This window comes from Streptomyces sp. NBC_00028 (assembly GCF_045041065.1).
Classification (GTDB): domain Bacteria; phylum Actinomycetota; class Actinomycetes; order Streptomycetales; family Streptomycetaceae; genus Streptomyces.
In genome coordinates, this window is the sequence record NZ_CP108293.1 from 3785614 (window position 1) to 3841809 (window position 56196).

Annotated in this window: 58 protein-coding genes (2 of these 58 cut by a window edge); 20 read left to right on the forward strand and 38 right to left on the reverse strand. The window is 69.1% G+C overall.

The genetic code is table 11. From position 1 onward, the window contains the following. On the reverse strand, positions 1-225 hold the 5' portion of the coding sequence (locus tag OG885_RS16615) for a DUF1707 domain-containing protein (protein ID WP_405731769.1). The gene continues 465 nt to the left of window position 1, outside the view; only the first 225 of its 690 coding nucleotides appear in the window; the start codon lies at positions 223-225; its stop codon lies beyond the left edge, outside the window. 168 nt (positions 226-393) lie between these two features. Between OG885_RS16615 and OG885_RS16620 the strand changes: the two genes are divergently transcribed. The 4 genes from OG885_RS16620 to OG885_RS16635 all read left to right on the forward strand — a co-directional run bounded on the left by OG885_RS16620 (position 394) and on the right by OG885_RS16635 (position 6815). Continuing rightward, the gene (locus OG885_RS16620) at positions 394-2061 is read left to right on the forward strand and encodes a fumarate hydratase (RefSeq protein ID WP_405731772.1); all 1668 of its coding nucleotides are present in this window, start codon (positions 394-396) and stop codon (positions 2059-2061) included. Between the two features lie 241 nt (positions 2062-2302). Beyond that, positions 2303-3688: a class II fumarate hydratase gene (locus tag OG885_RS16625; protein WP_405731775.1), complete on the forward strand. Its 1386-nt coding sequence runs from the start codon at positions 2303-2305 to the stop codon at positions 3686-3688. A gap of 72 nt (positions 3689-3760) precedes the next feature. Continuing rightward, the gene (locus OG885_RS16630; RefSeq protein ID WP_405731778.1) at positions 3761-4453 is read left to right on the forward strand and encodes a DUF402 domain-containing protein; all 693 of its coding nucleotides are present in this window, start codon (positions 3761-3763) and stop codon (positions 4451-4453) included. A 304-nt stretch (positions 4454-4757) separates the two neighbouring features. After that, positions 4758-6815 (forward strand): SpoIIE family protein phosphatase, encoded by a 2058-nt coding sequence (locus OG885_RS16635; RefSeq protein WP_405731781.1) that lies wholly within the window; start codon positions 4758-4760, stop codon positions 6813-6815. A 69-nt stretch (positions 6816-6884) separates the two neighbouring features. On the opposite strand, the gene OG885_RS16640 is transcribed toward OG885_RS16635, so the two are convergent. Further along, positions 6885-9185 (reverse strand): transglycosylase domain-containing protein, encoded by a 2301-nt coding sequence (locus OG885_RS16640; RefSeq protein ID WP_405731784.1) that lies wholly within the window; start codon positions 9183-9185, stop codon positions 6885-6887. A 248-nt stretch (positions 9186-9433) separates the two neighbouring features. On the opposite strand from OG885_RS16640, the gene OG885_RS16645 reads away from it, so the two are divergent. From OG885_RS16645 to OG885_RS16665, 5 genes are all read left to right on the forward strand, one after another. Beyond that, entirely contained in the window at positions 9434-10366 is a 933-nt protein-coding gene (locus OG885_RS16645; RefSeq protein WP_405731787.1) for an SPFH domain-containing protein, read from the forward strand. After that, positions 10363-10590 (forward strand): hypothetical protein, encoded by a 228-nt coding sequence (locus OG885_RS16650; protein ID WP_126274120.1) that lies wholly within the window; start codon positions 10363-10365, stop codon positions 10588-10590. The genes OG885_RS16645 and OG885_RS16650 overlap by 4 nt, the downstream gene beginning before the upstream one ends. 105 nt (positions 10591-10695) lie before the next feature. Further along, entirely contained in the window at positions 10696-11220 is a 525-nt protein-coding gene (locus OG885_RS16655) for a PadR family transcriptional regulator (RefSeq protein ID WP_329335181.1), read from the forward strand. Continuing rightward, positions 11217-11903 (forward strand): ABC transporter ATP-binding protein, encoded by a 687-nt coding sequence (locus OG885_RS16660; protein ID WP_405731792.1) that lies wholly within the window; start codon positions 11217-11219, stop codon positions 11901-11903. Before OG885_RS16655 ends, OG885_RS16660 begins: the two co-directional genes overlap by 4 nt. A gap of 35 nt (positions 11904-11938) precedes the next feature. After that, positions 11939-14239 carry an ABC transporter permease gene (locus tag OG885_RS16665; protein ID WP_405731795.1) on the forward strand — a complete coding sequence of 767 codons (2301 nt, stop codon included), beginning with the start codon at positions 11939-11941 and terminating at the stop codon, positions 14237-14239. A 53-nt stretch (positions 14240-14292) separates the two neighbouring features. Here OG885_RS16665 and OG885_RS16670 read toward each other — a convergent pair whose 3' ends face one another. From OG885_RS16670 to OG885_RS16705, 8 genes are all read right to left on the reverse strand, one after another. Beyond that, a complete protein-coding gene (locus OG885_RS16670) occupies positions 14293-14721 on the reverse strand; it encodes a hypothetical protein (protein ID WP_399948765.1) in 429 nt (142 codons plus the stop codon). A 4-nt stretch (positions 14722-14725) separates the two neighbouring features. Beyond that, complete coding sequence (locus OG885_RS16675; protein WP_399948767.1) at positions 14726-15121, reverse strand: roadblock/LC7 domain-containing protein; 396 nt, start codon at positions 15119-15121, stop codon at positions 14726-14728. 42 nt (positions 15122-15163) lie between these two features. Beyond that, a complete protein-coding gene (locus tag OG885_RS16680) occupies positions 15164-16075 on the reverse strand; it encodes a MarR family transcriptional regulator (protein ID WP_405731799.1) in 912 nt (303 codons plus the stop codon). A 178-nt stretch (positions 16076-16253) separates the two neighbouring features. Next, positions 16254-17222 (reverse strand): LysR substrate-binding domain-containing protein, encoded by a 969-nt coding sequence (locus tag OG885_RS16685; protein ID WP_405731802.1) that lies wholly within the window; start codon positions 17220-17222, stop codon positions 16254-16256. A 67-nt stretch (positions 17223-17289) separates the two neighbouring features. After that, on the reverse strand, positions 17290-18633 hold the full coding sequence (locus OG885_RS16690; RefSeq protein WP_405731805.1) for an AI-2E family transporter: 1344 nt from the start codon (positions 18631-18633) through the stop codon (positions 17290-17292). Between the two features lie 156 nt (positions 18634-18789). Further along, positions 18790-19473, reverse strand: coding sequence for a transglycosylase SLT domain-containing protein (locus OG885_RS16695; protein ID WP_405731808.1), 684 nt, complete (start codon positions 19471-19473; stop codon positions 18790-18792). A 399-nt stretch (positions 19474-19872) separates the two neighbouring features. Then, positions 19873-21198 (reverse strand): PhoH family protein, encoded by a 1326-nt coding sequence (locus OG885_RS16700; RefSeq protein WP_405731811.1) that lies wholly within the window; start codon positions 21196-21198, stop codon positions 19873-19875. A gap of 329 nt (positions 21199-21527) precedes the next feature. Then, the gene (locus OG885_RS16705) at positions 21528-22301 is read right to left on the reverse strand and encodes an isoprenyl transferase (RefSeq protein ID WP_405731814.1); all 774 of its coding nucleotides are present in this window, start codon (positions 22299-22301) and stop codon (positions 21528-21530) included. Between the two features lie 846 nt (positions 22302-23147). Here OG885_RS16705 and OG885_RS16710 point away from each other — a divergent pair. After that, entirely contained in the window at positions 23148-24344 is a 1197-nt protein-coding gene (locus tag OG885_RS16710) for a winged helix DNA-binding domain-containing protein (protein WP_405731816.1), read from the forward strand. A 284-nt stretch (positions 24345-24628) separates the two neighbouring features. Here the strand turns inward: OG885_RS16710 and OG885_RS16715 are convergent, their stop codons facing one another. After that, on the reverse strand, positions 24629-25447 hold the full coding sequence (locus OG885_RS16715; protein WP_405731819.1) for a methyltransferase domain-containing protein: 819 nt from the start codon (positions 25445-25447) through the stop codon (positions 24629-24631). A 51-nt stretch (positions 25448-25498) separates the two neighbouring features. On the opposite strand from OG885_RS16715, the gene OG885_RS16720 reads away from it, so the two are divergent. Next, on the forward strand, positions 25499-26035 hold the full coding sequence (locus tag OG885_RS16720; protein ID WP_405731821.1) for a DinB family protein: 537 nt from the start codon (positions 25499-25501) through the stop codon (positions 26033-26035). Here OG885_RS16720 and OG885_RS16725 read toward each other — a convergent pair. Both OG885_RS16725 and OG885_RS16730 read right to left on the reverse strand, forming a co-directional pair. Next, a complete protein-coding gene (locus OG885_RS16725) occupies positions 26010-26510 on the reverse strand; it encodes a GNAT family N-acetyltransferase (protein WP_405731824.1) in 501 nt (166 codons plus the stop codon). The two genes, OG885_RS16720 and OG885_RS16725, sit on opposite strands and share 26 nt — an antisense overlap. Before the next feature lies 1 nt (position 26511). Next, positions 26512-27402, reverse strand: coding sequence for an LLM class flavin-dependent oxidoreductase (locus OG885_RS16730; RefSeq protein WP_405731827.1), 891 nt, complete (start codon positions 27400-27402; stop codon positions 26512-26514). A 46-nt stretch (positions 27403-27448) separates the two neighbouring features. Between OG885_RS16730 and OG885_RS16735 the strand changes: the two genes are divergently transcribed. The 5 genes from OG885_RS16735 to OG885_RS16755 all read left to right on the forward strand — a co-directional run bounded on the left by OG885_RS16735 (position 27449) and on the right by OG885_RS16755 (position 30988). Beyond that, entirely contained in the window at positions 27449-27922 is a 474-nt protein-coding gene (locus tag OG885_RS16735) for a hypothetical protein (protein ID WP_405731830.1), read from the forward strand. A 3-nt stretch (positions 27923-27925) separates the two neighbouring features. Beyond that, positions 27926-29227 (forward strand): putative T7SS-secreted protein, encoded by a 1302-nt coding sequence (locus OG885_RS16740; RefSeq protein WP_405731833.1) that lies wholly within the window; start codon positions 27926-27928, stop codon positions 29225-29227. A gap of 119 nt (positions 29228-29346) precedes the next feature. Next, the gene (locus OG885_RS16745; RefSeq protein ID WP_405731836.1) at positions 29347-29694 is read left to right on the forward strand and encodes a hypothetical protein; all 348 of its coding nucleotides are present in this window, start codon (positions 29347-29349) and stop codon (positions 29692-29694) included. Beyond that, a complete protein-coding gene (locus tag OG885_RS16750) occupies positions 29691-30338 on the forward strand; it encodes a hypothetical protein (RefSeq protein WP_405731839.1) in 648 nt (215 codons plus the stop codon). The genes OG885_RS16745 and OG885_RS16750 overlap by 4 nt, the downstream gene beginning before the upstream one ends. Beyond that, complete coding sequence (locus OG885_RS16755) at positions 30335-30988, forward strand: hypothetical protein (protein ID WP_405731842.1); 654 nt, start codon at positions 30335-30337, stop codon at positions 30986-30988. The genes OG885_RS16750 and OG885_RS16755 overlap by 4 nt, the downstream gene beginning before the upstream one ends. A 74-nt stretch (positions 30989-31062) precedes the next feature. On the opposite strand, the gene OG885_RS16760 is transcribed toward OG885_RS16755, so the two are convergent. Beyond that, the gene (locus tag OG885_RS16760; protein WP_405731845.1) at positions 31063-32088 is read right to left on the reverse strand and encodes a hypothetical protein; all 1026 of its coding nucleotides are present in this window, start codon (positions 32086-32088) and stop codon (positions 31063-31065) included. Then, the gene (locus OG885_RS16765; RefSeq protein WP_405731848.1) at positions 32076-32732 is read right to left on the reverse strand and encodes a hypothetical protein; all 657 of its coding nucleotides are present in this window, start codon (positions 32730-32732) and stop codon (positions 32076-32078) included. Before OG885_RS16765 ends, OG885_RS16760 begins: the two co-directional genes overlap by 13 nt. A 441-nt stretch (positions 32733-33173) precedes the next feature. On the opposite strand from OG885_RS16765, the gene OG885_RS16770 reads away from it, so the two are divergent. After that, positions 33174-33560, forward strand: coding sequence for a DUF192 domain-containing protein (locus OG885_RS16770; RefSeq protein WP_405731851.1), 387 nt, complete (start codon positions 33174-33176; stop codon positions 33558-33560). A gap of 34 nt (positions 33561-33594) precedes the next feature. Here the strand turns inward: OG885_RS16770 and OG885_RS16775 are convergent, their stop codons facing one another. The 3 genes from OG885_RS16775 to OG885_RS16785 all read right to left on the reverse strand — a co-directional run bounded on the left by OG885_RS16775 (position 33595) and on the right by OG885_RS16785 (position 35283). Continuing rightward, positions 33595-34185 (reverse strand): hypothetical protein, encoded by a 591-nt coding sequence (locus tag OG885_RS16775; protein WP_405731854.1) that lies wholly within the window; start codon positions 34183-34185, stop codon positions 33595-33597. A gap of 64 nt (positions 34186-34249) precedes the next feature. Continuing rightward, complete coding sequence (locus tag OG885_RS16780; RefSeq protein WP_405731857.1) at positions 34250-34438, reverse strand: DUF397 domain-containing protein; 189 nt, start codon at positions 34436-34438, stop codon at positions 34250-34252. 8 nt (positions 34439-34446) lie between these two features. Then, complete coding sequence (locus OG885_RS16785; RefSeq protein WP_405731860.1) at positions 34447-35283, reverse strand: helix-turn-helix domain-containing protein; 837 nt, start codon at positions 35281-35283, stop codon at positions 34447-34449. A 197-nt stretch (positions 35284-35480) separates the two neighbouring features. On the opposite strand from OG885_RS16785, the gene OG885_RS16790 reads away from it, so the two are divergent. Together OG885_RS16790 and OG885_RS16795 are read left to right on the forward strand one after the other, a co-directional pair. After that, positions 35481-35873, forward strand: a complete 393-nt coding sequence (locus tag OG885_RS16790) for an ATP-binding protein (protein ID WP_405731863.1) — start codon at positions 35481-35483, stop codon at positions 35871-35873. A 144-nt stretch (positions 35874-36017) separates the two neighbouring features. Beyond that, complete coding sequence (locus OG885_RS16795; RefSeq protein ID WP_405731866.1) at positions 36018-36725, forward strand: DUF4232 domain-containing protein; 708 nt, start codon at positions 36018-36020, stop codon at positions 36723-36725. A gap of 18 nt (positions 36726-36743) precedes the next feature. On the opposite strand, the gene OG885_RS16800 is transcribed toward OG885_RS16795, so the two are convergent. The 17 genes from OG885_RS16800 to OG885_RS16880 form a co-directional block, all read right to left on the reverse strand. After that, the gene (locus OG885_RS16800) at positions 36744-37136 is read right to left on the reverse strand and encodes a hypothetical protein (protein WP_405731869.1); all 393 of its coding nucleotides are present in this window, start codon (positions 37134-37136) and stop codon (positions 36744-36746) included. Continuing rightward, on the reverse strand, positions 37133-37504 hold the full coding sequence (locus OG885_RS16805) for a hypothetical protein (RefSeq protein ID WP_405731871.1): 372 nt from the start codon (positions 37502-37504) through the stop codon (positions 37133-37135). Before OG885_RS16805 ends, OG885_RS16800 begins: the two co-directional genes overlap by 4 nt. A gap of 22 nt (positions 37505-37526) precedes the next feature. Next, complete coding sequence (locus OG885_RS16810) at positions 37527-39635, reverse strand: PrsW family intramembrane metalloprotease (RefSeq protein WP_405731874.1); 2109 nt, start codon at positions 39633-39635, stop codon at positions 37527-37529. Between the two features lie 7 nt (positions 39636-39642). Next, positions 39643-40269, reverse strand: a complete 627-nt coding sequence (locus OG885_RS16815) for an OmpA family protein (RefSeq protein ID WP_405742755.1) — start codon at positions 40267-40269, stop codon at positions 39643-39645. A gap of 8 nt (positions 40270-40277) precedes the next feature. Next, complete coding sequence (locus OG885_RS16820; RefSeq protein ID WP_405731876.1) at positions 40278-40862, reverse strand: hypothetical protein; 585 nt, start codon at positions 40860-40862, stop codon at positions 40278-40280. Positions 40863-40896: 34 nt separating this feature from the next. Next, on the reverse strand, positions 40897-41493 hold the full coding sequence (locus OG885_RS16825) for a pilus assembly protein TadG-related protein (RefSeq protein ID WP_405731878.1): 597 nt from the start codon (positions 41491-41493) through the stop codon (positions 40897-40899). Then, positions 41493-41687, reverse strand: coding sequence for a Flp family type IVb pilin (locus tag OG885_RS16830; RefSeq protein WP_405731881.1), 195 nt, complete (start codon positions 41685-41687; stop codon positions 41493-41495). Before OG885_RS16830 ends, OG885_RS16825 begins: the two co-directional genes overlap by 1 nt. Before the next feature lie 96 nt (positions 41688-41783). Next, positions 41784-42551: a response regulator gene (locus OG885_RS16835; protein ID WP_405731884.1), complete on the reverse strand. Its 768-nt coding sequence runs from the start codon at positions 42549-42551 to the stop codon at positions 41784-41786. After that, entirely contained in the window at positions 42551-43744 is a 1194-nt protein-coding gene (locus tag OG885_RS16840) for a sensor histidine kinase (RefSeq protein WP_405742757.1), read from the reverse strand. The genes OG885_RS16835 and OG885_RS16840 overlap by 1 nt, the downstream gene beginning before the upstream one ends. Positions 43745-43954: 210 nt before the next feature. Further along, a complete protein-coding gene (locus tag OG885_RS16845) occupies positions 43955-44842 on the reverse strand; it encodes a DUF5936 domain-containing protein (protein WP_329335242.1) in 888 nt (295 codons plus the stop codon). Positions 44843-44855: 13 nt separating this feature from the next. Further along, positions 44856-45800, reverse strand: coding sequence for a type II secretion system F family protein (locus OG885_RS16850; protein ID WP_405731889.1), 945 nt, complete (start codon positions 45798-45800; stop codon positions 44856-44858). A gap of 12 nt (positions 45801-45812) precedes the next feature. After that, positions 45813-47150 (reverse strand): CpaF family protein, encoded by a 1338-nt coding sequence (locus tag OG885_RS16855; RefSeq protein ID WP_329335245.1) that lies wholly within the window; start codon positions 47148-47150, stop codon positions 45813-45815. Between the two features lie 13 nt (positions 47151-47163). After that, entirely contained in the window at positions 47164-47553 is a 390-nt protein-coding gene (locus tag OG885_RS16860; RefSeq protein ID WP_399948829.1) for a TadE/TadG family type IV pilus assembly protein, read from the reverse strand. A gap of 1 nt (position 47554) precedes the next feature. Further along, on the reverse strand, positions 47555-47875 hold the full coding sequence (locus OG885_RS16865; RefSeq protein ID WP_399950021.1) for a pilus assembly protein: 321 nt from the start codon (positions 47873-47875) through the stop codon (positions 47555-47557). Positions 47876-47922: 47 nt separating this feature from the next. Further along, entirely contained in the window at positions 47923-49158 is a 1236-nt protein-coding gene (locus OG885_RS16870; RefSeq protein WP_405731893.1) for a CpaE family protein, read from the reverse strand. Between the two features lie 7 nt (positions 49159-49165). Then, positions 49166-49873 carry a Flp pilus assembly protein CpaB gene (gene cpaB, locus OG885_RS16875; protein ID WP_399948832.1) on the reverse strand — a complete coding sequence of 236 codons (708 nt, stop codon included), beginning with the start codon at positions 49871-49873 and terminating at the stop codon, positions 49166-49168. 40 nt (positions 49874-49913) lie between these two features. Beyond that, entirely contained in the window at positions 49914-50747 is an 834-nt protein-coding gene (locus tag OG885_RS16880) for a hypothetical protein (protein WP_405742759.1), read from the reverse strand. Positions 50748-51101: 354 nt separating this feature from the next. On the opposite strand from OG885_RS16880, the gene OG885_RS16885 reads away from it, so the two are divergent. Continuing rightward, entirely contained in the window at positions 51102-52796 is a 1695-nt protein-coding gene (locus OG885_RS16885; protein ID WP_405731897.1) for a chitinase, read from the forward strand. An 8-nt stretch (positions 52797-52804) separates the two neighbouring features. On the opposite strand, the gene OG885_RS16890 is transcribed toward OG885_RS16885, so the two are convergent. The 3 genes from OG885_RS16890 to OG885_RS16900 form a co-directional block, all read right to left on the reverse strand. Continuing rightward, complete coding sequence (locus OG885_RS16890; protein WP_405731900.1) at positions 52805-53095, reverse strand: hypothetical protein; 291 nt, start codon at positions 53093-53095, stop codon at positions 52805-52807. Between the two features lie 38 nt (positions 53096-53133). After that, positions 53134-55293: an RNA polymerase recycling motor ATPase HelR gene (gene helR, locus OG885_RS16895; RefSeq protein WP_405731903.1), complete on the reverse strand. Its 2160-nt coding sequence runs from the start codon at positions 55291-55293 to the stop codon at positions 53134-53136. 64 nt (positions 55294-55357) lie between these two features. Then, positions 55358-56196, reverse strand: the 3' portion of a protein-coding gene (locus OG885_RS16900; RefSeq protein ID WP_405731906.1) for a glycosyltransferase. 397 nt of this gene lie beyond the right edge of the window; the window shows 839 of its 1236 coding nt (coding positions 398-1236); the start codon falls outside the window, past its right edge; it ends in the stop codon at positions 55358-55360.

Genomic DNA, 56196 nt, shown 5'->3' on the forward strand with positions numbered 1-56196 from the left:
CGTCTCCCGGCGCTCATGCGCGGCCGGCAGGTCCCGGATGAAGACGTCCAGCTCGCCCACGGTCTTGGCGGCCAGCACGCCCTCGACCCGCTCGGCGTGCTCGTCGGCGGTCAGGCGCCCCTCGGCGAGCGCCTCGCGCAGGATGTCCGCGACGCGGTCGCGGTCGGCGTCGGAGGCGCGCAGGTCGGTGGTGGCAGCGGTCGGGGTCTGCTTCTCAAGGTCCACGGCAGCAGCGTACCCAAACGCGATAGATCGCGACTAGGCCTGTGGAAAACCTGACCCCGACCAACTGAGCCTTACCTCACAAACTTCGGGCGTCCGACAGGTTCTACGCTGGTGAGGCCTGCGCCAATGGAGGCCGGCCGTCGTCTGTCGAGTGAGGAATGGGCTGAGATGCCTGAGTTCGCGTACACCGATCTGCTCCCCATGGGAGAGGACACCACCCCCTATCGGCTGGTGACCTCCGAGGGTGTCTCCACCTTCGAGGCCGACGGGCGCACGTTCCTCAGGGTCGAGCCGGAGGCGCTGCGCAAGCTCGCCGAAGAGGCCATCCACGACATCCAGCACTATCTGCGCCCCGCGCACCTCGCCCAGCTGCGCCGGATCATCGACGACCCCGAGGCGTCGAGCAACGACAAGTTCGTGGCGCTTGACCTGCTGAAGAACGCGAACATCGCGGCGGCGGGCGTCCTGCCGATGTGCCAGGACACGGGCACCGCGATCGTCATGGGCAAGCGCGGCCAGAATGTCCTGACGTCCGGCGGCGACGAGGAGGCCCTGTCCAAGGGCATCTACGACGCGTACCTCAACCTCAACCTGCGGTACTCGCAGATGGCCCCGCTGACCATGTGGGACGAGAAGAACACGGGCTCGAACCTGCCCGCCCAGATCGAGCTGTACGCCACCGACGGCGGTGCCTACAAGTTCCTCTTCATGGCCAAGGGCGGCGGCTCGGCCAACAAGTCGTTCCTCTACCAGGAGACGAAGGCCGTCCTGAACGAGGCCTCCATGATGAAGTTCCTGGAGGAGAAGATCCGTTCGCTCGGTACGGCCGCCTGTCCGCCGTACCACCTGGCGATCGTGGTCGGCGGTACGAGCGCCGAGTACGCCCTGAAGACGGCCAAGTACGCCTCCGCGCACTACCTGGACGAGATCCCGGCCGAGGGTTCGGAGCTGGGCCACGGGTTCCGTGACAAGGACCTGGAGGAGAAGGTCTTCGAGCTGACGCAGAAGATCGGGATCGGGGCGCAGTTCGGCGGCAAGTACTTCTGCCACGACGTACGGGTGGTCCGCCTCCCCCGTCACGGCGCGTCCTGCCCGGTCGCCATCGCCGTGTCCTGCTCGGCCGACCGCCAGGCGGTCGCGAAGATCACCGCCGAGGGTGTCTTTCTGGAGCAGCTGGAGACGGACCCGGCGCGGTTCCTGCCGGAGACGACGGACGAGCACCTCGACGAGGCCGGCGACGTCGTGAAGATCGACCTCAACCAGCCGATGGAGTCGATCCTCGCGGAGCTGACGAAGTACCCGGTCAAGACCCGTCTCTCGCTCTCCGGCCCGCTCGTCGTCGCCCGTGACATCGCGCACGCCAAGATCAAAGAGCGGCTCGACGCGGGTGAGGAGATGCCGCAGTACCTGAAGGACCACCCGGTGTACTACGCGGGCCCCGCCAAGACGCCCGAGGGCTACGCGTCCGGCTCCTTCGGCCCGACCACGGCCGGCCGCATGGACTCCTACGTCGAGCAGTTCCAGGCGGCGGGCGGCTCCAAGGTCATGCTGGCCAAGGGCAACCGGTCCGCCCAGGTCACCAACGCCTGCGACACCCACGGCGGTTTCTACCTCGGCTCCATCGGCGGCCCCGCCGCCCGTCTCGCCCAGGACTGCATCAAGAAGGTCGAGGTCGTCGAGTACGAGGAGCTCGGCATGGAGGCGGTCTGGAAGATCGAGGTCGAGGACTTCCCGGCGTTCATCGTGGTCGACGACAAGGGCAACGACTTCTTCCAGGACCCGGCACCCGCACCGACGTTCACCTCGATCCCGGTACGGGGACCTGGCCTGGCGTAACACCCCCGGGTACGGCGGGGACGATGCTCGCCCCCGCCGCCCCTACCCGTCCCACCCCCAGGGGCTCCGCCCCTTCGACCCCGTCGGGGCTCCGCCCCGGGCCCATCGGCCCGAAGGGCCTCGTCCTCAAGCGCCGGACGGGCTGAGTGATGCGGCAGGGCCTCGTCCGTCGCCGGCGGCCCCCGTCTCCGTTCGGCCCAGCGTCCGGAACATCGTGGCGTTCCCGAACGCTGTACCCGGCATGAGCGAATACCGCATCGAGCACGACTCCATGGGTGAGGTCCGCGTCCCGGTGGACGCCAAGTGGCGGGCGCAGACCCAGCGGGCCGTCGAGAACTTCCCCATCTCCGGGCAGCGGATCGAGCGGGCGCACATCGAGGCGCTCGCGCGGATCAAGGGGGCCGCCGCGAAGGTGAACGCGCGGCTCGGGGTGCTCGACAAGGATGTCGCCGAGGCGATTCAGGAGGCGGCCGAGGAGGTCGCCCGTGGGGAGTGGGACGCGCACTTCCCCATCGACGTGTTCCAGACCGGGTCCGGGACCTCGTCCAACATGAACACCAACGAGGTCATCGCCACGCTCGCCACCCAGCGGCTCGGGCGGGACGTGCATCCCAACGACCACGTCAACGCCTCGCAGTCGTCCAACGACGTCTTCCCGTCCTCCATCCACATCGCCGCAACCGCCGCCGTCACCCGCGATCTGATCCCCGCCCTGGAGCATCTCGCCGACTCCCTCGGTCGTAAGGCGGAGGAGTTCGCCGATGTCGTGAAGTCCGGGCGGACCCATCTCATGGATGCCACGCCCGTGACCCTGGGGCAGGAGTTCGGGGGGTATGCCGCTCAGGTGCGGTACGGCGTCGAGCGGCTCTACGCCTCGCTCCCCCGGCTCGCCGAACTGCCGCTCGGCGGGACCGCGGTAGGGACCGGGATCAACACGCCGCCCGGCTTCTCCGCCGCCGTCATCGAGGAGGTCGGCCGCGCCACCGGGCTGCCGCTGACCGAGGCCCGCGACCACTTCGAGGCGCAGGGCGCCCGGGACGGGATCGTGGAGACCAGCGGGCAGCTCAGGACCATCGCGGTCGGGCTGACGAAGATCGCCAATGACTTGCGGTGGATGGCCTCCGGGCCCAGGACCGGGCTCGCCGAGATCTCCCTCCCCGACCTTCAGCCCGGGTCGTCGATCATGCCCGGGAAGGTCAACCCCGTCATTCCCGAGGCCGTTCTGATGGTCTCCGCGCAGGTCGTCGGCAACGACGCCACCGTCGCCACCGCCGGCGCCGCCGGGAACTTCGAGCTCAACGTGATGCTGCCGGTCATCGCGAAGAACGTTCTGGAGTCCGTCCGGCTGCTCGCCAACGTGTCGCGGCTGCTCGCCGACCGCACCGTCGACGGGATCGTCGCGCACCGGGAACGCGCGCGTGAGTACGCCGAGTCGTCACCGTCCGTGGTCACGCCGCTGAACAAGTACATCGGGTACGAGGAGGCCGCCAAGGTCGCCAAGAAGGCGCTCGCGGAGCGGAAGACCATTCGTCAAGTCGTCCTGGAGGGTGGGTATGTGGAGCGGGGCGACCTCACCCTCGAACAGCTCGACGAAGCGCTGGATGTCCTGCGGATGACGCGTCCGTAACAAGAGACGCAGGTCCGTAGAACCGTGACGCGTGCCGCAGCGTCGTATGCCCAGGGCACCTAATATCTGTGCATGGCAGAGGGTGGAGCGGTGAGAGCAGCGGAAGCGGGTCCGTCGGCGTCCTTCTGGGAGCCCGGGGCCCAGATCCTGTGGCGCTACCGGGAGAACGGCGGCGAGCATGTCCACATCGCCCGCCCGGTGACCGTCGTGCGCGACGATCACGACCTGCTCGCCGTGTGGATGGCGCCGGGCACCGAGTGTGTGAAGCCCGTGCTCGCCGACGGCACCCCGGTGCACGCCGAGCCGCTGGAGACCCGCTACACCAAGCCCCGTACCGTCCAGCGCGACCGCTGGTTCGGTACGGGGGTGCTGAAACTGGCGCGGCCCGGTGAACCCTGGTCGGTGTGGCTGTTCTGGGAGCCGGGCTGGCAGTTCAAGAACTGGTACGTGAACCTGGAGACCCCGCTGGCGCGTTGGGACGGCGGGGTCGACTCCGAGGACCACTTTCTCGACATCTCCGTGCACCCCGACCGCAGTTGGCACTGGCGCGACGAGGACGAGTTCGCGCAGGCCCAGCGGGACGGGCTGATGGACGCCCACCTCGCCGAACAGGTGCGCCAGGCGGGCCGTTCGGCGGTCGAGGTGATCCGCTCCTGGGGACGCCCGTACGCGGACGGCTGGCAGCACTGGCGCCCGGATCCGTCCTGGGCCGTACCGTTGCTCCCGGAAGACTGGGACCGTACGCCCGCGCACGTGTCCTCATGAGACCCTTGATGCGCCCCCGGGCAACAAACGTAGGATCGTCCTCCGCAAGAGCGCGCGGTGGCAACTACCGGAGCGTGCACTGAGCTTGACCATTCGTCACCGAGGGGCGGCAGGACGTGATCGAGGGGTACGAGGGCCACACGGACGACGCGGGCCCCAGGGTCGGACGGTGCGGCCGTGGCACAGGAACGGCCGCTGACCACGCGGGAATTCCGTTCCTGGGGCAGGCAATCCGGGTATCGGCATTTCTGCGGGACGAACTGCACGCGCGGCGCGCAGCCCCCAACGGACGGAATCGACACGCGTGACGGAGCAGCCCACCTCGTTCGAACGCCCACAGACGGGCCCCGACCCCGCGGACCCTCGCGGGGCGCTCCTGCGTGCCTCCACGCCCCCGCCGGGCGCCTTACCGGCACAAGCCCGAGCCGGCGAGACGCCTGCCCCCGGACCTGACATGACCACACCGCAGCCCGGCAGCGACCCGGAGCACTCCCAGCCCACCGTCGCCGCCGAGCCCGACACCCACCGGCCGAGGCCCGTGCCCGAACTCCCCGACACGATCCCGGCCCAGGGCGGCGGCGACTCCGCGGCCGGTGAGCGCCGCACCGGACAGGGTGTGCAGCCCGGCCGGCCCACGCCGATGCGACGGGACGGGGACCGGCTGCGCTTCGTGGGCGCGGCGACCCGACGAATCGCCCGCGGCATCGACCTCGACGAGATCGTGATGGGGCTGTGCCGGGCCACCGTGCCGACCTTCTCCGACGCGATCCTGGTCTATCTGCGCGACCCGCTGCCGGTCGGCGACGAGCGGCCCACCGGCCCGCTGGTGCTGCGCCTGCGCCGCACCGACCGCATCCCGGAGGAGCGGGACACCGAGGGCGGCTTCGTCTCGCCCGCGCTCCAGCCGGAACCGACGGAGCTGACCGAGCTGTCGGCCGTCACCGCCGAACTGTGCGAGGTACGGGCGGGAGGCGCACTCGCCGAGGTGCTGCGGGGCGTCCGTCCGGTCTTCACGGACTCCCCCGCGGCCCGCGCCGCGCTGCCGGAACTGCTCGGCGAGGGCGGTGAGTTGATCGTTCCGGCGGGACAGCGGGCGATCCTCGCCCCGCTGCGCGGCCGGCGCCGGGTGATCGGTGCCGCGCTGTTCCTGCGCCGCCCCGACCGCATCGCCTTCGAGCCGGACGACCTGCTGGTCGCCGCCCAGCTCGCCACGCACAGCGCGCTCGGCATCGACAAGGCGGTGCTGTACGGCCGCGAGGCGTACATCGCCGACGAACTCCAGCGCACGATGCTGCCGGAGACCCTTCCGCGCCCGACGGGTGTCCGGCTGGCCTCGCGCTATCTCCCGGCCGCCGAGACCGCGCGCGTGGGCGGCGACTGGTACGACGCGATCCCGCTGCCGGGCAGCCGGGTGGCGCTGGTCGTCGGTGACGTCATGGGCCACTCCATGACCTCGGCCGCGATCATGGGCCAGCTGCGGACCACCGCCCAGACGCTGGCCGGGCTCGACCTGCCGCCCCAGGAGGTGCTCCACCACCTCGACGAGCAGGCGCAGCGGCTCGGCACCGACCGCATGGCGACCTGCCTCTACGCCGTCTACGACCCGGTCTCGCACCGGATCACCATCGCCAACGCCGGCCATCCGCCGCCCGTCCTGCTCCACCTCGGTGGCCGGGCCGAGGTGCTGCGGGTGCCCCCTGGCGCGCCCATCGGTGTCGGCGGCGTCGACTTCGAGGCGGTGGAACTGGACGCCCCGGCCGGAGCGACCCTGCTCCTCTACACGGACGGGCTCGTCGAGTCCCGGCTGCGGGACGTGTGGACCGGCATAGAGCAGCTGCGCGAGAAGCTCGCCGCGACCGCGCAGCTGACCGGCCCTGATCATCCGCCACCCCTTGAGGCCCTCTGCGACGAGGTGCTCGACATGCTCGGCCCCGGCGACCGGGACGACGACATCGCGCTGCTCGCGGCCCGCTTCGACGGGATCGCGCCCAGCGACGTGGCGTACTGGTTCCTGGAGCCGGAGGACGCGGCCCCCGGCCGTGCCCGGCGGCTGGCCCGGCGGGCCCTGTCGCGCTGGGGCATGGAGGAGATGAGCGACTCGGTGGAGCTGCTGGTCAGCGAGGTCGTCACCAACGCGGTGCGCTACGCGTCGCGGCCGGTCACGCTGCGGCTGCTGCGGACCGACGTGCTGCGCTGCGAAGTGGGTGACGACGTGCCTCAGTTGCCCCGGTTGCGGCAGGCGCGGGCCACCGACGAGGGCGGGCGCGGGCTGTACCTCGTCAACCGGCTGGCCCGGCGGTGGGGGGCGACCCGGCTGAGCACCGGCAAGGTCGTCTGGTTCGAGCTGAACCGCGGGGGCTGACCCCGCGAGGCGGACACGGAGAAGGGGGCGCCCGGTGAGAACCGGGCGCCCCCTTCTGTCTTCCCGCGGCTACTGATCCAGCCCGGGATCCAGCGGATCCGTGTCGTCCGTCGGCGGCCTCGTCGTCGGCGTCTGGGTGGGTGTCTGCGTCGGCGTCTGGGTGGGTGTCTGGGTCGGCGTCTGCGTCGCGGGCTGAGTCGTCGGGGCCTCGGTGGTCGGCTCCTGGGTCGTCGGCTCCTCCGTCGGCGTCTGCGTCGCCGTCCGGCTGGGCGTCTGCGTCGGGGTGTACGTCGGCTCGACGGCCGCGCCCTGGTCGGTGTCCAGGTCGAACTCGGCGGACGTGGAGGTCACGCCGAACATGTACGCCGCCCAGATCTGCGCCGGGAAGCCACCGCCGTTGACGCGGTCGAAGCCGCCGGCGCCGTACATCTTGGCCTGTCCCGGCTTCGCGTGGTTCTCGCCGAACAGGCCGACCGAGGTGACCAGGTCGGGGGTGTAACCGGTGAACCAGGCCGACTTGTTGTCGTCGGACGTACCCGTCTTGCCCGCGACCTCCTGACCGTCGCGCAGGGGGTTGTCGCGGACGGACGTCTTGGCCGTACCGTCGTCGACCACGCCGGTCAGCACCGAGGTCACCGTGTCGGCGGTCTCCCGGCTGATGACCTGCTCGCCGATCGGGTCCGACATCTCGACCTCACTGCCGTTGCGCTCGGCCGACTTGATGATGGTCGGGGTGACCTGCTTGCCGTGGTTGTCGAGGGTGGCGTAGACGGAGGCCATCTGGATCGGGCTCGCGCCCATCGTGCCCAGGGTGTAGGCGGGCAGGCCCTTGAGGTCGCCGGTGTCCATGCCGAGCTTCTCGGCCGTCTTCAGGACCTTGTCCATGCCGACGTCGACGCCCATCTGCGCGAAGACGGAGTTGATGGACTTGTTCATCGCCGTCTGGACGGTGACGTCGCCGTAGTCGGTGTCGTCCTCGTTCTCCGGGTCGAAGGCGATGTCGCTGCCCTCGACGGGACGCTTGCTCGTGCCGTCGTAGACCGTGTTCGCGGTGATCTTGTCACCGTCCTGGGTCTCGGCGCCCTCCTCCAGGGCGGCGGCCAGGATGACCGGCTTGAACGTCGACGCGGGCTGGTAGTCCTCGCGGTTGGCGTTGTTGTAGTCGTGCTTGATGTAGTCCGCGCCGCCGTAGAGAGCGACGATCTTGCCCGTCTTGGGGTCGACGGAGACGGCGCCGGCCTGGATGTTCTTGTCGACCGTCCGCTTGTCCGGGTCCAGCTTGTCGGTGAGCTGGGTCTTGACGGCCTTCTCCAGCTGCGCCTGCTTCTTCTTGTCGATGTTCAGGGTGATGGTCCAGCCACCCTTGTCGATCTGAGCCTGCGCCTCGTCCTCGGTGAGGCCGTCGTCGGCCATCAACTGCTTGACGAGCTGCTGCTTGGCGAGCTTGACGAAGTAGCCCTTCTGCCCCTTGAGCCCGGCCTCGGCCTTCTGCTTCAGCGGCTTCGGGAACTTCATGTCCGCGCGCTTGCCGGCGTCCAGCCAGCCCTCCTCGACCATGTTGTCGAGGACGTAGTTCCACCGCTGCTGGACCAGTTTCTTGCTGTAGTCCGAGGCGACCGCCCAGTCGTACTGGCTCGGCGCCTGGAGCAGCGCGGCGAGGTAGGCGCCCTGCTCGACGCTGAGCTTGTCGGCGTCGACGCGGTAGTAGGCCTGCGCGGCGGCCTGGATGCCGTTGGCGCCGCGGCCGTAGTAGCTGGTGTTGATGTAGCCCTCTAGGATCTCGTCCTTGGACTTCTGACGGTCCACCTTGAGCGAGATCACCAGCTCCCTGAGCTTACGGGTGACCGTCTGATCCGGGGTCAGGTAGTAGTTCTTGACGTACTGCTGGGTGATCGTCGAACCACCCTGCTTGCCCTTGCCGGACAGCGTGTTGAGCAGACCGCGGGCGGTGCCCTTCAGGTCGACGCCGGAGTCCTGGTAGAAGCTCTTGTTCTCGGCGGCGACAAAGGTGAGCTGCACCTTCTTGGGGATCTTGGCGAGCTCCACGTTCTCGCGGTTCACCTTGCCGTCGCGGACCAGGACGTCACCGTTGCTGTACTTGATGGTGTTGCTCTGGAGCTGGGCGTCGGCGTTCCCCTCGGGCACCTCCACCATCATGTAGAGCACGATGAAGGCGCCGATGCCGAGCAGGCAGAAGCCGAGGAACGTGCCCAGGATCTTCTTCCAGGTGAAGAGCCTGCGTATGAGACTCTTCCGCGCCCCGGCGCCGGCGCCGACGCTCGCGCTGCCGGTCGCCTGCGACGAACGGCGCTTGGGCGCGGCACGTCGACCGCCGCGCTGTCGCGCTCGTCTTTCTTCCGCTCGTCCCATGGGCCCGTTCCGCTCCGCTTCGTTCATGTGTACGCGTCTGTCACACAGGTTCGCCGCTCAGGTCAGCTCAGAAAGCTAACACCGGGAGATGTGACAAAGGGCTGCCGATCCGGCCTTTTGCGGACGTGACAATCAGCACCCGTTCCTATGGAACCGACGTACGAGGGCTGCCCAAGGTTGCCCTGGTGGGCTAAAGTGATATCACTTAGCTAGACCAAAGCTATGCCGTACGAGAACGGGGGATCCCCATGACCACCCACGACGACACGATCGCCGACGTACCCGCGATGCCCGCCCCACGCGTGCGAGAGTTCGCCGCGCACAGCATCGGCGGCGGAGTCGCCCTGCTGCTCGGCCTGCTGGGCCTGTTCGCCGGGGCCGGAATGATTGCGGGCGCTACGGCGGTCTCGTCGACCGGCGGAAAGGCGGCGCTCATCGTCGGCGGCATCCTGGTCGCTCTCGCCGCCTTCCTCGCCATGTGCGGGCTCAACACGGTGGCGCCGGGCGAGGCGCGGGTCGTGCAGCTCTTCGGCCGTTACCGGGGGACGATCCGGCAGGACGGACTGCGCTGGGTGAACCCCTTCACCTCGCGGACCAAGATCTCCACCCGGGTGCGCAACCACGAGACGGCCGTCCTGAAGGTCAACGACGCCTACGGCAACCCGATCGAACTCGCCGCGGTCGTGGTGTGGCGCATCGAGGACACCGCGCAGGCCACCTTCGAGGTCGACGACTACCTCGAGTTCGTCTCGACGCAGACCGAGGCGGCGGTCCGCCACATCGCGATCGAGTACCCCTACGACGCCCATGACGAGGGCGGCCTCTCGCTGCGCGGCAACGCCGAGGAGATCACCGAGAAACTCGCGCTCGAACTGCACGCGCGCGTGGAGGCCGCCGGGGTGGAGATCATCGAGTCCCGCTTCACGCACCTCGCGTACGCTCCCGAGATCGCCTCGGCGATGCTCCAGCGGCAGCAGGCGGGGGCGATCGTCGCGGCGCGCCGGCAGATCGTGGACGGGGCGGTCGGCATGGTGGAGGCGGCGCTCGCCCGGATCAGCGAGCAGGACATCGTCGAGCTGGACGACGAACGGAAGGCGGCCATGGTGTCGAACCTGATGGTGGTGCTGTGCGGGGACCGCGCGGCCCAGCCCGTCCTCAACACCGGGACCCTCTACCAGTGACGGACGAGTCCACGCCGAAGGCTCGGCGGCCGCAGCAGCGCAAGCAGGTGCTGCTGCGGCTGGACCCGTCGGTGTACGAGGCGCTGGCCCGCTGGGCCGGGGACGAGCTCAGGTCGGCGAACGCGCAGATCGAGTTCCTGCTGCGCAAGGCCCTCGCGGACGCCGGCCGGCTGCCGGGCGAGGCCAAGCCGATTCCCCGCCGGGGAAGGCCGCCGACGCAGTAGCAGAACCGTGACAATCGGCTCTCACCTGCGTTTTCACGCTTCCCGCAGCCCTCTACACACTCCGCGTATACACGGCGGGTATACGCCGTGTGTACAGTCCTCCCCATGTCCATCGGTCACACCCTCCTGGGACTCCTGGAGTCCGGGCCCCGCCACGGCTACGACCTGAAGCGGGCCTTCGACGAGAAGTTCGGTCACGACCGGCCGCTGCACTACGGCCAGGTCTACTCGACGATGTCCCGGCTGCTGAAGAACGGCCTCGTCGAGGTCGACGGCATCGAACCCGGCGGCGGGCCCGAGCGGAAGCGGTACGCGATCACCGAGGCCGGGATCACCGACGTACAGCAGTGGCTCGCGACGCCCGAGAAGCCCGAGCCGTATCTGCAGTCGACCCTCTACACCAAGATCGTGCTCGCGCTGCTGACGCACCGGGACGCGGCCGACATCCTCGACACCCAGCGTTCGGAGCATCTGCGGATGATGCGCATCCTCACCGACCGGAAGCGGAAGGGGGACCTCGCGGACCAGCTCATCTGCGACCACGCCCTGTTCCACCTCGAAGCCGATCTGCGCTGGCTGGAGCTCACCGCCGCGCGCCTCGACAAGCTGGCGCAGGTGGTGGCCAAGTGACTCCCGCCGGTTCCCTGCTGGTCGCCGACAACCTGCGCAAGGCGTACGGTCCGACCCTGGCGCTGGACGGCGCCGAGTTCTCGATCCACCCCGGTGAGGTCGTCGCCGTGATGGGCCCCTCCGGCTCCGGCAAGTCGACGCTGCTGCACTGTCTCGCCGGGATCGTCACGCCCGACTCGGGCTCGATCACGTACAACGGCCGCGAGATGGCGACCATGAACGACGCCCAGCGCAGCGAACTGCGGCGCACCGAGTTCGGCTTCGTCTTCCAGTTCGGCCAGCTCGTGCCCGAGTTGACCTGCGTGGAGAACGTCGCGCTGCCGCTGCGGCTCACCGGCACCTCCCGCAAGGAGGCCGAGAAGACCGCCCTCGGGTGGATGCAGCGCCTCGAGGTCGACGATCTCCGGAAGAAGCGGCCCGGCGAGGTCTCCGGCGGTCAGGGCCAGCGGGTCGCCGTGGCGCGGGCGTTGGTGACCAGCCCGCGTGTGCTGTTCGCCGACGAGCCGACCGGCGCGCTCGACTCGCTCAACGGCGAGCGCGTGATGGAACTGCTCACCGAAGCCGCGCGGTCCACCAACGCGGCCGTCGTGCTGGTCACGCACGAGGCACGGGTGGCCGCCTACTCCGACCGCGAGATCGTCGTACGGGACGGCAAGTCCCGGGACATGGAGCGGATCGTATGAGTTCACCAGGGGGACAGTGGGTGCGAGATCTGGCCATGGGGGTCAGATTCGCGTTCGCGGGGGGACGCGAGGGCTGGGTGCGGGTCCTGCTGACGGCCGTCGGGGTCGGGCTCGGGGTGGCGCTGCTGCTGCTGACGACCGCGATCCCGAACGCGATGTCGGTACGGGACCAGCGGGAGGCCGCGCGGCAGGACATGTCGTACAGCGCGACCCGGATCAAGAAGGCCGACGACACCCTGGTCGTCGGGTACGTCACCACCACCTACCACGACAAGAGCGTGCGTGGGCGGGAGTTGGAGCCCGAGGGATCCAAGTCGCCGCTGCCGCCGGGGCTTTCGGACTTCCCGGCGCCGGGCGAGATGGTGGTCTCCCCCGCGCTGAAGAAGCTCCTCGACTCCGCCGACGGGAAGCTGCTGCGGGAGCGGCTGCCGCAGCGGATCGTCGGCACCATCGGGGAGAAGGGGCTGATCGGCTCGGCCGAACTCGCCTTCTACCGGGGCGCCGAGGGGCTCGCGCCGAAGATCGACGGCGGCAACGTGGACCGCATCAAGCGGTTCGGGGAGCCGAGTCCGGCGTCCGATCCGTTGGATCCGGTACTGCTGCTGCTGATCCTCGTCGTCTTCGCGGTGCTGCTGACGCCCGTCGCCGTCTTCATCGCCGCGGCCGTACGGTTCGGCGGCGAGCGGCGCGACCGGCGCCTCGCCGCGCTGCGGCTGGTCGGCTCCGACGCCCGGATGACCCGGCGGGTCGCGGCGGGCGAGGCGATGGCCGGGGCCGTGGTGGGTCTGGTCCTGGGTGCCGGGTTCTTCATGATCGGGCGCGAGATCGCGGGCTCCGTCGAGCTGTTCGACTACAGCTTCTTCCCCAGCTATCTCAACCCCTCTCCGCTGCTGGCCCTGCTGGTCGCCGTCGCGGTGCCCGCCGCCGCCGTGCTGGTCACCCAGCTCGCGCTGCGCGGGGTCGTCATCGAGCCGCTCGGCGTGGTGCGGACGGCGAAGCCCTCGCGGCGCCGGCTGTGGTGGCGGCTGCTGCTGCCGGTGGGCGGGCTCGCGATGCTCTACCCGATGATCGGCCAGGGCAACGACCGCGGGAACTTCAACCAGTACCTCACCGTCGGCGGCGTCATGCTGCTGCTGGTCGGCGTGACCGCGCTGCTGCCCTGGATCGTCGAGGCGGTCGTCTCCCGGCTCGGCGCGGGCCCGGTCGCCTGGCAACTGGCCGTACGCCGACTCCAGTTGAGCAGCGGCACGGCGGCCCGCATGGTCAACGGCATCGCCGTCGCGGTGGCCGGCGCCATCGCCCTTCAGATGCTGTTCGCCGGGGTCGACGGCCAGTACACGGAGCGGAAGAACGAGAACGTCGCCACCGGGGCGGAGATGTCCGTGCGCGTGATGGGCGGCACCCCGGTCGCCACGGCCGAGAAGCAGCTCGCCACGACCCGCGGCGTCGAGCACGTCTACGACATCTCCGACAGCTACCTCGGCGACACCCGCACCGACCCCCAGCACTTCGCCCCCGTCTCCGTCGGCAGCTGTGCCTCGCTCCGCGAGGTCGCGAAGCTCCCCTCCTGCCGGGACGGCGACGTGTTCCTCCTCAAGGGCGACGCCTACGACTACGAGACGACCGACGTGGTCAAGCACGGCAAGACCCTCTGGTTCGACGACTCCGACGACGACCCGGCGACGAAACCGCTCGCCTGGACCGTCCCGAAGGACGTCAAGGACGTCCGGCCCACGGAGGACTCGACCCGGATCGGCCGCGCCGGCCTGCTGATGACCCCGGCGGCACTGCCCTCGGGTGCCCAGCGGATGCTCACCACCGAGCTGTTCCTGCGGCTCGACACATCGGTGCCGGACGCCCGCGAGCACGTCCGCAACACGGCGGCACGCCTCGACCCGTACGAGGAGCCCAACCAGTTCACGAACATCGACCGCAACGAGAACTACGCCGCCATCCGCGGCGGACTGTTCGTCGGCGCCTCGTGCGTGCTGATGCTGATCGGCGCGAGCCTGCTGGTCTCCCAGCTGGAGCAGCTGCGCGAGCGCAAGAAGCTGCTGTCGTCCCTGATCGCCTTCGGCACCCGGCGCTCCACGCTGAGCCTGTCGGTGCTGTGGCAGACGGCGATCCCGATCGGCCTCGGGCTGCTGCTGGCCGCGGCGGTGGGGCTGACGCTCGGCGTCGTCCTGCTGAAGATGACGGCCACCCCGGTGTCCGTGGACTGGACGAGCGTGCTCCAGATGACGGGCGCGGGCGCCGCGGTCGTCCTCGCGGTCACCCTGCTCAGCCTGCCGCCGCTGCTGCGGCTGATGCGGCCGGACGGACTGCGCACGGAGTGAGCAAGGAATGAAGTGAGGAGAGGGGCCCCGCTCGGGGCCCCTCTTCCCTGCGTTCAGAGGCTGTACTCCCGCACCACGCGCCGCACCTGGGCGAAGAGCATGCCCACGTTGACCGACTTGCGGCACACCACCACGGCCACCACGTCCTGCTGCTCGGTCAGCCGCACGAACAGGTGGGTGAGGTTCTCGCTGTTGACGAGGATCTCCTGGAAGAAGTGGTTGTCACTGCTGATCCCGCGCCGCTCCTTGAAGACATCCTCGATCATCACGACCGTACGGCCCTGGAAGAGGTCGAGGGTCGCGCCCGCCAGCAGGTCCAGGACCTCGGGCGGATGGTTGTCGACGGTCTCGTACGACAGCAGCATGCCCGTGGACATGTCGACGATGCCCGCGGCCACACAGTCGGGGGCATCGGTACGGAGGGACTTGACCAGGCCCATCACCTGGTCGGAGAAACCGGGGGTCATACGCTTCGTCGCCATCCCTTCAGACTCCTTCCGCCGCCTTCTCGGCGGGCGCGCTCAGGATCGTGTCGATCCGGTCCAGCGCCGGCTGACTGGCCCGGTGCAGGCCGTCCACGTCCATCCCCTCGTCTCCGAGTACGACCATGAGCGCGGTGTCGCCGACGGCGTAGAAGGCGGCACAGCCGTGGCTGCCGTAGGTCACCGTCCGCCGCAGGGTGCCGCGGTCGGTCGCGCCCACGGTGCGGCGGGCGAGGCCGAGACCGGCCGCGGCGAGGGCGGCGAGGCCCTCCGGGTCGATCGAGTCGGCGGTGTCGGCCGCGATGAGCAGCCCGTCGGCGGCGGCCACGGCGGTGTCGGTGATACCGGTGACCTGTTCCCGTAGTCCCCGCATTTCCAGGGCCAGTGCTTCGCGATCCATGTAATCAACTCCCCTGTTTCTGTTCACATCTGTTCGGCTTCTTCATTTCGGGGCTCCGTTTCGTAGGCGGAAGAACCCTTTCCAGCTCACTCCGGTGCGGTCCGGGGCGAGAGCTTCGGCGATACCGCTGGCACCGGGGCGTCTTCGAGGCAGGGCGTCGGGCACGGCGGGCGGTACCGCCGCGGGCGGCGCCGACGACACCGGCGCCGGTTTCCGCTGCCGGACGCCCTGGCCGTCGGGCGGCGGGCGGACCGCGATCGGGACCGGTGCGTCGGGGCACTCCAGCAGCCCGTCGGCGAGCATCCGGGCGATCTCGACGGTCACCGTGTAGACCCCGCGACCGGTACGGAAGGCCAGGTCCCGTGCGGTGCTACGACCGTCCGCCTCATCGAGGAGCACACGTTGCAGCGGGGTGAGCGGGCCCACGTCGGCGCCGGGGACGGGAATCGGACGCTCGCGGTCGGGACGCAGGGGGTGGGGCAGGGTGGAGAGGGCGGCGAGCCGGCGGGTGGCGTCCTGGAGCAGCCGTACGCAGGTCTCGCCCACGGCGACGGTGGCGAACGGCTCGGCCTCGGCGACGCGTTCACAGCCGTGCACCCGGCCGGCGACGATCGCGAAGGCCGCGTCGTGCAGCGCCATCACACAGACGACCCTGAGCTGGGCGGATCCGGCGTAGCCCCGCCCGATCAGCCCGGTCGCGGGCCAGCGCGCCCCGCCCGACTCCCGTACCACCTCGGCCCACTGCTCGCCGCTGACCCGCCCGGAGCGCAGCAGCAGCGCCTCCGGTCCCGGCGCGCCGGGGCTCTCGGCGCCCACGACCAGCCCGGCCCGCAGATGAAGGGTGCCGCCGGGCGCCCCGGCCACGTGCAGCCGCCCGGTGAACTCCTCGCGCCCGCACCGGTGCAGGGCGTGCGCCAGAAGGTCGTAGCCGACGCGGTCGAGGGAGTACCGCATGCCCGCCATCACTCCCCCTGGCATTTCGCACATACGCCTGGCGCGTAGCACTGAGGGGGGTATGTGTATCAGCCGTAGGGCATATGTCGGGCGGCGTATTCCTAGCTGCCTCCACCTGACGGAATTTGAAATACGGCGCCGCGCAATTCGCTGTGTTCGGCGCTCATTTGAACGAACCTCAGGTGAATTTCTCCGGTCGGTCGAGCACCCGTACGGGCAGGGACCGCAGCGCTTCCCGCAGGGCGGCGGCCAGTTCGCCGTACTCCGCGCTGCGCGCCGCGCCCGTGCGCAGGGCGAGGGCGACCCTGCGGGCCGGGGCGGGTTCGGCGAAGGAGGCGGTGCGGAGCTGGTCGCTGCGGGAGGTCTCGACCCGGACCGCGGTCCGCGGCAGCAGCGTCACCCCGAGCCCGCCGGCGACGAGTTGGACCAGGGTGGCGAGTCCGGCGGCCGTGGTGGTGACGGGGGCGTCCGCGCGTCCGGCCTCGCGGCAGATGTCGAGGGCCTGGTCGCGCAGGCAGTGACCCTCGTCGAGGAGGAGCAGGTTGAGCTCCTTCAGCGCCTCGCGCGCGATGCCCTCGCGTCCGCCGAGCGGATGATCGAGAGGTGTGACGAGCACGAAGTCCTCGTCGAAGAGCGGGAGTTCGACGACTCCGGGCACCCCGAGCGGGACGGCGAGCAGAAGCAGGTCGAGGCGGCCGGTGGTGAGGCCGTCGACGAGGCTGGTGGTCTTCTCCTCGTGCACCTGGAGGTCGAGGTGCGGATAGCGGTCGTGGACGAGCTGGAGGACGGTGGGCAGGAGGTAGGGCGCGACGGTGGGGATGACACCGAGCCGCAGTACGCCGGTGAAGGGGGCCCGTACGGCCTCGGCCTCCGCCATGAGCGCGCCGACCTCTTCCAGGACCGCTCTCGCGCGTACGGCGAGCCGCTCGCCCGCCGGTGAGAGCAGCACCTTGCGGGTGGTGCGCTCCAGCAGCGTGACCCCGAGGGTCTCCTCCAGCGCGGCGACCGCGCCGGACAGGGCGGGCTGGCTCATGCCGATCGCGGCGGCGGCGTCCCGGAAGTGCAGATGCTCGGCGACGGCGGCGAAGGCACGCAGCTGGGCGAGGCTGGGCTGACGCCTCTTGGCCCCGACGCCACTCACGGTCACCGATAGCTCCCCTCGATCAACACGACCAAGCGTAGCGATTTCGGCGATCAATGCACCTTGTGGGTGGTCAGGGTGACGCCGGCGGCTGAGGGGGTTCTGGCCGAGTGGCGGCGTCCTCGACCGGGTCCGGAGGCGGTGTCCCCGGACCTTCCGCGGTCGCCACCGCCGGTTGGGGGGCCTCCGCGCCGCCCTGCGAGTACGACCGCAGATAGCCGACCACCGTGTTGGTCACGGCCACCAGCGGCACCGCGACGACCGCGCCGCCGATCCCCGCGACCATCCCGCCCGCCGCGACCGACAGCACCACCGCCAGCGGATGCACCCGCACCGCGCGGCCCAGGATGAACGGCTGGAGGATGTGCCCCTCGATCTGTTGCACCGCCAGCACGACCGCGAGGGCCATGACCGCCGTGAACACGCCCTGCGTCACCAGCGCGACCACCACCGCGAGCGCGCCGGAGACCACCGCGCCGACCAGCGGGATGAACGCGAACAGGAAGATGAAGACCGCCAGCGGCACGGCCATCGGCACACCGAGGAAGTAGATGCCGAGGCCGATGAAGATGGCGTCGATCAGGGCCACTATCACCGTGCCCCGCACATAGGCCGTCAGCGTGCGCCACGCCCGCGGACCCGCGCCCGCGACCCCCGGCCGGGCCGCCGCGGGCACCAGCTTCAGCGTCCACTCCCAGATGCGCCGGCCGTCGTACAGCAGGAACAGGGTGGAGAAGAACGTCAGCAGGATGCCGGTCAGCGCCTCGACCACGACCTGGACGCCCTCCAGGCCCGCGGAGGTGATCTGGTCGGTGTTGGCGCCGACCGCGTCCGCCAGGTTCTTGGAGATCTGGTTGATCTGCTTCTCGGTGACATGGAAGGGGCTCTTCAGCAGCCAGTCACGCAGATCGTCGATGCCGTTCTGGATCTGGTCGGAGAGGTCGTCGATGTTCTCCATGACCTGCCAGGTCACGAACCAGCCGAGCAGCCCGAGGACGACGAAGCCGAAGATCGCGGTGAGCGCGGTGGCCAGGCCGCTCGGCACGCCGTACCGCTTGAGACGGGCCACCGTCGGTTGCAGCAGGGCCGTGATGAGCAGGGCCACCACGAAGGCGAAGACGACGAGTTGTACGGCGCTGATGACCCGCATCAGGACCCAGACGGTGCCCGCGAGGACGAGCAGCCGCCAGCCTGCCTCCGCGGCGACCCGCACACCCCACGGCACCGCCTGCGCGGGATCGGGACGCTGGACCACCACCACGGGCGCCTGGTCGGCGGGGGGCGGCGTCGGCACGGGCGGCTCGGCGGAGTCCTCGGCCTCCTCCCGCTCCACCTCGGCGCGACGCTCGTCCAACCGTTCCCCCATCTCGCTCAGTCCGGCTCCGACCCGGCCGAGCCACCGTGGCACTCGCGACATGATCCGTCCTCTTCCCCCGTCTCTCCCCACCACTCCCCCTGGAGCCGTCCGTCCCGACCGTACATGCGGGGCCGGAGAACAGCGAAAGCCCCTCACCGAAAGGACGGTGAGGGGCCTTGCAGGGTTGAGCGGGGTACGACTCCGTACCGGGCCCGCCTAGTACCAGTGGTTGGCCTGCCAGAAGGTCCACGCCTCGCACGGGCTGCCGTAGCGGCTGTCCATGTAGTTGAGGCCCCACTTGATCTGGGTGGCCGGGTTGGTCCGCCAGTCGTCGCCGACCGAGGACATCTTCGAGCCGGGCAGCGCCTGGAAGAGGCCGTAGGCGCCGGAGGAGGCGTTGACGGCGGTGTAGTTCCAGCTGGACTCGTGGTTCACGATGTTGCTGAAGCACTGGAACTGGCCGCTCGGCACCATCTGGGCGGCCATCGCCTGGATCTGCGCCGTGGTGTACGAGCTCTGCACCGGGAAGCTGGAAGAGCTGCGGGAGGCGGCGGCCTTGGCCTCCAGGCGCTCCTTGGCTTCCTTGGCGGCCTGCTCGGCGTCGGCCTTCTTCTGGATCGCCGACTTGGCAGCGGCCTTGCGGGCCGATTCCTCGGCGTCCTTCTTGGCGCTCGCGTCGGCCTGGATGGCCTGGACGTTGGCCTGCTGCGTCAGGGATGCGGTCTGCACCTGGGCCTGCTGGCCCGCGGGTATGTCCGCGAGGAGCGTCGAATCGGCAACTGCCGCCTCGGCGTCGTTGGTCTGTGCGGTGCTGCCCGAGGCAACGCCGACGACGCTTCCGACAGCGGTGACCGCGGTGGCAGAGGCCACTGCGAATCCCCGGACCGAAATCGGACTCACACGGTTTCCTTCCAGCGTCGTCCGCTTCGGTGACCCTGGCGGACGCAATCTTGCCCCTGGCGCTGACCTCCCAACTGCTGGGTCACGGGAGGTACGGGCCCGGTGGGCAACTCCCGTGCGGGAGGCGCCGCGTGGTGCTCGGGCGGCATACGACGTCGACTATGGAGTTGAAGCTGGTGTTGCTGTGGTGCCATACCGCTGGCGGTACAGATGTGTCGTATGCGGGGCCTGACAGGAATGAGACTCTGCCGTAACCGGACGCCGGGTGGCAATTCTGAGTTGCGTGTGAAAGCTCACATCTCGTTTGACCCCAGCGATTCCGAGAAACAGCAACACGCGAAGGCGCCGCCCGGCTAGGCTCTTCGCCTTTCCGGACGGCGCCAACTGGCCGTGACTATCTCAGATTTGCCCGTCCTCCAGCATTTCGGTCACAAGGGCCGCAATCTGGGACCTCTCGGACCGCGTCAGCGTGACGTGGGCGAAGAGCGGATGCCCCTTCAGCTTCTCCACGACGGCGACGACACCGTCGTACCGGCCCACCCGCAGATTGTCCCGCTGGGCCACGTCATGGGTGAGAACCACCCGCGAATTGGCGCCGATTCGGGACAGAACGGTGAGAAGCACATTCCGTTCCAGCGACTGCGCCTCGTCCACGATCACGAACGCGTCGTGCAGCGAGCGTCCGCGGATATGGGTGAGGGGCAGCACTTCGAGCATCCCGCGCGCGGTGACCTCCTCGATGACCTCGCGGCTGGTGACCGCGGACAGCGTGTCGAAGACCGCCTGCGCCCAGGGGCTCATCTTCTCGGCCTCGGAACCCGGCAGATAGCCCAGCTCCTGCCCGCCCACCGCGTACAGCGGACGGAAGACCATCACCTTCTGATGCTGACGCCGCTCCAGCACGGCCTCGAGACCCGCGCAGAGCGCGAGCGCCGACTTGCCGGTGCCGGCCCGGCCGCCCATCGAGACGATGCCGACGTCCGGGTCGAGGAGCAGGTCGAGCGCGATCCGCTGCTCGGCGCTCCTGCCCTTGATGCCGAACGCCTCCCGGTCGCCGCGTACCAGACGGACGTTCCCGTCCGGCGAGACGCGTCCCAGCGCCTTGCCGCGCTCGGAGTGGATGGTCAGGCCCGTGTGCACGGGAAGGTCGGACGCCTCGGGCACATACACATGCCCTTCCTCGAAGAGGATGTCCACCTGTTCGCCCGGCAGGGTCAGTTCGGACATTCCGGTCCAGCCGGAGGAGTCCGTGATGGCGAGTTCGGCGCGGTACTCCTCGGCGAGGAGACCGACCGAGGACGCCTTGATCCTGAGCGGGAGGTCCTTCGACACGACGGTGACGTCGAACCCCTCGGCCTGCAGATTGCGGGCGACCGCGAGGATACGGGAGTCGTTGTCCCCCAGGCGGTAGCCGCTGGGCAGCACGCTGGGGTCCGAGTGATTGAGCTCGACACGGACGGTCCCGCCGAGTTCCCCGATCGGGATGGGGGCGTCGAGGCGGCCGTGCCGCACCCGGAACTCGTCGAGCAGGCGCAGCGCCTGCCGGGCGAAGTAGCCGAGTTCGGGATGGTGCCGCTTGGCCTCCAACTCCGTCACCACGACGATGGGGAGCACGACCTCGTGCTCGTCGAAGCGGCTCAGGGCGTTCGGGTCGGCCAGCAGAACGCTGGTGTCGAGAACATAGGTGCGCCGGTCAGGCATACGGCGCTTTGTGCTGGTCACCACGGAAGGACGTACCCCCTCGGATGAGGTCGGGGAGCGACGGAGTGGAGCTGGACCGGTCGACGGCCCGTCTGCACGGGCCGGGAACCGGCCCTCCGCCTGTTCGTCCGTGCGGTCGCCGCACGATCGGGCTGGTGCAAAGGGCCTCCCGGGCGGACGGCCCCGTGCCGCCCGCTGAGGATCCGACACCCGTGGTTCGGGTGTCGACCTGCTTGCCTTATGCCCTCGAACACGCGCGGCCATGCCAGTGCATATGACGGCGCGCTGGTGAACTCTCTGTTACTTCCGTCCCAAACGGGGTACCCGGGGCACCCCTTGGCGGAGTACGTGTGTCAGCCGCCGTAACGCCGGTGGCGTGCCGCGTAGTCGCGCAGGGCGCGCAGGAAGTCGACCTTGCGGAAGGCCGGCCAGAAGACCTCACAGAAGTAGTACTCGGAGTGGGCCGTCTGCCACAGCATGAATCCGGACAGCCGCTGTTCGCCGCTGGTACGGATCACGAGGTCGGGGTCGGGCTGGTCGCCGGTGTAGAGGTGACGGCTGATCGCGTCGACGGTCACGGAGTCGGCGAGCTCTTCCAGTGAGGTGCCCTTGTGGGCGGCGTCCAGCATCATCGAGCGCATCGCGTCGACGATCTCCTGGCGGCCGCCGTAGCCGATGGCGACGTTGACGAGTATTCCGTCGACATGGACGGTCGCCTCCTCCGCCTCCTTCAGCGCCATCTGCATCTGGGAGGGCAGGATGTCGGGCGTGCCGACGTGGTGCACCCGCCAGCGGCCGTCCGCCGCGAGCGTCCGTACGACGTCCTCGATGATGCCGAGCAGCGGCCCGAGTTCGTCCTGCGGCCGGTCGAAGTTGTCCGTCGACAGCAGCCACAGCGTGACGACCTCGACATCCGTCTCGGTGCACCAGCCGAGGAATTCCTCGATCTTTTCTGCACCCGCCCGGTGACCGTGCACGGTGGTGGAGCCGGCGGCCTTCGCCCAGCGGCGGTTGCCGTCCATGATGACGCCGATGTGCTTGGGCACCTGAGCGTGGTCCAGGTGGCCTTCCACCCGGCGTGCGTAGAGCCTGACCAGCAGGCCACGCAGCTTGTCGCGCAGGTTCACGAGATTGTCAGCCCCTCCGTGCAGATGCGGTCCCCGCGCGCGGAAGCCTACCGGGACAGTGGAGGCTGGCTTGAGCGCGGGTCGCGTACGACTTGAGAACGTGGGCGGTGTTCGGGGTGCGGGCGGAGGTCCGGCGGGCGCCCCTGGTGCGGGGGTCCGGGCAGGTGGGGGCGGTTCCCGCGCGGGCCGGGGCGGGTGGGGGCGCCGGGCCTGACGGGGAGTGCGAGGACACAAAAAACGGGCCGGTCCGTGGGGGGGAGACGGACCGGCCCGAGGGGGGGTTTCCACCATAACCCTTCGTAAGTGATGCTGCGTGCATCGGCGTGCCACAACTACTCTCCGCAGTCATGTGGCGACGGCCCGGTGGTCGCGAAACACCCCATTCACGGCGGGCTCATGGCCGGAACACAGCTGATTCTCAAGGTTGTTGTGCGCGATCCGATGAGATCCGGCGAGACCCGGAGGGCTCGTGGCACCGCCGACACGGTCCGGGCGTGTCGCGTTCGCATCCCCCACCCGGGTGACCCCGGCCCCGCGCGCGCCCTTGACGCAGACCCCCCGGCCCCGCGAGCTGTGAGGCAGGGCACCGCGCAGCCCCCTCCGCTGCGCGGTACCACCCACGCAGCTTTGCTCACGCGAATTGCCTTGGTCTGAACTTACGTGAGGAGAAGGTAAGAAGCGAGCTGACGGTGATAACGATGTGGAAACCTCGTGAATCCCGTGGATGTGAAGGGGGGCTGGGGGGTTGATGCGCAGATTGCCCGATTTGCGCTTACTGTTTCAGTAGCGGCCTCGCGAGCCCTAAGAGGACAGTTTCTGACCTCGTTCCGTCCTAGCGTCGCCCCCATGACGACGACCATCACGTGGGATCAGGCGAGCGCACGCCGACTCGACCGCCAGTTCCTGGCCATCTCCGCCCCCGAGGACGTCCCGCCCGCCGAGGTGGTCGCCGCGATGCTCGGGGCGCACGCGCAGGTCATGTCCGCGGCTGAACTCTCGGTAGGGGTACGAAGCACCGGGCTGACCCGCGCGGACGTACGCACCGCACTGTGGGAGGACCGCTCCCTGGTGAAGACCCACGGCCCACGAGGCACCGTCCATCTCCTCCCCACCGCCGAACTCCCCCTGTGGTGCGCCGCCCTGCCCGCCGTCCCGTCCGGGGCGGGCGGTCAGGCGCCGGACGTACGGCTGAGCGGGCAGCAGGCCGACGAGGTCGTGGCTGCCATCGGGGACGCCCTGGACGGCGTACACCTCACGATCGACGAACTGAGCGAGGAGGTCGTGGCCCGCACGGGTCCCTGGGCCGGCGACCTGGTGATGCCCGCCTTCCAGACCCTCTGGCCCCGCTGGCGCCAGGTGCTGCACCGGGCCGGCCAGTCCGGCGCACTGTGCTTCGGCCCGAACCGGGGCCGCAAGGTCACGTACACCCGCCCCCCGCACTTCGACCCGCTGCCGCAGGACGAGGCGGTACGTGAACTCGTACGCCGCTTTCTGCGCGCCTACGGCCCGTCGACACCGGCGTGGTTCGCCAAGTGGCTGGCGGCGCCCGGGGGTTGGGCGGCACGGCTCTTCGCCCGGATGGCGGAGGAGGGCGGGATCGAGCGGGTCGCCTTCGAGGGGGTCGGGGACGCGTGGGTGGCGGCCGGGGACACGGAATTCCCGGACGCGGGGACGGGGCGCGGGCCGACGCGGGGGCGGGGGCGGGGGCGCGTGCCTGGGGTGCGGCTGCTGCCGTACTTCGACGCGTACGGCATCGCCGCGCAGCCCCGGGAGCGGCTGTTCCCCGGGGACGCGTACCGCAGGGCACTCGCGGGCGGCCAGGCCGGCAACTACCCGGTGCTGCTGGTGGACGACGTGGTGGCCGGGGTCTGGCATCAGCGGCGCCAGGGGCGTCGTACGACGGTGACGGTGGAGCCGCTCGGGCGGCTGACGGCGCGGCAGGAACGGGAGTTGGGGGAACAGGTGGAGAGAGTCGGGGAGGTATTGGAGGTGGCGCGGGCGGAGCTGGTGGTGGGCGAGGTGACGACGGGGCCGCACGCTTGAGTTTCGGGCGGGGGCTGGGGCTTGCGGGCCCGTGGGTAAGGCTGGGGGCTAGCGGGCCTCGTGAGGCTGGGGCTTGCAGACCTCGTGGGTAAGGCTGGGGGCTAGCGGGCCTCGTGAGGCTGGGGCTTGCAGACCTCGTGGGTAAGGCTGGGGGCTAGCGGGCCTCGTGAGGCTGGGGCTTGCAGACCTCGTGGGTAAGGCTGGGGGCTAGCGGGCCTCGTGGGGCTGGGGCTTGCGGGCCTCGTGGGTAAGGCTGGAGGCTAGCGGGCTTCGTGGGGCTGGGGCTAGCGGGCCTCGTGGGGCTGGGGCTTGCGGGCCTCGAAGAGGTGGCGGGAGCTGTGGGCGACGAAGGGGCCCTCGGACTCGATCCGCTCGTGCAGGGACCGGAGTTGGGGCTCGTACTTCTCGACGGTGAAGTCCGGGACCATCCACACCACCTTGCGCAGGAAGTGGACGACTGCGCCGATGTCGTAGAACTCCATCCGGAGGCGTTCCGAGCGCAGGTCGACGATCTCCAGACCGGCGGCCTCGGCGCCCACGCGCTCCCGCTCGGGGAGGCGGACGGCGCTCTGCTCGCCCGGGAGCGGTCCGAGGAAGTGCTCGACGAGCTCGAACACGCTGCGCGCGCCGACATGTTGGGCGAAGTACGTCCCGCCGGGCCGCAGCACGCGCGCGATCTCCGGCCAGTTCGGGCTGACCGGATGCCGGCTGCTGACCAGGTCGAAGGCCTCGTCCGCGAAGGGCAGCGGCGCGTCCTCGGGCACGGCGACGACGGCGACACCGCGGGGGCGGAGCAGGGCGGTGGCCTTGGTGACGTTGGGCGGCCAGCCCTCGGTGGCGACGGCGAGGACGGGGGCCTTCGGCTCGACCTGGGCGAGGGCGAAGTCGAGCACTTCCCCGCCCCCGGTCTGGATGTCGAGGGCGGCGGTCGCGCCGGCGAGCCGGTCGGCCATCGCGGTGGCGTACCCCCAAGAGGGCCGCGCCTCGGTGGCCCGCCCCTCGAACCAGGAGAAGTCCCAGCCGTCGGTGGGGACGGCGGCGCCCTCGGCGACGAGGTCGTCGAAGGTGGCGTGGTGATGGTGGTTCTCGGCGGCGGCGGGCATAGGGGTGATCGTCGCAGAGCGATGTCAGTGGGCGCTGCTAATTTTTCCGGCATGACGAATGCTGAGGCCACGGGGGACGAGGGGGCCGCTATGTCCGGTATGCCGTACCGCGGTGGTGAGAAGGAGACGCTGCGGGCGAGCCTGGACCGGCATCGGGACGCGGTGCTGTGGAAGCTGGAGGGTCTGGACGACGAGCGGCTGCGCCGCCCGATGACGCCGTCGGGCACAAGTCTGCTGGGCCTGGTCAAGCATCTGGGGTCGGTGGAGTACGGCTGGTTCGCGGAGACCTTCGGCGGCGAGGTGGAGAAGCTCTGGTTCGACCCGGGGACGGACGAGGACATGCGGGCCGACCAGGGTGAGACGACGGCGCAGATCGTCGAGTTCTACGGTCGTGCGAGAGCGGCGGCGGACCGGGTGATCGCAAAGACCCCGCTGGAGGGGCTGGGCCGCCCGTCCTGGCGTGACCACGAGGTGTCCCTGCGCTGGGTCCTCGTCCACATGATCGAGGAGACGGCTCGGCACGCCGGGCACATGGATGTGGTGCGGGAGCTGCTCGACGGGGCTACGGGGGATCACCGGCGGGATTGAGGTGGCTGGGGAGCACGAGGAGGGCGTGTTCGTCGTCGCCGTGCCGCACCGTGCCGGTGTGCCGGAAGCCGAGCTTCTCGAGGAGCCGTACGGAGGCGGTATTGCCGATGAAGGGATCGGCGTAGAGCGGCCGGATGGGTTCCTCGTACTGAAGAAACAACGTCAGGGCGGCGCTGCCGACGCCTCTCCCCCAATACTCCCGCCCGAGCCAGTACCCGAGAAAGCGCCGTTCCCCTTCCTCCCACCAGCTGACGACATGCCCGGCGGGCCGGCTGTCCACGGTGACGGTGCGGACGAGACAGCTCTCGTCACCGAGGACGCTGTCGCGCCAGTGGGCCATGAACCGCTCGCGCGGCCGGGCGGTGAACCGGGACCGCCGCAGGGCCTCTTCGTCATGCTCGAAGGCGAGGAACCATTCGAGGTCGGTGTCTCTGACGGCCCGCAGCCGCACCCTTCCGTCGTCACCGGCGCTCATCTCAAGGCACCAGCGGCCGTACTTCCTCCGCGGCGAACCGCACGAACCCCTCCGGGTCGGGCTCGTCCCCGGTCGGCTGAAGAATCACGGCGTCGGCCCCGGCCTCGGCAAGCCGCTGAACGGCCTTGGCGACGGCACCCGCGTCGCCGGCGACCCCGAGATCGGGAACGTCCTGAAGCCCTTCGTCGGCAAGCTCGGCGCGCAGCCGCCGGGCGGCGTCGGGCCCGGTGGCGGTGAGAAGGTAGACGACGACGCGATGCGTTCCGCCGCCCCGGCCCCCTCGCTCGGCGGACTCCCGCCCCTCGTCGATGAGTTGCCGCGCCCGTCGTACGCCGTCGGCGGTGGTGGAGGCCGTGAGGATGGTCCCGTCGGCGGCTTCACCGGTGAGCCGCAGGGTACGGGGGCCGGTGGCGCCGGCGAGGACGGGCACGGGAGCGGTGGGCGGCCAGTCGAGGCCGACGTCATCGAGACGGACGTACCGCCATCGCTCGTCGGTGGTGACGCGCTCCCCTCTCAACAGCGCCCGCAGCGCGACGAGATGCTCCCGCAGCAAGGTCACCGGCGACTCGACCCGCGCCCCGACCTGCCCCATCCAGTCCTGCACCCCGTGCCCGACACCGACGACGGCCCGTCCCGGGAACATCCTGTCCAGCGACGCGACTTCCATTGCGGTGATCGCAACGTTCCGCAACGGCACGGGAAGCAACCCGACCCCGACCTTGACCCGCTCGGTCCAGGCGAGGGCTGCTGCGGCTGTGGAGACGCCGCCCTCTCTGAAGCAGTCCTCCCAGAGCCAGAGCTCATCGAGAGCGGACTCGTCGGCGAGGCGGGCGATGTCTCGGAGGCGTTCGGGGGGTAGTTGGGGGCGGAAGACGGCGCCTAGTGCGGTCATGGGGACCTTCCTACCCAGGGAGGCATGAGCAGGCAACCCGATTGCGGTGGCCGTCGGCCTCAGGAGGAGGGCTGTCCGCGACCAGGGTCCGGGCGGTATGCCGGAGACGACACCGGGTTGCGTCAGCACAGGTGTGATGCGAGAGGATGCTGCATCAGGAAAGGCCGCCTGCGTTCTGGCCACGCGAGTGCAAACGGAGAGGCTCATGGGGGAGCACGACCGCCTGGTAGTCGACTACGAACTCTTGGAATCTTCGAAGACGAATCTGCGGGACATCAAGAAGGCTCTCAAAGGCATCGACAAACACCGAGACGACATCCAGGAAATCTGGGGCCACGACAGCATCGCCGGAAAGATGGACGAGTTTGTCGACAACTGGGACAACTACCGGCGTGAACTCCTGAACAACGTCGAGCAGTTGGGCAAGCACGTAGAGACCGCGCTCAAGAGCTTCGAGAAGCTGGACCTCGATCTCGCCAACGCGAACAAGAAGAAGAAGTCTAAAAGCGGGGGAAATTGACGGATGGGTACGGGTAAGGGCAGGCGCCGACCGGTCGACTGGCACCCACTGACGGAGAAGGACCCCGTCCCCGGCGATCCAGAGGACATCCGCGACGAGGTCACCAAGATGACGAACCTCGCCTCAACCCTTCGCGAGCAAGCGGCCATCCTGCGCAAGGCCGCCACCGGCGACGCGCTGCAGGGCAAGTACGCCGACAAGATCCGCGAGAAGTCCGACGACCTCGAAAAGCACTTCCGTGAGACGGCGGCCCGTTACGAGCGCGTGGTGGGCGACCTCGGCAATTGGGCCAACGAGCTGGAAGGTTTCCAGGAACGGGCCGACAGCGTCCTCAAAGCCGCGAAGACGGCTGATGAAGAACACGCGGCCGAGGTGAGAAAGAAGGAAGCCGAGGCCAAGAACGGCGGCAAGGACGGCGGCAAGACGTCACCGGAGGAGTCCGACCCCAACAGCCACCTGGCGTCGTACCACAAGCAGCTTGCCCAGATCCGCCGCGAACGCGACTCCCGCGCCCGGCATTACGCCGAGAACATCGGCAGCGACATCTCCGACATCATCAAGGACAGCTGGTGGGAGAACCGCAAGGACTGGGTGCACGAGCATGCGGACACGATCAAATCCGTTGTCGACGCCCTGAGTTGGATTGCGACCGCCATCGGGATCATCGCCCTCCTCTTCACACCGGTCGGATGGATCGCGACCGCCATCGCGATCACCACCATCAGTCTCACGGTGCTCGTCGGCGTCGGGCACGCGGCGCTGGCAGCCTCAGGTGAGGGGAGTTGGGCAGATGTCGCCATGGACGTCTTCGCACTGGCGACACTGGGATTCGGCAGCGTCGCCATGAAGGGCCTGAAGTCCGCGACGGCATCCCTCAAGGCCGCGAGCAGGGCGGGACGGTTCCAGCGGTACGGAAATCTGCGCAAGCTTCTCAACAAGAACATCCTGCGGTACGGCACGAATTCGGAGCGGGGCGCGAAAGCGGCGCGTGCTAAGGATGCGCTGCGTCAGATCGGGGCGCGGGAAACGCGGCCGGGGGCGACTCGGGTGGAACGTCTACTGGGCGGCGACGGGGAGGTCGTCAGCGCGAGCAAGTTCGCCAAGGCGATGCGGGCCGAGTTCTCGGGGGATCCTGAGGTGGTCAAGGCGGCGGATGCGGTGGGGAAGGCGGCGAGGAATTACCGCGCGAACTACCTGGCGGCCACCAGCGTAGACGTTGGAGACAAGCTTGGAGAAGAGTTCGTGGGCGACCCATACGGAAATGCCAAAGACGTTCTCACGCGTGAAGTCGGAAGTCGCTGGTGAGGAACTCACGCGAGGTTAGACCGAATTTGGTCAGGCATCGCAAAAGTCCAGAACAAAATTTCATGGAGTGAGAGATAGTGGGAAGATTCCCGGCAAAAAGCCCAGTAGAGTCTCGCGCGATGAAATACCTTGCTGCGTTCACCTTGACACCGGTCCTCTGTTTCGCCTTCCAAGACCTCGGAAGCAAGTACGGTGGAATGGACTGGCTCACTGGAGGTTACGCCGCCTGGCCGATCATGATCGCGCCTGTACTCATGCTCATCCTATTTATCAGGAACCAAGAACTCATCCGCAACCCTCAGATCGGCACCAACTTCTCCCAGACGATCAAGATGATTGCCGGTATGTACCTGTTCTGGAACATCATCTTGGCCTTCGGCTACAAGTGGCTAGCCATCATCCCGATCCTCGCCTGTCTGACAATCCTCATCGCTGGCCGTCAGCTCAAGAAGCAGGCCCGCGCGTGAGTAGATCCGAACTGGAGCAACAGGCACCAGTCGCCGAGGTGACCGCTCCTCACCGCTACGAACTCGTCCTACCGCCCGGCTGGATCCGGATCCCTCTCCGCGAGGGCACGAAGGAAGCGCTGGAGAAGATCCTCTTCTCCCACATGGGGCAGGTACCGGAAGGCATCCCCCGCGACGACGCGATGCGCTTCAGACTGGAGATGCGTCGCCAGTTGGAGAAGCAGGCCCGTGCGGCCAGCAGAAACGGCGGTCTTGACCTCTATCTTCCGGTGCTCCCGCGCGGGGGAATCTTCCTCATGGCCTCGTTCATCGTGGCCGAGATGCCGATCGGTCAAGAACATGGCGTACCTCCGGGGCAGGTGCTCGCCCGTCTGGTTGACGACGGCGTGCCCGGCGGAGCGGCGACAGAGGTCGACGTGGCGGGGGCACCCGCGCTGCGCCGTGACTACCGATCAGCCCTCGACGAAGGGGAGCTGCTGACACGGCGGGTCGATTACGTGATCCCCGTGGCCAACGATCCCGGCCGCTGGATCAGCATCAACTTCTCCACCCCGGGTGACGGCGACGCCGACAGTGAATTCACCGATGTGCTGGTTGAGTTGTTCGACGCGGTGGTCAGCACGTTCAAATGGAGTTACGAGTGAGCTGGCTCAACGTCAAGCACGCCATGGCCTTGTCCCCTTGGATCCGGATCCCGCTCATCTGGCCGGAGCCAGGACTTGAGGACGTCGAGGAGGCGCAGAGCCCAGAAGCGTGGGCGCGTTACTGGGCTGAGGGCCTCTGGGCGGATGCCGCGCCGGAAAGGCCGGAGCCGGGCGAAGTCGATCTGCTGACCAACATTCTGTTGATGTACGCCGTCCGGGCCCCGGCGGCCTATCCAGACTTCGAGGTCTTTCTCCATGTCCCGCACCCACGGGAGATCCCGCTTCCCGCGTACGTCGACCTGGTCGAGATCGAAGAGGGCGAAGACCGGGAAGCGACACTGCGTGAGCTGACCCACGCCGATGCGAGCTACACCGTTGAGCCGCCCATCGTCGAGGACTTCGACTCGCCGTATCTCGGAACCGGTCTGCGCGTGCTGCGCTACTACCAGGACGAGGACAGCAACGAGGTATATGTCGGCTTGCGTTACGCCTGGCGCTACGAGAAGGGCCCGGAAGCCGCGGACGTCCTGGTCATCCTGGCCGATCCCGACGCCGGCCGGATCCTCCGAGCGCTCGACGACGTAGACGAATTCGCCCGTATCATCCGGATCAGCCCGGATGAGGAAGCGGACGCCTGGCTGTCCTCGTGATCCAGGCAGACTGCCGCACGGCGGGCCAGGCTCCACTCGATGCCCCGGCCCGCCGTGGCCCTCACGCGCGACAGCTAGCGGTTGACGGCCTGGATCTCCTGTACGACGACGTTCTGCGTGGCGCCGAAGTTGCCGTCGGGCAGGTCGCCTCCCGCACCGCCGCTACCGGTCCACTGGATCTTCCAGGTGACGGTCGCCCTGAGGGGGTACGTCGCGTCACCCGACGAACGCAGGTACTTCACGCCGCAGGGTGGCGTCTGGTCCGCCTTGCCCTTCGCGTACGGCTCGCCGATGCGGCCGTTGTTGATCTCGCAGACGCCGGATGCCGGGTAGGTCACGGCGTCGGCGGTGCCAGGCTCGATCTTCAGGGAGACGGGTTCCGCGGTCGCGGTCGCGTTGATGTTGAGGACCGGGACGGAGGCCGTGACGGACACCGGCTTGAAGGCGGCGCCGTCGAGCCAGGCCCAGGTGGGGAGGTTGACCTTGGTCGCTTCGGCGGGGGCCAGGGTCACCTCGGTGCCCGGGACGCGGATCTCGTTGTAGGCGAGTTCGGCGAGGATCTCGGGGGTAACGGCGTTCTCGTACTGGGCCGGCGGGGCGTCGCCCGTGTCCACCCAGAACGGTCCCTTGTCACAGGAGTCCCAGCCCGGGGGGTAGCTCTTGTCGACGTAGGAGTCCCACCAGTAACCCTTGCCGGTCTTGTCCTTGTTGAAGCCCTTTTCCTCGTCGTCCGCGTTGTACTTCTTCCGCTGCTCGGCATCCCACTCGTAGCCGGTCGACTCCGCTTCCCAGATCGGCTCCAGCGTCTTCTGGAGCTGCTCCGGGGTGTATTTGGGCGCGTACCAGCAAGGCGGCGGGGTCCAGGAGGTGCTCGACGTCAGGGCGCCGGTGGAGGTGCCGCTGCCGTTCTTGGAACGGTCGAAGACGACGCCTCCGGCGGTGACGGAGAGAGTGTCGCCGTTGGTGTCAGCATTTGTGTTGGGCGCCTGAGCGCCACCGCCAATCGTGTTGTCGGCGAGGGCGGGCACACCACTCAGCAACACCACACCGATCACAGCAGGCGCTATCAGAACCCGCGACGTGACGCTCAAGGCTGGCACTTGTCGCTCCCCCTCTGAGACTCGATCTTCTCGACGGCCCACACACCCTCGTCGTTCTTGTGCAACCGCGTGATGTAGAGCACGTAGCTGTTCTTCGTGGCCGGCGTCTTGTTGACCTTCTTGGTCTTCAAGTACATGTCGTACGCCTTGCTCTGATCCTCGCAGTAGACGAGGGAGGCGCTGTCCTTGGCGCTCACGTTGACAGTCGCGTCGTAGTAGCGGTAATCCCCGGTGACCCTGGCTTTGGCCTTGACATACGCCTGAATGAATTCCTGCGTGCTGGCCGCCGCCTCTCCCTCGTAATAGAAGAGGTAAGCCTTGTCGAGGGCATCCTGGTTGACAATCGCCAAGTCGACGGCCTTGATCGACTGTTCACTGTCGGACAGGACGGCGTCCTTGTCCTTGTCGCCCGTCTTGGACCAGTCGAACGTGTACGACAGATCGGCGGGCAGCTCGATCTTCGGGCGATCGACAGCCGCTGAGGCCGATGCCGTTGGCGACGCCGACTTGTCGCCACCGGTGTCCGCTCCCGCGATCTTGTCGTTGTCGTCCTTGGAGCTGTCATCGCTCCCGCACGCGGACAGCGTCAGGGCCGCTGCGGCGGTCAGCGTGAGCGCTGCGATCAGGGTGGGGCGGCGATTCACGATCGGCTCCTGGTGAGGCGAGGCTTCTCTTGAGCGAACCAACGCTATCCAGCGGGATGGGGGGACACCAGGGTGAAGCGGAGCACTTGGGGGTATGTATGGGGCCAAATCGTGCACTCCCAGGCCCGATTGGGCGGTCACGGTTGGGTAACGCGGGGGCAGGTGGCCGGAGTGCACGGCGAACTGGTTGTTCCACTTATGAATGAGCAAAGGAGGAAGTGGTGATGTCGCTCGCCACCGGTCTTATGCACGGCTGGCACTTGGCGCTTCCTCACTGTGAGTCGATCCTCTGCTGAGTGAAGCGGTGCCGTCGCCATCCACCGCGGCCTCAGGGTGAGGTCAGCCTCCTGGAGTGTGGCCTTCTTGGGTGAGGAACGCTATCCAAGGGGCGGGGCAGCACACGCCCTCTGTGCTTTCGGGCGGGAGAGAGGTGGGACGGGCGTGGGGCGGCGGTTTCGGGATGGGCGGGGAGTGTTGGTTGTGCGGGGGGAGGCGGGGGCGGTTTCTGTTCCGGTTGAGGTCGCCGCCTCCTATCGGGCCCGTACCAAAGGGCTGTTGGGGCGGGACGGTGTTGAGGGGGCCATGTTGTTGTCGCCCGCCAACAGCGTGCACACCTTTCGGATGCGTATGGCCATCGACGTCGCCTATCTCGATCGCCATCTCGTCGTCATCGCCGTCCGGACCATGAAGCCCGGGCGGTTGGGGCTGCCTCGGGTGCGGGCTCGGCATGTGGTGGAGGCCGAGGCCGGTGTCATGGCCGGGTGGGGGCTGCGGGGCGGGGTGCGGGTGGAGGTCGTGGGCGAGGTTGTGGGCGGTGCCCTTGAGTAGGGGTAGGGGTGGGGGCGGGTGGGGGCGAGGGGTGTTACCAGCCCAACTGGCTCTCCCCCACCACCTCACTCCCGATGTGCGCCGCCAGTTTGCGGGCCCTCGGCAGGTCGCCCCACTTGTCCGTGTGGACGAAGACGGTGTGGTGTTCGGTCCAGGTGTCCCACTGGGCGTGGTTGCCGTGGAAGACGACCTGGACGCCGTCGTATCGCGGCGTGCCGTGGCAGTCCGCCTCGTCGTCCTCCGGCCATCTGCCGTGCCAGTCGATGGAGGCCGTCCCCACTCCGAGGGCCGCCACGAAGAGGTCCTCCAGCTCTCCCCTCGGGAACTCCTCCGAGAGGTTCAGGGGCAGGGCCGCCTCCAGTGTGGCGTCGTCCGCTGTCGTCACGTCCGCATCGAAGCTGAGGTACTCGCCCGTGGACGGGTCCTTGCGGGCGTTCGTGTATTCGTACGGGGCCTGCGGGAGTGCCTTCGCCATCCTGCGTACGTCCGCGACCGTGTGCAGCTCGGCCATCAGCCATACCTCGTCCGCGGTCTGCTCCAGCAGCTCCACGAGGCGCTTCGCCTGCGTGTATGCCGTCGCCGCGTCGGTGGTGCGAAGCACCGCATATGCCTTGGAGTTGCCCATGGGTGGAGCCTCGCACGGCGTTGCGAGCGGTCGCCAATCGGTTTCGCCGGCCGCTCATTGCGCGTTACGGGGTGGGGGGCGTCGTCCTCAGCGCTTCGATGAAGGGGGTGAAGGTGGTGGTGGGGAACGTGAGGGTGGGGCCTGAGGGGATTTTGGAGTCGCGGATGGCTACGTGGGTGGAGGAGTTCGCGATTTCCACGCAGGCGTTGCCGTCGTCAGGGCCTGAGTAGGACGACTTCCGCCAGTTGTCCATGGGGTGCCTCACAGGTCTCTCGCCAGTCGGTGGATGAAGTCACGTGACTGGTCGGGGTCGAGTGATACGGCTTCCACCTTACGGAAGCGCGTTCGAAAGACCTCGAGTTGGGCTTCGGAGTCGACGAACGCCAGGCCCTGGGGCACATCGCGCACGACGGTGTCCAACTTGGAGAGGGGGCCGCCGACATAGGTCATGGCGCTGGCCGCGCTGCCGAAACCGTCAAGGTCGAACGGGATCACCCTCACGGTGATGTGGTCGGCCTCGGACACCTCCAGGAGCTTGGCGAGTTGCGCCTTGGCGGCTGTACGGTCGCTGACCCTGATCCGCAGGGCGCACTCATGGATCACCAACTCGTAGGGAGTGGTGATCCGCTGGCGCCGCATTCGATGACGTAGTCGCAACTCAAGTTCGTCCTGGGCCAGTTCGGGAACTCTGGAGGAGAAGACTCCTCGGGCGTAGTCCTCCGTCTGCACCAGGCCCGGAACGTACAGGATCGCCACCTCGTGCAGGTAGGTGGCGTGGTGCTCCAACTCCGCGAGATCCAAGAACGACGTGGGCAGCAGCCCCCTGCACTCCTCCCACCATCCGCGTGTGCGGTCCGTGGCCATGACGACCAGGGCGTCGATGAACTCCTTGTCCGTGCAGGCGTAGCGGGACGCCAGGCGACGCAGACGCTGCTCGCTTACACCCTTCATGCCGGATTCGATCTGGCTGATCTGGACCCGGTTCACCCCGAGCAGTGCCGCCGCCTCGATAGCGGTGAGCCCGGCCGCCTCGCGGAGCCTGCGCAGTTCGACCGCCAGGCGCATCTGACGTGCAGTTGGTTCACGCCTCGGGACCATCCGCCGCTCCTCGATTCAACACGCCTGCCAGTGAGGCCCGTTCGGGGGCAGATTACGCGATCGGCTTGCTCGAAGTTACATGTACCCCCTACCGTCGGTGACGCAACGCACACGCTGCGGAAGGGCACCGCCCCGCCCTGCCATGGCGACAGCGGCACCGCCACCGCGCACCCCCCACACCCGAACGGAGTTCACCCATGCCCGAACCCTGGGAGTACACCCTCTACATCCCGAACGACCCCCGCTCCGTCACCGTCAGCCGTCGCACCCTTCGCCTCATCCTGACGATGCACGGCCTGATCCGGCTCGTCGACGTCGCGGAGCTCCTCGCGGCCGAGCTGGTCTCCAACGCCGTACGGCACACGGATGGACCTGCGGCGTTGCGGGTGCGTTGGTCGGCGGGGGTGCTGCGGATCGGGGCGTGGGACGCGGACCCGCAACCGCCCGCCCCGGTAAAGGAGTTGCGGCTCGCGGAGGAGGGGCGGGGGCTCGTGCTGATCCGGGCCTGTGCCGATCTGTGGGGGTGGCAGCCTCTCTCGAGGGATGGCCGGCGAGGCAAGTACGTGTGGTGCGAGCTTGCCGCCGCTTGACTCGTTTCGCCGCGCTGACCTGGCGAAACGGAAGCGTCCCGTCCATGTCCTTGATCCGTAACGATCGCGGAGGGTGTCTGGATCGGTGCGCTCCGCTGTGCAGAATCAGAGCGCCGGTCCAGGCCAATCACACGGGGGAACACCATGGGCGCTGCCCGCACCAGACTCAAGACGTACGCCCTCGGCGCCGCCGCCGTCGCCGCGCTGCTGTCGTCCACGGCGTGCGAGCCGGGCGGGAGCACGGACGACGCGGCGACGAGCGGTATGCCGTCCAGCTCGTCCAGCGGTACGCCGAGCGCGTCCGCCTCCGGCACGCCCGGTACGGCCACTCCCGACAACGACAACGACAACGACAACAACGACGACGACAACGCCGGCGGCGAGTCCTCCGGCGAGGAAGCCCGGCCCTGCACCGACTCCGACGTCTCCGTCGTCACGAAGGTCTACCCGCACGACGAGGCCCGGCATCTGCTCCTCACGGCGACGAACATCAGTGACTCGAAGTGCACGCTGTACCTCTACCCGTACGTTTCCTTCGGTGACGGTGCCGTGGAGCAGATCGGCCCGATGGAGTCCAAGCCACAGAAGCTCGCGACGGTCGCGCCGGGCGGGAAGGGGTACGCGGGGTTGCTGCTGTGGCGGGCGGACGAGGAGACGACCGCCGTGAAGTCGATGACGATCGGATTCGTGGACATCGAGAACGTCGAGGCGGGGGTCGCACAGCTCGCCGTGGAGTTCCCCGAGGGCACGGACTTCCTGAACGTCGGGGATCCCGCCGTCAGCGCCACCCCGCAGGTCACGTACTGGAACAGAGATTTGGCGGCGACGGAGAAGTTCATGTTCGCGCGGTGACGGTCTGGGGCGTGAGCTTCACTTCCCGCCCCTTTCGTGACCGAGGTGAGTGACGGGCGGCGCGCTCACGAGGTCGATGACGCCCCAGTCCCCTTCGAGGTGGAACGACGTTCCGTCCCAGAAGAACGTGTCGATTCCGCCGTAGTCGGTCTCGCCGGAGGCGTCCACCGCGGGTGGCGTTCCCTGGCCGGTCCAAGCGAGGGTTCGAAGGTTCGGGAAGTCGATCGTGGCGCGTGCGTAGCAGTTCAGTTCATCGGGAGCGGGTGGGCGATGGTCGGGGTGCCCGGGAACGAGCACCACTTCCACGTCCAGTCTCAGGCGGCCCGGGGAAGCCTGTATGTCCAGGACAAAGCTGTTCTCGAGGTGGACGTGTTCGAAACCCACCAGTTGCCAGTAACTGACCTTCCTCAAGCGTCGTCACCCCCCGCTTCGGACGTTGCGAGCAGCTCTTGCAGGTCTCGTACGAGGATCAGGTCGTAGCGGCCGAGGGCAGACAGGTTCTCGAAGATCTGTCGGGCCGTCGCCTCTTGGCGCTTCGGGTCCGCGCCGAAGTCTCTGACGGTGAGCAGCGAGTCGTACCGCTCGAACGTCATGCCGTGGTCGTCCTCGTATTCATGGGTGAACTCGACCTCGACCGCGGCGTGTCCGAGACTCGCGGCGCAGTCGATGAACTCGTCCTCGGTGGACATCAGTTCGGCGCCGCATGCCTCGGAGATGTCCCGGACGAGCCGATCTCGCGGGAAACCCGGGCGAACAAAGATGTAGTGATACGCACTCATGCGAAACCCCCATGCAACGCCCTCAGGGCCATCGAATATTGTAGCCGTCTCCGATAATCCGGATCGAGTTCATTCGTCCCGGCGGATTGTTGCGCAGGAAATTTCCGAGCCCTTCTCGTGCACCAGTCTCATCGAGACCGCTACCCCGCGCATCGACGATCGCGTCGCGGGCCTGCTTCTTCGCGGTGTTCAGCGTGTTTTTGACGGAGTTCGCACCGGCGCCCGGGTCTAGGGTCTTGAACTCTGTCGGAACGCCGTCCACGAGCGCATCCGGAGTTCTTTGCCCTTCAACTGAAGACTCTTTGAGAGCCTTGACGTGACGACCTTCATTCTGCAGCGCCTCGGCGATCCGTCGCTCTTTGGGATTGAACGCCTTTTCGGACTCGTCTATGGATCTGTTGCGGGAACTCCCGCTGTCGCCCTCCGTGCGTCCGTCCCTTCCATCACCCCGCTCCCCACCCGCTGCCCCGGCGACCATGAGCGCTATCCCCGCCAACCCCAGTCGGGCGGCGAGCGCGGCGCCCAGCGCCCCCTCTCCCGTGACGGCCGCGCCCGCCACGGCCAGGCCCGCTCCGGGTGGGAACAGGGCCAGGAGGGAAAGGAGGAGCAGGGCGAAGCCGAGGTAGATCAGGAAGTGGTCCAGGGCGTCCAAGAGGTGGGCGGTGGGGATGGCCCGGCCTTCCGTGCCTGCTTCGCCCAGGCTTCGCCAGAGGAGGAGGGTTCCGGTGGTGGCCGCACCCAGGGCTGACGCGGTGCGGAAGCGGTGGGTGGCCAAGGGCTCGGCGAGGAGGGGGGTGGCTGCTGTCCGGCGCCAGATGCGGAGCAGGGTGGTGAGTTGCCAAGCGGTCCAGGCCAGGGCGGCGACAGCGAAGGCTCGAAGGAGTTGCGGGCCGGCGCCCGTCGTGAAGTACTCCTGCAGCCCGGCCGTCGCCTTGAAGGAACCGACGCCCAGGAAGAGGACGGCCGGCAGAAGCAGGATGCCCGGGACCAGCCAGGCCAGGAGGCGTCCGCGGCGGGTGGTCGTGGGGTGGGCCGCGGCACTTCGGATCCGGGCTCTCAGGTCCGGCGTGCGCCATGTCTTCGCGTCGTCGGTGGCGGAGATGCGGGTGGCCAGGTCGGCCACGGTGCGGCGTAAGGGCGTCGAATCGGGGGGCCGGGGCGTGGATACGGCCGTGTGGAAGTAGAAGAGGTTTCGGCGCAGGCGCAGGAAGCGCAGAGCTATGAGGGGGGTCCAGGGCAAGCGCAGGGTCGCGTAGTGGAGTACGGCCGCGATCGTGTCGCCGTCGCGGCATTCGGCCGGGAGGAGCGTGTCGGGGAGGCCGCGCTTCGCTCGGTGCAGGGTCAGCACGTCTGCCGCCATGGCCAGGAACAGAGCGGCGAATGGAGCGAGGGCGAGCGTGGACTGGAGGTTCTCCAGCCAGTCGTCCGCGGGTGTACGTGCGTGTGTGGCCGCGTAGTTGTTCAGGGTGTGGTGGGCCACCGCCGCCGAGAGAGGGAGCAGGGCCAGGGGCTTCCACCACCCCTTCGCCCGCCACAGCACTCCCACGCCCAGGCCAGCGACCGTCGACCACACCAGGTGCGTGAACGTCCCGACCGCCACCTCTCCCCCATGACTCAGGTCCAGAGGGGCGACGGGCGCCGGTAACCAGGACGTGAACACCTGGGAGGGGCCCGGGACATACGGCGCCGACAGACTCTCCGGCACGATCCAGCCGCCGTGCGCGGCGATGGCGCGGTCCGCGTTCAGGGAGTAGCGCAGCAGCGCCTCCAGCAGCCCGAAACCGGCGCCCAGGGCGGCGCCCAGGAGCGTGAAGTCGGTGAGACCCCACTGGCGGCGGACCTTCGCGTACAGCCCTACCAGGAGGAGGGGGGAGATCTTGAGCAGCTCCTCGACCCAGGGGGCGGTCGTGTAGGCGGTTGTGTTCACGACCCGGATCAGGGACTGGTCCGTCTGGTCGGCGATCAGCCTGGTGTACGACAACTCCAGCAGCGCCGCCGCCGTACCGCATGCGTACACGCCGACCAGGACGGCCAGAAGGACCGTCGCCACACCCACGGAACGGGTGGGCCAGGAAAGCAAGAGCAGTTGTACGACCCCGTACACGGCCGCGGTCGCCATCAGCACGGTCATGTGGCCGTCAGCTCTCCGTGCGCGGGAAGGAGACCTCCACCCTTCGGTTCTTCTTCCGGCCCGTCTCCGTCGAGTTGTCGGCGATCGGGTACTGCTCGCCGTAGCCGCGTACCTCGTACGTGATGCCCGCGTCGTTCAGTTCCTCGTCGAGGACGTCCTGGACGGCGTTCGCCCGCCGGCGGGACAGGACGTCGCCGTGCGCCGACGAACCCAGGTTGTCGGTGAAGCCGAAGACCCTGATCCGTGTCGCGTTCTGCTTCTTGATCTCGTCCGCGATCGCGGCGATACGGGCCTTGGAGTCGTCGCTCAGCTTCGCGCTGTCCTTGCTGAACAGGACCTCGGCCTGGAGTGCGAACTTGACGTCAGCGTTGGTGTCTTCGCGGCGTTCCTCGCCGCCCTCGTCCTCCACGACCTGCTTGATGTCGAGGACCTTCGGCTCGGCGAGCGTGGCGCCCTCGGGGAGCTTCAGGTCGGGGTCGTTCGGGTCGACCTTCACGGGGGCGGTGGCGGTGGCTTCGGTGCCCGGGGGGACGCTGGGCGTCTCGTCGGCGTGGGCGGTCGTGACGCCGTAGAGGTTGGTGACGATCAGGACCGTCGCGGCGGCCCAGGCCACGCGGGAGGAGGTGAGGGTCATCGCCTGCCTCATCCGGAGATCTTGATCGTGGCGCTGGAGAAGGTGGGGAGTTGGAGGGTGACGTCTGTGGTGGTCGTGGGAGGGGACGGGAACTGCATGAAGACAGCAACCGCCTCACCCGCCTTGAGGATCGAGAAGCCCGTTGTCGTGAGGGGACGCCCCTCCGTATCACGCAGGACGTAGTAGCGCTTCTTCTCCTTGGAGTCCACGAGAGTGGCTCCGCCGAGCGACCTGCCGTGCGCCATGACTTCGGTCTCGTCGCCCTGCAATGCCGCCGGGACCGTGACCGGCTTGGCGGCGTCGTTCTTCAGCGTGCCGTTCACCGTTACGAAACCGCCGGAGTCCCGCTCAGCTGAGGTGATCTGAAGGATCAGGCCGCTCGAACCCTTCAACTCGGCCTGGATCTCGTCCGACTGGCCCTCTTGAGGGCTCGGGTCGGATCCGCCCTTCTGCGGTGCAGACGCCGTCGCATCTGGCTTCTTGTCGTCGTCACCACCTCCGCCGCAGCCGGCCACACCGGCGGCCAGTCCGGCCGCGAGTGCCAGCGCGACCGCCCCTCTGCGAGCCTTCGCCGTGAACCGAATGCTGCTCATGCGTCCGCTTCCTTCGTCACTCGTCGTTCGCTTGTCAGTCGGCCAGGTGGACATCGAAGAGGTCCTCGGGCTCGGGCAGAACACCGAGGTGCTCCGGGTCCAGGTCCCAGTTCCTGTCCTTGCAGGAGAGGCGCGGCAGTACGTCGTCCGTCGCGTCCTCGGCCGGGGGTTCGAACGTGCACAGGGACTCGATCTCGGCGGTGGCGGATGCCGTCGACTGCTTGTCCTCCGTGCCGGGGATGACGGACTCCCCCACGGTCTTGTTGGTCCTCACCTCGACCGTGTAGGCCAACAGTCCCTCCGGGTCGCACACCAGCACCACGGCGTCGTTCTGCGCCGCCAGTTGGTCCGCACGTCCGCACGAAGGGCCGAGTCCCTCCGCGTTGCCGTCGAAGATGTCCTGCCACTTGGTCGGGTCGAGGACGTCCGTCACCCACAGGTCCGCAAGCTGGTCCCGCCGGTCCTGGGCTGCCGCCAGGGCCGCCGCGTCGGCGGCCGTCGCTGCACCGTTCTTGTTCGCCGCGGCCTGGCCGACCGCAAGGTATGCGAACGCGAGAAAGAGCAGGGCCCCCACCACCGTGATGTAGATGGGGAACGCCTGCCCTGCGTCGCCGCGTGCGCGCCCGCGCATCAGCCCGTGATCTCTCCGATCTTGGTGGTGATCGCGTCCGCGATCTGCTGGCCGAAGTTCGTACCGAGGAGAATCAGGATGATCGCCACAACCACCGCGATGATCCCCAGGTACTCCACGGCCGTCTGTCCCTTGTCGCTTCGCTCGACGCGGGCCTTGAGGTACGAGACGGTGGTGTTGATCCAGTTGCTCATGGTGTGCCTCTCCGTTGTCTGCGACACCGGCAACGTACGGGCCGACACCATGAGCCCCAGAGGGTCCCAGGGCCCAAATCCGGGCCCAAAACCCGGTCACCGCAGGTCTCCGTAGGAATCCGGCGCCGTTCCCAGCCACTTGGCGGCGGCCTCGGCTCGGCTGGTGCTGTGGAGTTTGGCGAAGATGCGGTTGATGTGGTTCTTGACGGTCTTCTCGCTGATGAAGCAGGTGGCGGCGATCTGCTGGTTGTTCATGCCGGACGCGATGAGTTCCATGACCTCCGCCTCCCTCGTGCTGAGTTGATAGCGAGACTGTGCCACAGATGGTTGCAGTTGCGAAAGGGTTTTGGCAGAACTGGCTTGTGGATGGGGGTTTGGGATCTCCGCATCGTATGCAGTTGCACTCGCCACCCCGAGGTTCTCCGGCAGGGTCGCGGCCTTCGAACTGCGCAGTCGGGCCATGACGGCGCCCGCCGCCGACGCCGTGAGGTGGGCGCTTCCGGTTCCTGCGTCCCGTACCGCCGCCACCAGTTGGTCCGTGGTGAACTCGCCGTGCACCAGATAGCCGCCGGCGCCTCGGCGCAGGGCCTCGTGGACGATCTCCGACTCGCTGCTGTACGTCAGCATCAGGACCGGGGCGATCGGCACCAGGTGTGGGAGTGCCGAGATGCCGTCGACGCCTGGCATACGGACGTCGAGGAGGATCACGTCGGGGCGGTGTCGGTGGGCGGCCTCGTAGGCCTCGCGGCCGTCGGCCGCCTGCGCTACGACCGTGATGTCCTCGTGGCCGGAGAGCAGGGCGGTCAGGCCCGCGCGAACCACCGGGTTGTCGTCCGCGACCAGCACCCGCAAACGGGTCGGCATCACGCGGCCTCCTCTCGGATCGTGGCCAGCGGGAGTTCCAGGCGGACCTCCGTGCCCTTGGGGTGGTCTCCTCGGCCGATGCGGATGCGGGCGCCGAGTGCTGCCGCTCGTTCGACCATGCCCACCAGGCCGAAGTGGCCCGCTCTGCGGAGTTGTTCGAGGGTGAGGTCGTGCGGGAGGCCCCGGCCGTCGTCGTAGACCGTGATGCGCAGGAGGTCGCCCTCCACCCCGCCGCTCACGTCCACTCGGGTCGGGGAGGCATGGCGGTGGGCGTTCTCCATGGCTTCCGTCGCGATGGTGAGGAGTTGCCGGGCGACGGGAGGCGGGAGCGGGGGGAGAGTGTGGTCGCCGGTGGGGTGGTAGGTGGCGGGCACGCCCGTACGGGTGCTGAAGTCGGCTGTTCTGGCCGCCAGTTCCGCCATGACGTCGGTGCCGTGGTCCGGGGTCTCCTGGCGGCGGAGGTCGGCCAGGAGTTCCCGGGATTCCGCCGCGGCCCTGCGGGCGGAGCGGGCCACCAGGTCGGCCTGCTGCCGTATGCGTGCCGGGTCGGTGTGCGCCGCTCCCGCGGACGTCGCCAGGCTGTCCGCGGCCAGGGCCACGCCGTGCAGGGTCTTCGCCACCGAGTCGTGCATCTCGCGGGCCAGGCGGGCGCGTTCCGCGCTGACCGCTTCTGTCGCCGCGAGACGGGCCTGGACCGTGGTGAGGGCCTGGGTCGCCGCGCCGAAACGGAGCATCAGGTTGCGCAGGGTCACGCCCATGGCTCCGGTCACCACGCACAGGCCCGGGAGGAGGAGGGCCTCGGCGACCGTGGGGTGGAGGTCCTTGGAGCTTGCGTAGACCGTGACGAGTATCAGGCCCTGGAGGGAGGCGAAGCAGCCTGCGCCTCGCCAGCCGTAGACGAGGCCCGCGAGCAGGGGGGTGCAGACGCTGACGTAGGCGAGGGTGGTGTCCGGGCCGGCCGAGACCAGGAGCAGGGCGCCGAAGAGGGTGTCCGCGGCCAGGAGGGTGGGGTGGCGCAGGAGCAGGGGGCCGAAGCGTTCCCAGTCCCTGAAGAGGACGTAAGAGCCCATGAAGGTGACCAGTACGGCCGCGGCGACCAGGCGTGCGCTGAGGCCGGGGGCGGCGTTGAGGAGGGCGGCGGGGGCGGCGAGCGCGATCATGGCCAGGCGGAAGCCGAAGACCTGGCGGCACATGGCTTGGAGGGCGTTGGTCTGGAGGGGGATGGTGGGGGCGGGGGCGGGGGCGGAGGTGAGGGCGGGTGTGGGTGGGTCCTGTGGGGGCTCAGCGGCGTCGGCGACTGACCGTACAAAGCGGCTGCGCAGCAAACGGGAGCCCTCCACCACCGCCCCGGTCCTCGGCTGTGGCCTCGGCCTCGGCCTCGTCATAGCCATCCCGTCCCCTCCCTACTTCCCCGTGATCGAACCGAAGTCCGTCCCCGAGCCCAGGATCAGGCCGGCGCCCAGGAGGAGCATCGTGGCCGGGACCATGAAGGTGGTGATCATCATCGTGGCCTTGGGGACCGCGCGGGCGGCCTTGCGGCGGGCGTTCTGGGCGTCGGTGCGGCGCATGTCCTTGGCGAGGGCGATGAGCGTGTCGACGATCGGGGCGCCCAGCTCCTCGCCCTGCTGCAACGCCGTCACGAACATGGCGACCTGTTCGGAGTCGTTGCGGCGCCGCAGTTCCGCGAAGGCCTGGCGGCGGCTCATGCCCAGGTCCATCTGGCGGAGGGTGATGCGGAGTTCGTCCGCCCACGGGCCCTCGTACTTCGTGGCGACGCGGTCGAGGGCCTGGCGGAAGCCGAGGCCCGCGCTGACCACCACCGCGAGGACGTCCAGGAAGTCCGGCAGGGTGCGCTCGATGACGTCCTTGCGGACGCGGATCGCCGACCAGATGCCGACCTCGGTCCAGAAGACCCCGAACGCGAAGAGGAGCAGGGCCAGGAGCAGGTTGCCGCGCATCAGGGACAGCAGGCCGCCGAAGCCGCCCAGGAAGCCGTAGACCGCGCGGCGCGCCGCGTAGCGGTCGATCGTCAGGCCCCCGGGGTTGCCCGCCAGGTCGATCTTCCTGCGGTACTTGGCCACCTGCTTGGGGCCCATCAGGCGCAGTACCGCCGGCGCGTACCGCATCCCCAGGCGGTCGATCACCGAGTCCACCGCGCCCGTGCGCGTGGCACCGATCTCCAGGGCCAGCACCAGGTCGCTCGGCAGCTTCGCGTCCGCCCGGTACATGCGGATGCCGGCGAAGACGCCCCAGACGGCCAGCCCCATCAGCAGTGCGAGTCCTATCGCCATCTCTCTGCCCCCTTCAGACGTCGATACGGGACAGGCGGCGGATGAGGATGAACCCGACCGCGTACATCGCGAACGCGACGATCACCACCCCCTGGCCCACCGGGGAGCCGGTCATGCGGTCCAGGGCGCCGTCCTTCACCCCGTTCATCAGGAAGAGGGAGCCGATGCCGAGGATCGGGACCGCGTACGACGTCATGTTGACCTGCGAGAGCTGGGTGCGGACCTCACGACGGGTCTCCTTGCGCTCTTCGAGGGTCTCCGTCAAGTTGCGCAGCGCGCCCACGACTTGACCGCCCGCCCGGTTGGACAGGACCAGGGTCGTCACCAGCACCACCAGCTCACGGGACGGCAGCCGCTCCGCCATCTCTCCCAGCGCGTCGTCGAGGGACGCGCCCAGGGAGAGCTGGTTGGCCACCTTCCCCAACTCCTCCCCCGCCGGGGCCTCCAGCTCCTCCGCCGCCATCCCGATCGCCGTGCGCAGGGCCAGGCCGGCCTGAGTCGCGTTCGCCAGGATCCGGGACAGTTCGGGGAGTTGGTTGATGAACCTCTCGATGCGCTTCTGGCGTTGCCAGTTGAGGAACTGGAGCGCCGCCCAGATGCCCAGGAGGCCGGCGATGGGGCCGAAGAAGGGTGCCAGGGACGCCTGGCCGATGAGGAACAGGCCGGCCGCGCTCGACATCATGTAGACGAAGAACTCGCCCGGTGTGATGTCCAGGCCGGTCGCCGCGAGGCGGAGTTCCAGTTTCCTGCCGAGCTTCGTGCGGCGCAGCCGCCGGTCCAGTTTCGGGAAACGGCGCCTGCGGCCGCCCGCCTCGATCTGGCCGGTGGACGAGAGGCGGTCGATGAGGGCCTGGCGCTGGGCCTTGCCCATGGCGTACGCGTGCAGGCCCGCCACCGCGAGGCCACAGGTGACCAGGGTGAGGCCGGTGGCCAGCTGGACCAGGGTTTGCAGTTCCATCAGCCAGTCCACCTACCTGGTTTCTCGGGTCGTCAGCTCGGCCACGGTCTGGGCCACGCCGAAGGCTTGCGGGATCGGCTGGCTCGCCATGTAGAGGCGGTTGGCCGTACGGCGTGGGAGCGGGGAGTACTCGAAGGCGCCGTAGACGCGGCCGTCCGCCGCCATCGGCTGGGCGTGGAAGCGGGCCACCGTGGCGAGGCGGTACGGTTCGCCGCCGTGGCTGTCCAGCACCGCGATCTCGGTGATCCGGCGGGCTCCGTCCGGGAAGCGCGTGAGCTGGATGATGACGTCCACCGCGCTGTTGATCTGGTCGTGCAGCGCCTCGAAGGGGACGCCGACCTCGGACATCGACGCCAGGGTCTTGAGCCGCATCAGCGCGTCCTCGGTGCTGTTGGCGTGGACGGTGGCGAGTGAGCCGTCGTGACCCGTCGACATCGCCTGGAGCATGTCCAGGGACTCCCCGCCGCGGACCTCGCCGACGACGATCCGGTCGGGGCGCATACGCAGGGAGTTGCGGACCAGGTCGCGGATGGTGATCTGGCCCTTGCCCTCGACGTTCGGGGGGCGGGACTCGAGGCGGATGACGTGTGTCTGCTGGAGCTGGAGTTCGGCCGAGTCCTCGATGGTGATGATGCGTTCGTGTTCCGGGATCAGGCCGGAGAGGGCGTTCAGGAGGGTCGTCTTCCCGGTGCCCGTCGCGCCCGAGACGATGATGTTGAACTTCGCCCGCACCAACCCCGCCAGCAGGTACAGCATGTGCTCGTCCAGCGAGCCGAAGCCGACCATCTCGTGCAGGGTGAAGGAGCGCGGGAAGCGGCGGATGGTCAGGGTCGCGCCGGTCAGGGACAGCGGCGGGATGATCACGTTCACTCGCTCGCCCGAGGGGAGTCGGGCGTCGACCATCGGGTTCGACTCGTCCACCCTGCGGTTGACCGTCGACACGATCCGTTCGATGGTCTGCATCAGTTGGTCGTGGGAGGGGAAGCGGAGCGGCAACTGCTCGACCCTGCCGCCGCGTTCGACGAAGATCGCGTCGGGGCCGTTCACCATGATCTCGGTGATCGACGCGTCTTCGAGGAGCGGTTCCAGTATGCCGAGGCCGAGTGCCTCGTCGACGACCCGCCGGATCAGCTGGGAGCGTTCGACCGTCGACAGGACCGGGCCCTCGCGGCTGATGATGTGGCCGAGTACACGCTCCAGACGGGCCCGGCGCTCGGCCGCCGCCAGCGAGCTCATCTCCGCGAGGTCGATCTCCTCCAGGAGCTTGGCGCGGTACGACGCGACGAGGTGGCCGTCCTCGCCCCGGGCGCCGTTCTCCTCGGGGGTGTTGATGCGTGCGCGCAGGCTCATGGTCGTACCTCGTTCAGTGGTCGAGCGGCATGGTCGCGGTCTTCTGAGCGGTGCCGAAGTCCCAGAAGGGGACGAGGTTCGGGATGTCGACGGTGGCGGTGACGGTCACCGAGTCGTCGCCGCCGGACTCGGAACAGGTGACGGACAGCCAGTCGCTGACCGCCGTCGCGCAGCCCTCCTGCGCGCCGTGGTCGAGGGAGGCCGCCCGGGCCCCGGCCCTGGCCGCCGTACCGGCCTGCTGGGCGGCGTAGGCGATGAGGCCGACCTGGACGCCGGCGAGTGCGACGAGGAGGAGGATCGGGATGAATCCCAGGTACTCGATGGCCACCTGGCCGCGGTCGCGGCGGCCGACGGCACCGCTGCGGCCGTCGCGGACTTCGGAGTCGTTCGCGTCGTACGACATCTCAGTCCTTCTCCTCCTGCACGGCCCCCGCGTGGCCCTCGACGGTGAACGGGAAGCCGATCGCGCCCGGGAAGAGCACCGGCACCTTGAGGGACACCTCCGCCGTGACATACGTGCCGTCCGCCGTGCAGTTCACCTCGGCGTCCCCCTGCCACGCGCCCGGGAGGTCCTTGAGGCCCGCCTCCTCGCAGGCCGCCTGTCCCTCCGACGCCGTGCCCGCCCGCACCGCCTCGTCCGCGGCGTGCCCCGCCAGCGTGAAGGTGTATCCCACCAGCACGAACTGCCACACCAGCACCAGCGTCACGATGATGATCGGCGTCATCCCGAGGAACTCGACGGCGACCTGGCCGGAGTCCCCGTAGCGCCGCTTCACGGTCCGATCTCCTTGCGGCGCCGGAAGGCCGTCGAACCCCGCTCCCGCTGCGCGCCTTCCCTGGCCTTGACCAGCCCCAGTTCCCCCGCCAGGGTCCACAGCGCCTGCTTCACCACGCTCTTGTTGTCCAGCTCGTGCACGCGGCCCGCGTCCACGACCCCTTGCAGCTCCTTGAAGTTGGCGGGGATCGCGGTTCCGGCGACGGGCGTGCCGGTGATCCTGCGGATCAGGTGCGGCTGGATCTCCGTGCCGCGGGTGTGGCGGTTGACGACGACCGTCGTCTCCTCCCCCTTGCGGATCTGGAGCCGGTCCCACATCCGTACGGTCCGCTTGGCGCCGCGTACCGCCACCACGTCCGGCGTGGTGACCAGCAGGGCCACGTCCGCCATCTCCACCGCCGCCGCGCCGGCGCCGCCGAGCTGGGCGCCGCAGTCGACGACGACGACCTCGTAGCGGGAGCGCAGGGCGCCGACGATCTGGCGGGCGGCGCGGTCGGTGACCTCCTCGCCGCGTTCGCCCTCGCCGGGGGCCAGCAGGAGGGCGAGGCCGGTGTCGTGGCGGAAGACGGCGTCCGCGAGGACCCTCGGTGAGATGTCCGTGATGGCCGCCAGGTCCACCACCGACCTGCGGAACTGCACGTCCAGGAAGGAGGCGATGTCTCCCGTCTGGAGGTCCATGTCCACCAGGGCGGTGGGGCGGCCCGACGCCTGGGCGGCCAGGGCGAGTTGGATGGCGGTGAGGGTGGCGCCGACGCCGCCCTTGGCGCCGCTCACCGTGACGACCGTGCCGCCGACGCCGGTGAACACGTCGGCGCCCGCGCCGAGATGACGCCGTACGCCCACCGACCAGGCGGCGACGGCCTGGACGCGGTTGGCCAGCTCCTCGTAGTGCAGGGGCAGGGCGACGAGGCCGCGGGCGCCGTAGTCCATGGCCGCCTGGAAGAGGCCGGGGCTCGCGTCGGAGGTGACGAGGATGACGCCCACCGCGGGGAAGCGCAGGGCGACCTCGCGGATGAGTTCCAGCGCCGGGACGGGGCCGATGCGTTCGTGGACGACGACGACCTCGGGCAGTTCGTCGACGGACTCGGCGGCGAGGCGGGCGAGGGTGTCGACGAGCTGGGTGGAGTCGACGACCGGGGCGACCGGTTCGGCGTCCGGGAGCTGGCTGAGCAGCGTGGTGAGGGAACGGACCGCGTCCGCGTCGCCTACGGCCGGCAGGATCCTCGTGGGCATACGGCTCTCACTTGTCCTTCGCGAGTTCGTACGTGCGGTCCTGGTCCGGAACGGGCTGGGCGCCGCCGGGGGCCACCAGGGCGAGGCGGACCCGCTCGGCGAACGACTCGGCGTAGGTGAGGCGCTGGGCGTCGAGGGTGGAGAGGGCGAAGGTGATCGGGACGGCTTCCTTGGAGCGCTGGTCCCGGTTGCTCTCGTCGGGGTCGAGCGAGGTCAGCCTGCCGACGTCGAGGACTTTGGCATTGGTTACGATGATCTTGGACTGGGCGGGGCTACCCTCCCGCTCGCCCTCGAAGGTGGCGTACACGTTGACCGTGGAGCCGGGTGTGATCTTGCCGGCGACGCCGGTCGCCGCGTCGATCATGATGGCGACCTCCTGCTGCCCGGGCTGCAGAGCCGGCTGTGCCACGATCATGTCGCTCTGCAGCAGGGAGCCCTTCTCCAGCTTGGTCACCGCGATCTTGCCCTCGATCTGGCGCAGATCGGTGACGGCGTTGTCCGAGAGCCAGCGCTCGGGCATCGAGATCTTCTCGAACTGGGCCCTGCTCAGCGCCGTGTAGGGCTGGATCTCGGACTTGACCTCGTACGCGGTGACCTCGGGGCCGACCTTGGACTTCACGTCGTTGATGACGGAGAGCACGCCGGCGAAGGCCGCCAGGGCGCAGACGACCGACAGGATCAGGAGTATTACGCCGCGGCGCTGACGGGAGTTCATGAACCGGACAACCTCATTGGGGGATATCGGTCGACAGGGCTCACCCTGCGGTGAGTTGGTTCTGGCTCTGGTGCGGGCTCGGATGCTGGTCGGTGGGCGGGGTGGCGGAGCAGAAGACGCAGCGGTCGCCGATGACGTCGATGCCGCACCAGTGGCAGCTGGACTGCCGTACGGACGTCACCAGTTGGTAGAGGACCGAGAGGTCGGGCAGGAAGGTGCAGAACTCGACCACCTTCGGGGTGCCCCACCAGGTCGCGGACTCGGCGGGCAGCGGGGTCTCGCGCAGGCCCTGGACGTTCCAGGCGGGCGCCAGGGTGCCCGCGATCCAGTCGGACTGGAACTGGCCCTTGGCGACCAGCATCGAGGTGGCGAACTCGGGGCCACAGAGGGTGGCTTCCGGTCCGACGCGGACGAGCTGCGGCTCCGGGTGGGCGATCACGCCGAACTGGCTGCCGGGCACCCAGGACTTGGCGTGGGACTTCAAGCCGACGGGGACGCGGTCGAGTCGGGCGACGGAGCCGAGGACGGCCCCGGCGTGGATGTAGTGGGTGAGCAGGCGGCCCGCGGAGGCGAGCACGCCGGGGCTGAGGTCGCAGGAGGCGAGCTGGCGCAACTGGCGGGCGAGGACGGCCAGTCCGAGGGGTGGCAGAGCGGGACGGAAGAGCGCGATCCGGTCACTCTCCAGGAGGGAGCGGATGGTGTGCAGCCGCCGCTCCACGCCGGGGGCCGCGGCCTGGGAGCACACGACGATCACATGTCCGTGCTGGTCGATGAGCCCCTGAAGCGCCGCCAGCGCGTGGTCCAGCGGCTGCCGGTCGAGGTCCTTGAGGACGATCGCGGGCACGGTGCGCTCGTCCTGTGGCGGCAGTGCCATGTCGGCACCGGTCACGGCAATGGCAGTTGGCACGCGCAGCTCCCCGTTCCCATGCCCCGCCGGCCCGACCGGCGTTACCCGACCCACCCAGTCGACTTCACTGCGTGACTATGCCAGCACTCTAACCACGCGGTTGTGACCGGAGAACAGCGTTTGTGTAGCTGGCGAGGAACTGCCGTTACACAAGTTGCGTCAAATCGGGGCAGGTTGAGCATCTCGCCCGCCACATTTCGACCCCCGGGCCCTTGCCAGGGTCGTCGACTGGGCCCAGGGACCCACATCGCCGGACCGCCCTCGGCAACGAACTGGTCTGGACCTATTGACAGATGGATTGGTCTGGACCAGCTTATTGTCATGTCCCCACAGAGACGATCGACCCGGCTCTGGTCCGGAGTCGTCACCGCCACCCTCGTCGCCTTCTCCCTCTCCCTCGCGGGCGCGGGACAGGCCTCCGCAGCCGACGTCAACAACGCCAAGAACGCCGGATTCGAGTCCGGCCTGACCAACTGGACCTGCACGGCGAGCAGCGGTACGACCGTCTCCTCGCCGGTCCACTCGGGCGCCGCCGCCCTCAAGGCGACCCCGGCCGGGCAGGACAACGCCAAGTGCACCCAGTCCGTCGCCGTGAAGCCCAGCTCGACGTACACCCTGAGCGCCTGGGTCCAGGGCGGCTACAGCTATCTGGGCGTCACCGGCACCGGCACCACGGACGTGTCGACCTGGACCCCCGACTCCGCGTCCTGGAAGCAGCTGTCGACCACCTTCACCACCGGCGCCTCGACCACGTCCGTGACGGTCTACACCCACGGCTGGTACGGCCAGGCCGCCTACTACGCCGACGACCTCTCCGTCTACGGCCCCGACGGGGGCGGCGGCACCGACCCGACGCCCACGGTCCCGGCGGCGCCGGGCGGCCTGTCCGTCTCCGGTACGACGTCGTCGTCGGTGTCCCTGGCCTGGAACACGGTCTCCGGCGCGACCGGCTACAACGTCTATCGCAACGGTACGAAGGTGACGGCCGTGACCGGCACCTCGGCCACGGTGACCGGCCTCGCGGCCTCCACCTCGTACTCCTTCCAGGTCACGGCGACCAACTCGGCCGGTGAGTCACCGAAGTCGGCGGCCGTGACGGGCACGACGACCGCGACCCCGACCGGCCCGGCGCTGCCCAAGCACGCCGTCACCGGTTACTGGCAGAACTTCAACAACGGCGCCACCGTCCAGAAGATCTCCGCCGTCCCGTCCCAGTACGACATCATCGCCGTGGCCTTCGCGGACGCGACGACGACGCCGGGTGCGGTCACCTTCAACCTCGACTCGGCCGGGCTGGGCGGGTACACCGTCGACCAGTTCAAGGCGGACATCGCGGCGAAGAAGGCGGCCGGCAAGAAGGTGATCGTCTCGGTCGGCGGTCAGAACGGCACGGTGTCGATCAACGACACGACCTCGGCGACCAACTTCGCCAACTCCGTCTACTCCCTGATGCAGACGTACGGCTTCGACGGCGTCGACATCGACCTGGAGAACGGCATCAACGCCACCTACATGACACAGGCGTTGAGGTCGCTGTCGTCCAAGGCGGGCTCTTCACTGGTCATCACGATGGCGCCGCAGACCATCGACATGCAGTCGACGTCGAACGGCTACTTCCAGACCGCGCTCAACATCAAGGACATCCTCACCGTCGTCAACATGCAGTACTACAACAGCGGTTCGATGCTGGGCTGCGACGGCAAGGTGTACTCGCAGGGCTCGGTCGACTTCCTCACCGCGCTCGCCTGCATCCAGCTGGAGGGCGGACTCGCCCCGTCCCAGGTGGGGCTGGGCCTGCCCGCCTCGACGAGCGGCGCCGGCAGCGGGTACGTGTCACCGACCGTCGTGAACAACGCCCTGGACTGTCTGACGAAGGGCACCGGCTGCGGTTCCTTCAAGCCGTCCAAGACCTATCCGGACCTGCGGGGCGCGATGACCTGGTCGACCAACTGGGACGCGTCGGCCGGGAACGCCTGGTCGAACGCGGTGGGACCGCACGTGCACGGGCTGCCGTAGCCCGCGGCTCAGCCGTCCTCGCCGTCGACCGTCTCGTAGGTCTCGGCGAAGATCTCGCCCTCACAGGCGTAGTGCTCGCCGCGCACCCCTTCGATCAGCATCCAGCCGGGCGGGATCTCGTCCGGCTCCGCGCCCCGCTCCATGGTGCGGATGCGGAGGACCTGCCCGCCGTCCCGCTCTTCCATGGCGACGAAGTCGTCGCCGAGGAAGGCACGGACGGCGGGCAGGTCCTGCTTGCGGCCCGTCCAGAGCAGCGCGCGCACGGTGACCGGCCGCTTGCGGACGCGGACGACTGTCATGAAGGGCTCCTGGGCGGTCGACGACATGCCTCACCTTGTCAGGAGCTGGTCAGGACGACCAGTCGTTCGGTCGCGCGTGTCATCGCGACATAGCGGTCCACCGCTCCCTCCACGCCCGTGCCGAAGTTCTCCGGGTCGACCAGGACCACCAGGTCGAACTCCAGGCCCTTCGACAGCTCGGGCGGCAGGGAGCGGACGCGTGCCGTGGCCCGGAAGGCCGGGTCGCCGATGACGCAGGCGATGCCCTCGGCGGGGTGTTCGGTGAGCCAGGTGTCGAGGATCGACGTCAGGTCCCCGGTGGAGCCGTGGGTGACCGGGATGCCGCTGCTGCGGATGGAGGTGGGGACGTTGGCGTCCGGGAGGGCGGTGCGGATGACCGGCTCGGCCTCCTTCATGACCTCTTCCGGGGTGCGATAGTTGATGCTGAGGGACGCCATGGTGACGCGGTCCAGGCCGATGCGGCGCAGGCGTTCCTCCCAGGTCTCGGTGAAGCCGTGGCGGGCCTGGGCGCGGTCGCCGACGATCGTGAGGCTGCGGGACGGACAGCGCAGCAGCAGCATCTGCCATTCGGCGTCCGTCAGCTCCTGGGCCTCGTCCACCACGATGTGCGCGAAGGGGCCCGCGAGGAGGTCGGGTTCGGCCGCGGTGAGTTCGGAGTCGTCGACCAGGTTGCGCTGGAAGTCCTCGCGGCGCAGCTGGGTCATCAGGCCCTCGCCGTCCACGTCGGCCGCGATCAGGTTCTCGACGACCCGCGCCATCTGGTCGCGCTGGGCGGCGAGGGCGGCATCCTGCCGGCGTTTGCGGGCGTCCGCCTTCGGGTCGCCGAGGCGCTGCCGGGCCGCGTCGAGAAGGGGGAGGTCGGAGACGGTCCAGGCCGCCGGGTTCTCGCGTTGCAGGGTGCGGACCTCGTCGCGGGTGAGCCACGGGGCGCACAGCCGCAGATAGGCGGGGACCGTCCACAGGTCGCCGACCAGGTCGGCCGCCTCCAGCAGGGGCCAGGCGCTGTTGAGGGCCTCCACCAGTTCCCTGTCCTGGCGCAGCACCCTGCGGAACTGCTCGGGCGCAAGGTCCTTGCCCTGGTACTTCTCCCGCAGGATCGCGACGAGCTTGTTCCAGATCTCGCCGCGGGCCTCGTTGTGCGGGGTGCCCGGTTCCGGGGCGTCGAAGGCCTCGGCCCAGTCGGCGGCGGTGAGGCGGAGGTCGGTGTGGTCGACGGTGACCGTCCTGCCCTCGGTGGGCGGCTCCTCGTAGAACCGTACGGCCTTCTCGATCGCCTTCACGAGGTCGGCCGAGGACTTCAGTCGGGCCACCTCCGGGTCGGTCTCCAGGGTCGCCTCCGCTCCCTCCTCGACCAGGTCGCGCAGGATGCAGGTCTGTACGCCCTCCTCGCCGAGGCTCGGCAGGACGTCGGCGACGTAGGAGAGGTAGGGGCGGTGCGGGCCGACGAACAGGACGCCGCCCCTGCGGTGGCCGAGGCGGGGGTCGGAGTAGAGGAGATGGGCGGTGCGGTGCAGGGCGACGACGGTCTTGCCGGTGCCGGGGCCGCCGTCGACGACGAGCGCGCCGCGCGAACCGGCGCGGATGATGGCGTCCTGGTCGGACTGGATGGTGGCGAGGACGTCCCGCATCCGGTCCGAGCGGTTGCTGCCGAGGCTGGCGATGAAGGCGGACTGGTCGTCGAGGGCGACCTGGCGCTCCAGGCCGTCGGCGGTGAACACCTCGTCCCAGTAGTCGCTGATCCGGCCCTCGGTCCAGCGGTAGCGGCGGCGGCTCGCGAGGCCCATCGGGTTCGCGTGGGTCGCCGCGAAGAACGGCTCGGCGGCCGGCGAACGCCAGTCGATCAGCAGCCGGTGCCCCTCGCTGTCGGTGAGCCCGAGGCGGCCCACGTAGAGCGGCTCGGCGTCGTCGGCGCCGACCATGCGGCCGAGGCACAGGTCGAGACCGAAGCGGCGCAGCGTACGCAGGCGGGCGGTCAGTCGGTGGATCTCCGCGTCCCGGTCCATCGCGGCCCGGCCCGCGCCACCGGGGGCCCTGAGCTCGGCGTCGAGCCGCTCGGACAGCTCGGCGATCGACTCCTCCAGGCTCGCCGCGATCGCCGCGAAGTGCTCCTCGTCGGCGGCGATCAGGGCGGGGTCGGCCTTGGCGGAGAGGCGGTCGGGCAGGTCGAACGCCGTGCCGGCGGTTCCCTGGGGGTTCACGTGATCAGCTCCGATGGAGGCCGAATGCGGGTGATGGACGATGTTCAAGCATGCATGGCCGTCTTTACGGCACGGCGGGACCCGCCACGTCGACCAGCAGCTTCGCCGCGATCGTCGCCCCGTCGGTGCGGATCTCGGCCGCCAGGGACCGGGCGCGCTCGTGGGTCTCGGGGGCCAGGGCGACGGTGAGGGCGGCCGACAGGGAGTCGTAGGTCGGGGTGGGGCCGTCGTGGGCCGCGCCGATGCCGAGTTCCGCGACGCGCTGTGCCCAGTACGGCTGGTCGGCCATCTGGGCCACCACGACCTGCGGCGTCCCGGCCCGGGCGGCGGTGGTGGTCGTACCGGCGCCACCGTGGTGGACGACCGCGGCCACCCGGCGGAACAGCTCCTGCTGGTTGACCTCGCCGACGACGAAGCAGTCGTCCTGGCCGTCGGTCAGCGCGAGGTCGGCCCAGCCGCGCCCGAGCAGGACCCGGTGTCCGTGCGCGCGGACCGCTTCCACGGCCGCCCGGGAGACGTCCGCCGCGTCCCGCAGCGGCATGCTGCCGAAGCCGACGTACACCGGTGGGGCGCCCGCGGCCAGGAACTTCTCCAGGTCCTCGGGGAGCGGACGGTCGTCGGTGCGGATCCAGGCGCCGGTCTGGACGACGTCGAGTTCGGCGGGCTCGGGCCAGGGGCTCAGGGCCGGGTCGGACGCGAGGAGCGGGCGGTCGGTGAGGACGTGGTCGCGGACGTTCGCCACCGGGGGCAGGCCGAGCTCGGCGCGGTGGGTGTTGACGGCCGCGCCGAACAGTTCGTTCAGGACGTCGGTGTTCTGGTCCCACAGCGTCCGGTTGTCCGTGACGTCCGCGGGCAGCGGGTGGCCCGGGAAGGCGAGCGGCGGGTGGTGCGGGGAGGGCAGGT

Bases quoted from the DNA above. Each gene is read 5' to 3' on its own strand.
- OG885_RS16880 (WP_405742759.1), bottom strand. From the start codon at position 50,747: ATGGCACTGCCGCCACAGGACGAGCGCACCGTGCCCGCGATCGTCCTC.
- OG885_RS16715 (WP_405731819.1), bottom strand. From the start codon at position 25,447: ATGCCCGCCGCCGCCGAGAACCACCATCACCACGCCACCTTCGACGAC.
- OG885_RS16870 (WP_405731893.1), bottom strand. From the start codon at position 49,158: ATGCCCACGAGGATCCTGCCGGCCGTAGGCGACGCGGACGCGGTCCGT.
- OG885_RS16790 (WP_405731863.1), top strand. From the start codon at position 35,481: ATGCCCGAACCCTGGGAGTACACCCTCTACATCCCGAACGACCCCCGC.
- OG885_RS16690 (WP_405731805.1), bottom strand. From the start codon at position 18,633: ATGTCGCGAGTGCCACGGTGGCTCGGCCGGGTCGGAGCCGGACTGAGC.
- OG885_RS16780 (WP_405731857.1), bottom strand. From the start codon at position 34,438: ATGGACAACTGGCGGAAGTCGTCCTACTCAGGCCCTGACGACGGCAAC.
- OG885_RS16670 (WP_399948765.1), bottom strand. From the start codon at position 14,721: ATGGCGACGAAGCGTATGACCCCCGGTTTCTCCGACCAGGTGATGGGC.
- OG885_RS16825 (WP_405731878.1), bottom strand. From the start codon at position 41,493: ATGCGCGGGCGCGCACGCGGCGACGCAGGGCAGGCGTTCCCCATCTAC.
- OG885_RS16830 (WP_405731881.1), bottom strand. From the start codon at position 41,687: ATGAGCAACTGGATCAACACCACCGTCTCGTACCTCAAGGCCCGCGTC.
- OG885_RS16775 (WP_405731854.1), bottom strand. From the start codon at position 34,185: ATGGGCAACTCCAAGGCATATGCGGTGCTTCGCACCACCGACGCGGCG.
- OG885_RS16725 (WP_405731824.1), bottom strand. From the start codon at position 26,510: ATGAGCGCCGGTGACGACGGAAGGGTGCGGCTGCGGGCCGTCAGAGAC.
- OG885_RS16885 (WP_405731897.1), top strand. From the start codon at position 51,102: ATGTCCCCACAGAGACGATCGACCCGGCTCTGGTCCGGAGTCGTCACC.
- OG885_RS16865 (WP_399950021.1), bottom strand. From the start codon at position 47,875: ATGACGCCGATCATCATCGTGACGCTGGTGCTGGTGTGGCAGTTCGTG.
- OG885_RS16665 (WP_405731795.1), top strand. From the start codon at position 11,939: ATGGGGGTCAGATTCGCGTTCGCGGGGGGACGCGAGGGCTGGGTGCGG.
- OG885_RS16640 (WP_405731784.1), bottom strand. From the start codon at position 9,185: ATGGGACGAGCGGAAGAAAGACGAGCGCGACAGCGCGGCGGTCGACGT.
- OG885_RS16845 (WP_329335242.1), bottom strand. From the start codon at position 44,842: ATGGCGATAGGACTCGCACTGCTGATGGGGCTGGCCGTCTGGGGCGTC.
- OG885_RS16630 (WP_405731778.1), top strand. From the start codon at position 3,761: ATGGCAGAGGGTGGAGCGGTGAGAGCAGCGGAAGCGGGTCCGTCGGCG.
- OG885_RS16625 (WP_405731775.1), top strand. From the start codon at position 2,303: ATGAGCGAATACCGCATCGAGCACGACTCCATGGGTGAGGTCCGCGTC.
- OG885_RS16795 (WP_405731866.1), top strand. From the start codon at position 36,018: ATGGGCGCTGCCCGCACCAGACTCAAGACGTACGCCCTCGGCGCCGCC.
- OG885_RS16820 (WP_405731876.1), bottom strand. From the start codon at position 40,862: ATGAGCAGCATTCGGTTCACGGCGAAGGCTCGCAGAGGGGCGGTCGCG.
- OG885_RS16655 (WP_329335181.1), top strand. From the start codon at position 10,696: ATGTCCATCGGTCACACCCTCCTGGGACTCCTGGAGTCCGGGCCCCGC.
- OG885_RS16740 (WP_405731833.1), top strand. From the start codon at position 27,926: ATGGGTACGGGTAAGGGCAGGCGCCGACCGGTCGACTGGCACCCACTG.
- OG885_RS16785 (WP_405731860.1), bottom strand. From the start codon at position 35,283: ATGGTCCCGAGGCGTGAACCAACTGCACGTCAGATGCGCCTGGCGGTC.
- OG885_RS16745 (WP_405731836.1), top strand. From the start codon at position 29,347: ATGAAATACCTTGCTGCGTTCACCTTGACACCGGTCCTCTGTTTCGCC.
- OG885_RS16720 (WP_405731821.1), top strand. From the start codon at position 25,499: ATGACGAATGCTGAGGCCACGGGGGACGAGGGGGCCGCTATGTCCGGT.
- cpaB (WP_399948832.1), bottom strand. From the start codon at position 49,873: ATGAACTCCCGTCAGCGCCGCGGCGTAATACTCCTGATCCTGTCGGTC.
- OG885_RS16620 (WP_405731772.1), top strand. From the start codon at position 394: ATGCCTGAGTTCGCGTACACCGATCTGCTCCCCATGGGAGAGGACACC.
- OG885_RS16835 (WP_405731884.1), bottom strand. From the start codon at position 42,551: ATGCCGACCCGTTTGCGGGTGCTGGTCGCGGACGACAACCCGGTGGTT.
- OG885_RS16645 (WP_405731787.1), top strand. From the start codon at position 9,434: ATGACCACCCACGACGACACGATCGCCGACGTACCCGCGATGCCCGCC.
- OG885_RS16675 (WP_399948767.1), bottom strand. From the start codon at position 15,121: ATGGATCGCGAAGCACTGGCCCTGGAAATGCGGGGACTACGGGAACAG.
- OG885_RS16805 (WP_405731871.1), bottom strand. From the start codon at position 37,504: ATGAGTGCGTATCACTACATCTTTGTTCGCCCGGGTTTCCCGCGAGAT.
- OG885_RS16710 (WP_405731816.1), top strand. From the start codon at position 23,148: ATGACGACGACCATCACGTGGGATCAGGCGAGCGCACGCCGACTCGAC.
- OG885_RS16890 (WP_405731900.1), bottom strand. From the start codon at position 53,095: ATGACAGTCGTCCGCGTCCGCAAGCGGCCGGTCACCGTGCGCGCGCTG.
- OG885_RS16850 (WP_405731889.1), bottom strand. From the start codon at position 45,800: ATGGAACTGCAAACCCTGGTCCAGCTGGCCACCGGCCTCACCCTGGTC.
- OG885_RS16680 (WP_405731799.1), bottom strand. From the start codon at position 16,075: ATGCGGTACTCCCTCGACCGCGTCGGCTACGACCTTCTGGCGCACGCC.
- OG885_RS16840 (WP_405742757.1), bottom strand. From the start codon at position 43,744: ATGTGCCGCCAGGTCTTCGGCTTCCGCCTGGCCATGATCGCGCTCGCC.
- OG885_RS16855 (WP_329335245.1), bottom strand. From the start codon at position 47,150: ATGAGCCTGCGCGCACGCATCAACACCCCCGAGGAGAACGGCGCCCGG.
- OG885_RS16815 (WP_405742755.1), bottom strand. From the start codon at position 40,269: ATGACCCTCACCTCCTCCCGCGTGGCCTGGGCCGCCGCGACGGTCCTG.
- OG885_RS16730 (WP_405731827.1), bottom strand. From the start codon at position 27,402: ATGACCGCACTAGGCGCCGTCTTCCGCCCCCAACTACCCCCCGAACGC.
- OG885_RS16810 (WP_405731874.1), bottom strand. From the start codon at position 39,635: ATGACCGTGCTGATGGCGACCGCGGCCGTGTACGGGGTCGTACAACTG.
- OG885_RS16860 (WP_399948829.1), bottom strand. From the start codon at position 47,553: ATGTCGTACGACGCGAACGACTCCGAAGTCCGCGACGGCCGCAGCGGT.